The organism is Phyllobacterium sp. YR620, from assembly GCF_900104165.1.
GTDB classification, from domain to species: domain Bacteria; phylum Pseudomonadota; class Alphaproteobacteria; order Rhizobiales; family Rhizobiaceae; genus Phyllobacterium; species Phyllobacterium pellucidum.
Genome location: NZ_FNJP01000005.1, coordinates 1 through 56446, shown reverse-complemented (window position 1 = coordinate 56446; position 56446 = coordinate 1). Strand labels below are relative to the sequence as shown.

At 59.5% G+C, this 56446-nt stretch carries 52 protein-coding genes and 1 tRNA gene (1 of these 53 cut by a window edge); 28 read left to right on the top strand and 25 right to left on the bottom strand.

What is annotated here, in order from left to right; all coding sequences use genetic code 11:
• From BLR72_RS16505 to BLR72_RS16485, 5 genes are all read left to right on the top strand, one after another.
• Window positions 1-847 carry the 3' portion of a hypothetical protein gene (locus tag BLR72_RS16505; RefSeq protein ID WP_091950397.1) on the top strand. It extends 50 nt beyond the left edge of the window, so only the last 847 of its 897 coding nucleotides appear in the window; its start codon lies off the left edge, out of view; the stop codon is at window positions 845-847.
• A 98-nt stretch (window positions 848-945) separates the two neighbouring features.
• Window positions 946-2970, top strand: a complete 2025-nt coding sequence (locus BLR72_RS16500) for a hypothetical protein (protein ID WP_091950395.1) — start codon at window positions 946-948, stop codon at window positions 2968-2970.
• Between the two features lie 36 nt (window positions 2971-3006).
• Entirely contained in the window at window positions 3007-5124 is a 2118-nt protein-coding gene (locus BLR72_RS16495; protein WP_091950393.1) for a type I secretion system permease/ATPase, read from the top strand.
• Between the two features lie 12 nt (window positions 5125-5136).
• Window positions 5137-6465: an HlyD family type I secretion periplasmic adaptor subunit gene (locus BLR72_RS16490; RefSeq protein WP_027230295.1), complete on the top strand. Its 1329-nt coding sequence runs from the start codon at window positions 5137-5139 to the stop codon at window positions 6463-6465.
• Window positions 6466-6559: 94 nt separating this feature from the next.
• Window positions 6560-6916 carry a VanZ family protein gene (locus BLR72_RS16485; RefSeq protein ID WP_091950391.1) on the top strand — a complete coding sequence of 119 codons (357 nt, stop codon included), beginning with the start codon at window positions 6560-6562 and terminating at the stop codon, window positions 6914-6916.
• Between the two features lie 64 nt (window positions 6917-6980).
• On the opposite strand, the gene BLR72_RS16480 is transcribed toward BLR72_RS16485, so the two are convergent.
• Entirely contained in the window at window positions 6981-7124 is a 144-nt protein-coding gene (locus BLR72_RS16480; RefSeq protein WP_081815759.1) for a DUF1127 domain-containing protein, read from the bottom strand.
• A 195-nt stretch (window positions 7125-7319) separates the two neighbouring features.
• Between BLR72_RS16480 and BLR72_RS16475 the strand changes: the two genes are divergently transcribed.
• The 6 genes from BLR72_RS16475 to BLR72_RS22305 all read left to right on the top strand — a co-directional run bounded on the left by BLR72_RS16475 (window position 7320) and on the right by BLR72_RS22305 (window position 11972).
• Window positions 7320-8627, top strand: a complete 1308-nt coding sequence (locus BLR72_RS16475) for an amidase (protein ID WP_091950389.1) — start codon at window positions 7320-7322, stop codon at window positions 8625-8627.
• Window positions 8628-8757: 130 nt separating this feature from the next.
• On the top strand, window positions 8758-9069 hold the full coding sequence (locus BLR72_RS16470; RefSeq protein WP_091950387.1) for a Dabb family protein: 312 nt from the start codon (window positions 8758-8760) through the stop codon (window positions 9067-9069).
• A 2-nt stretch (window positions 9070-9071) separates the two neighbouring features.
• Window positions 9072-10331, top strand: a complete 1260-nt coding sequence (locus BLR72_RS16465; protein WP_091950385.1) for a glycerate kinase type-2 family protein — start codon at window positions 9072-9074, stop codon at window positions 10329-10331.
• Window positions 10332-10421: 90 nt separating this feature from the next.
• Window positions 10422-10640 carry a hypothetical protein gene (locus BLR72_RS16460; protein WP_091950383.1) on the top strand — a complete coding sequence of 73 codons (219 nt, stop codon included), beginning with the start codon at window positions 10422-10424 and terminating at the stop codon, window positions 10638-10640.
• A gap of 443 nt (window positions 10641-11083) precedes the next feature.
• Window positions 11084-11458 (top strand): hypothetical protein, encoded by a 375-nt coding sequence (locus BLR72_RS16455; protein ID WP_091950382.1) that lies wholly within the window; start codon window positions 11084-11086, stop codon window positions 11456-11458.
• A gap of 319 nt (window positions 11459-11777) precedes the next feature.
• Window positions 11778-11972: a hypothetical protein gene (locus BLR72_RS22305; protein ID WP_027230288.1), complete on the top strand. Its 195-nt coding sequence runs from the start codon at window positions 11778-11780 to the stop codon at window positions 11970-11972.
• Between the two features lie 118 nt (window positions 11973-12090).
• Here the strand turns inward: BLR72_RS22305 and BLR72_RS16445 are convergent, their stop codons facing one another.
• Complete coding sequence (locus BLR72_RS16445) at window positions 12091-13281, bottom strand: MFS transporter (RefSeq protein ID WP_091950378.1); 1191 nt, start codon at window positions 13279-13281, stop codon at window positions 12091-12093.
• On the bottom strand, window positions 13274-14059 hold the full coding sequence (locus BLR72_RS16440) for a DeoR/GlpR family DNA-binding transcription regulator (protein WP_175492382.1): 786 nt from the start codon (window positions 14057-14059) through the stop codon (window positions 13274-13276). Before BLR72_RS16440 ends, BLR72_RS16445 begins: the two co-directional genes overlap by 8 nt.
• A gap of 425 nt (window positions 14060-14484) precedes the next feature.
• Between BLR72_RS16440 and BLR72_RS16435 the strand changes: the two genes are divergently transcribed.
• Window positions 14485-15498 (top strand): LLM class flavin-dependent oxidoreductase, encoded by a 1014-nt coding sequence (locus tag BLR72_RS16435; RefSeq protein WP_036813875.1) that lies wholly within the window; start codon window positions 14485-14487, stop codon window positions 15496-15498.
• Here the strand turns inward: BLR72_RS16435 and ureG are convergent.
• Genes ureG through ureC form a run of 5 tightly spaced genes read right to left on the bottom strand, consistent with a single transcriptional unit; the run spans window position 15481 to window position 19494 of the window.
• Window positions 15481-16104, bottom strand: coding sequence for an urease accessory protein UreG (ureG, locus tag BLR72_RS16430; protein WP_091950374.1), 624 nt, complete (start codon window positions 16102-16104; stop codon window positions 15481-15483). The two genes, BLR72_RS16435 and ureG, sit on opposite strands and share 18 nt — an antisense overlap.
• Complete coding sequence (locus BLR72_RS16425; protein WP_091950372.1) at window positions 16101-16715, bottom strand: urease accessory protein UreF; 615 nt, start codon at window positions 16713-16715, stop codon at window positions 16101-16103. Before BLR72_RS16425 ends, ureG begins: the two co-directional genes overlap by 4 nt.
• Window positions 16716-16769: 54 nt before the next feature.
• Window positions 16770-17255 (bottom strand): urease accessory protein UreE, encoded by a 486-nt coding sequence (gene ureE / locus BLR72_RS16420; protein WP_091950370.1) that lies wholly within the window; start codon window positions 17253-17255, stop codon window positions 16770-16772.
• Complete coding sequence (locus BLR72_RS16415) at window positions 17252-17767, bottom strand: DinB family protein (protein WP_091950368.1); 516 nt, start codon at window positions 17765-17767, stop codon at window positions 17252-17254. Before BLR72_RS16415 ends, ureE begins: the two co-directional genes overlap by 4 nt.
• Before the next feature lie 14 nt (window positions 17768-17781).
• Complete coding sequence (ureC, locus tag BLR72_RS16410; RefSeq protein ID WP_091950811.1) at window positions 17782-19494, bottom strand: urease subunit alpha; 1713 nt, start codon at window positions 19492-19494, stop codon at window positions 17782-17784.
• Between the two features lie 175 nt (window positions 19495-19669).
• On the opposite strand from ureC, the gene BLR72_RS16405 reads away from it, so the two are divergent.
• A complete protein-coding gene (locus BLR72_RS16405; protein WP_027230283.1) occupies window positions 19670-20053 on the top strand; it encodes a hypothetical protein in 384 nt (127 codons plus the stop codon).
• 89 nt (window positions 20054-20142) lie between these two features.
• On the opposite strand, the gene BLR72_RS16400 is transcribed toward BLR72_RS16405, so the two are convergent.
• Genes BLR72_RS16400 through proC form a run of 4 tightly spaced genes read right to left on the bottom strand, consistent with a single transcriptional unit; the run spans window position 20143 to window position 22477 of the window.
• Window positions 20143-20448 (bottom strand): urease subunit beta, encoded by a 306-nt coding sequence (locus tag BLR72_RS16400; protein WP_091950366.1) that lies wholly within the window; start codon window positions 20446-20448, stop codon window positions 20143-20145.
• Between the two features lie 9 nt (window positions 20449-20457).
• Window positions 20458-20760, bottom strand: coding sequence for an urease subunit gamma (locus BLR72_RS16395; protein ID WP_091950364.1), 303 nt, complete (start codon window positions 20758-20760; stop codon window positions 20458-20460).
• A 33-nt stretch (window positions 20761-20793) separates the two neighbouring features.
• On the bottom strand, window positions 20794-21624 hold the full coding sequence (locus BLR72_RS16390) for an urease accessory protein UreD (RefSeq protein ID WP_091950362.1): 831 nt from the start codon (window positions 21622-21624) through the stop codon (window positions 20794-20796).
• 37 nt (window positions 21625-21661) lie between these two features.
• Complete coding sequence (gene proC / locus BLR72_RS16385; RefSeq protein WP_091950360.1) at window positions 21662-22477, bottom strand: pyrroline-5-carboxylate reductase; 816 nt, start codon at window positions 22475-22477, stop codon at window positions 21662-21664.
• A gap of 179 nt (window positions 22478-22656) precedes the next feature.
• Here proC and BLR72_RS16380 point away from each other — a divergent pair, with 179 nt between their 5' ends.
• A complete protein-coding gene (locus tag BLR72_RS16380; protein WP_091950359.1) occupies window positions 22657-23424 on the top strand; it encodes a hypothetical protein in 768 nt (255 codons plus the stop codon).
• Here the strand turns inward: BLR72_RS16380 and BLR72_RS16375 are convergent.
• Window positions 23421-24674, bottom strand: coding sequence for a sarcosine oxidase subunit beta family protein (locus BLR72_RS16375; protein ID WP_027230276.1), 1254 nt, complete (start codon window positions 24672-24674; stop codon window positions 23421-23423). The two genes, BLR72_RS16380 and BLR72_RS16375, sit on opposite strands and share 4 nt — an antisense overlap.
• 222 nt (window positions 24675-24896) lie before the next feature.
• Here BLR72_RS16375 and folD point away from each other — a divergent pair, with 222 nt between their 5' ends.
• Window positions 24897-25796 carry a bifunctional methylenetetrahydrofolate dehydrogenase/methenyltetrahydrofolate cyclohydrolase FolD gene (gene folD / locus BLR72_RS16370; RefSeq protein ID WP_091950357.1) on the top strand — a complete coding sequence of 300 codons (900 nt, stop codon included), beginning with the start codon at window positions 24897-24899 and terminating at the stop codon, window positions 25794-25796.
• A 38-nt stretch (window positions 25797-25834) separates the two neighbouring features.
• Entirely contained in the window at window positions 25835-26797 is a 963-nt protein-coding gene (locus tag BLR72_RS16365; RefSeq protein WP_027230274.1) for a GlxA family transcriptional regulator, read from the top strand.
• Between the two features lie 11 nt (window positions 26798-26808).
• Here the strand turns inward: BLR72_RS16365 and edd are convergent, their stop codons facing one another.
• From edd to zwf, 3 genes are all read right to left on the bottom strand, one after another.
• The gene (gene edd / locus BLR72_RS16360) at window positions 26809-28632 is read right to left on the bottom strand and encodes a phosphogluconate dehydratase (protein WP_091950355.1); all 1824 of its coding nucleotides are present in this window, start codon (window positions 28630-28632) and stop codon (window positions 26809-26811) included.
• Window positions 28633-28700: 68 nt separating this feature from the next.
• Window positions 28701-29405, bottom strand: coding sequence for a 6-phosphogluconolactonase (gene pgl / locus BLR72_RS16355; RefSeq protein WP_091950353.1), 705 nt, complete (start codon window positions 29403-29405; stop codon window positions 28701-28703).
• Window positions 29406-29421: 16 nt separating this feature from the next.
• Window positions 29422-30897 (bottom strand): glucose-6-phosphate dehydrogenase, encoded by a 1476-nt coding sequence (gene zwf / locus BLR72_RS16350; RefSeq protein ID WP_027230271.1) that lies wholly within the window; start codon window positions 30895-30897, stop codon window positions 29422-29424.
• Window positions 30898-31050: 153 nt separating this feature from the next.
• Here zwf and BLR72_RS16345 point away from each other — a divergent pair, with 153 nt between their 5' ends.
• The 3 genes from BLR72_RS16345 to BLR72_RS16335 all read left to right on the top strand — a co-directional run bounded on the left by BLR72_RS16345 (window position 31051) and on the right by BLR72_RS16335 (window position 34300).
• Window positions 31051-32526, top strand: coding sequence for an aldehyde dehydrogenase family protein (locus BLR72_RS16345; RefSeq protein ID WP_091950351.1), 1476 nt, complete (start codon window positions 31051-31053; stop codon window positions 32524-32526).
• A 47-nt stretch (window positions 32527-32573) separates the two neighbouring features.
• The gene (locus BLR72_RS16340; protein ID WP_091919698.1) at window positions 32574-33323 is read left to right on the top strand and encodes an SDR family oxidoreductase; all 750 of its coding nucleotides are present in this window, start codon (window positions 32574-32576) and stop codon (window positions 33321-33323) included.
• A 134-nt stretch (window positions 33324-33457) separates the two neighbouring features.
• Window positions 33458-34300, top strand: coding sequence for an oxidoreductase (locus BLR72_RS16335; protein WP_091950349.1), 843 nt, complete (start codon window positions 33458-33460; stop codon window positions 34298-34300).
• Between the two features lie 58 nt (window positions 34301-34358).
• Here BLR72_RS16335 and BLR72_RS16330 read toward each other — a convergent pair whose 3' ends face one another.
• Entirely contained in the window at window positions 34359-35957 is a 1599-nt protein-coding gene (locus BLR72_RS16330; protein WP_091950347.1) for an inorganic phosphate transporter, read from the bottom strand.
• Window positions 35958-36098: 141 nt separating this feature from the next.
• On the opposite strand from BLR72_RS16330, the gene BLR72_RS16325 reads away from it, so the two are divergent.
• Entirely contained in the window at window positions 36099-37223 is a 1125-nt protein-coding gene (locus BLR72_RS16325) for a beta-ketoacyl-ACP synthase III (RefSeq protein WP_091950345.1), read from the top strand.
• 3 nt (window positions 37224-37226) lie between these two features.
• Here the strand turns inward: BLR72_RS16325 and BLR72_RS16320 are convergent, their stop codons facing one another.
• The 5 genes from BLR72_RS16320 to aceA form a co-directional block, all read right to left on the bottom strand.
• The gene (locus tag BLR72_RS16320; RefSeq protein ID WP_091950344.1) at window positions 37227-38513 is read right to left on the bottom strand and encodes an NAD(P)/FAD-dependent oxidoreductase; all 1287 of its coding nucleotides are present in this window, start codon (window positions 38511-38513) and stop codon (window positions 37227-37229) included.
• Window positions 38514-38533: 20 nt separating this feature from the next.
• Window positions 38534-39967, bottom strand: coding sequence for a glutamine synthetase family protein (locus tag BLR72_RS16315; RefSeq protein WP_027230262.1), 1434 nt, complete (start codon window positions 39965-39967; stop codon window positions 38534-38536).
• Window positions 39968-40519: 552 nt separating this feature from the next.
• Window positions 40520-40804 (bottom strand): GIY-YIG nuclease family protein, encoded by a 285-nt coding sequence (locus BLR72_RS16310; protein WP_091950342.1) that lies wholly within the window; start codon window positions 40802-40804, stop codon window positions 40520-40522.
• Window positions 40805-41052: 248 nt separating this feature from the next.
• Entirely contained in the window at window positions 41053-41286 is a 234-nt protein-coding gene (locus BLR72_RS16305; protein WP_027230260.1) for an SMc00767 family acetate metabolism repressor, read from the bottom strand.
• A 90-nt stretch (window positions 41287-41376) separates the two neighbouring features.
• A complete protein-coding gene (gene aceA / locus BLR72_RS16300) occupies window positions 41377-42666 on the bottom strand; it encodes an isocitrate lyase (protein WP_091950341.1) in 1290 nt (429 codons plus the stop codon).
• A 260-nt stretch (window positions 42667-42926) separates the two neighbouring features.
• Between aceA and BLR72_RS16295 the strand changes: the two genes are divergently transcribed.
• The 6 genes from BLR72_RS16295 to BLR72_RS16270 all read left to right on the top strand — a co-directional run bounded on the left by BLR72_RS16295 (window position 42927) and on the right by BLR72_RS16270 (window position 49609).
• Window positions 42927-44369 (top strand): helix-turn-helix domain-containing protein, encoded by a 1443-nt coding sequence (locus tag BLR72_RS16295; RefSeq protein WP_091950339.1) that lies wholly within the window; start codon window positions 42927-42929, stop codon window positions 44367-44369.
• Between the two features lie 101 nt (window positions 44370-44470).
• Window positions 44471-45385 (top strand): DMT family transporter, encoded by a 915-nt coding sequence (locus BLR72_RS16290; RefSeq protein WP_091950337.1) that lies wholly within the window; start codon window positions 44471-44473, stop codon window positions 45383-45385.
• A gap of 167 nt (window positions 45386-45552) precedes the next feature.
• Window positions 45553-46644 (top strand): polyamine ABC transporter substrate-binding protein, encoded by a 1092-nt coding sequence (locus tag BLR72_RS16285; RefSeq protein WP_175492381.1) that lies wholly within the window; start codon window positions 45553-45555, stop codon window positions 46642-46644.
• Between the two features lie 64 nt (window positions 46645-46708).
• Window positions 46709-47854 (top strand): ABC transporter ATP-binding protein, encoded by a 1146-nt coding sequence (locus BLR72_RS16280; RefSeq protein WP_091950335.1) that lies wholly within the window; start codon window positions 46709-46711, stop codon window positions 47852-47854.
• A 14-nt stretch (window positions 47855-47868) separates the two neighbouring features.
• A complete protein-coding gene (locus BLR72_RS16275; RefSeq protein WP_091950333.1) occupies window positions 47869-48780 on the top strand; it encodes an ABC transporter permease subunit in 912 nt (303 codons plus the stop codon).
• 10 nt (window positions 48781-48790) lie between these two features.
• The gene (locus BLR72_RS16270; protein WP_091950331.1) at window positions 48791-49609 is read left to right on the top strand and encodes an ABC transporter permease; all 819 of its coding nucleotides are present in this window, start codon (window positions 48791-48793) and stop codon (window positions 49607-49609) included.
• Window positions 49610-49627: 18 nt separating this feature from the next.
• On the opposite strand, the gene BLR72_RS16265 is transcribed toward BLR72_RS16270, so the two are convergent.
• From BLR72_RS16265 to BLR72_RS16255, 3 genes are all read right to left on the bottom strand, one after another.
• A complete protein-coding gene (locus tag BLR72_RS16265) occupies window positions 49628-49990 on the bottom strand; it encodes a VOC family protein (protein WP_091950329.1) in 363 nt (120 codons plus the stop codon).
• A 14-nt stretch (window positions 49991-50004) separates the two neighbouring features.
• Complete coding sequence (locus tag BLR72_RS16260) at window positions 50005-51891, bottom strand: AsmA family protein (protein ID WP_027230251.1); 1887 nt, start codon at window positions 51889-51891, stop codon at window positions 50005-50007.
• Between the two features lie 301 nt (window positions 51892-52192).
• Window positions 52193-55309, bottom strand: coding sequence for a PAS domain-containing sensor histidine kinase (locus tag BLR72_RS16255; RefSeq protein WP_091950325.1), 3117 nt, complete (start codon window positions 55307-55309; stop codon window positions 52193-52195).
• 303 nt (window positions 55310-55612) lie between these two features.
• Here BLR72_RS16255 and BLR72_RS16250 point away from each other — a divergent pair, with 303 nt between their 5' ends.
• Window positions 55613-56068, top strand: a complete 456-nt coding sequence (locus BLR72_RS16250; protein ID WP_027230249.1) for a phasin — start codon at window positions 55613-55615, stop codon at window positions 56066-56068.
• A gap of 222 nt (window positions 56069-56290) precedes the next feature.
• Window positions 56291-56367, top strand: a tRNA-His gene (locus BLR72_RS16245).
• Window positions 56368-56446: the final 79 nt, after the last annotated feature.

Here is a 56446-nt window from a genome sequence, read left to right as displayed (position 1 = left end):
GTCAGCGACTGCAGATGCCGATGCGTCCGCTGTGGCCGCCGCGCTGGCCTTACAGTTGCAGGGGCAAGCCCAGGGGCAACTGGAGGCTCAAGGGCAAGGACAGGGACAGGGGCAAAGCCAAAGCCAGGATCAACATTCAAGTTCGGACAATTCGAACTGGAATGGCAACGGTAACCTGAACGGCAATGGTAACCTCAATGGCAATGGCAATCTGAATGCCAATGGCAATCTTAATGCCAACCTCAATGAAAGTGACAACCACAACGCAAATACCAACACCAACACGTCGGATACGGCCGTGCATGTCGATGTCGGTGTGAACCTGGATGGATATCTGCCAACCGACAACGACTTTGCAGATCTCGATCTGAGCCACACCAACTTCGACAACATGTTCATAACCGACTCGGGCAGTATCAACTTCGATCCAGGCAACGACGTTCACTTTTCGGACATCTTCAATGGCGCGTTTAACGGTGCGGGAACAAACACCGGATTCGCCATTAATCAGGTGGCCGATCTCGTAGACAACGATCAGCTCTCTCATGTCAGCCAAGACAACTCGGGCAGCGTAACGCTGGATGCAACCGGGGGCGCTGCTACAGCGGGCGATGGTATCGGAAGTGGTGCTGACGGTTGGGACAGCTGGTTCGGCAATCACGGCGGCGGCGCACATGCCGGCGACGATGTGGCTGGCTCCAGTGCGGCAAGTGCCGCAGCCAATCTGACATCAACAGCGTTCACGCAGGATATCGTTCTAGGCGCTAACCTGCAGCAAAACGCATTCGACGCTACCGTTATCAATGGAACCTACACGCATACCACCATCAGTGGTGACAGCGAGTAACGGTAACACGCAGGCAAACTGCCTGACATTGGTCTGCGCGAAATTTGCGCAGACCTCTTTGTCCAAAGGCAGATGCCGTGAATGTGGCGGGGACTGCAATGCTGGGTTTCAGTGATCAGATTTCAGAGTCAATTGCCCATTTCGTAGGTTATTTCCACACATCCATCGAAGCCGCGAGAGCGCGGCTGGAATACCGCGAATTCAAGATCACCCCCGACGCCGATCCGCATTTCAAAGACATTCTAGCAATCGATACCCACGCGACTCCGCAATTGCCGCCGGTGTTCTCGGACACGCATATTGATTACACGCCGGTGCCATGGTCGCCGGTCGGCCTGCCATCGATGCCCTGGGTCGACGTCAATCTGGACGAAATCGAAATCGGGATGCACCGACTGCCGCACACGCCGACCCATCCGCACGGATCGGGTTCAGATGTCGCGCATGGGGTCGTGGAAGAGGGACCCTATTTCGGGTCCGGTGCCTCCGAGACGTCGATGGTCTTAAAGCAGACCAACCACATGCAGGACAACGACGTCGTCATCATGGGCAACAAGATGCCGGTGAATCTCGACTTCACTGATGATGCTGGCTTCGCGCACCTGTCGTCGCAGGCATTCGCGGTCTCCGAATCCTTCACATCAGCGGCCGTTCCTGGCAACGGCGCCGAGGTCGCGCAGTTCTTCAACGACCAGCTTGGTTTCATCCATGCGGCAGCGACAGGACCGCTCGCGGCGACACCGGGTGTCACGGTCATTACCGGACCGGCCATCGACGGCCTGTTTGTCAATGGCGAGCAGGTGACGAGCGCGCCGGGCATCAGCCAGTCGCTCCCGGATTTCATCAAGGCGACGGACCATGACGTGGCGCAATCCACTATTGTGTCGAGCCAATCCATATTGACCGACGGTTCGGACCTTGCCGGATCGGTGACCGTTCAGGCCGGCGCGAACCTCATGGTCAACCAGGTTGTCCTCACGAGCCTTGATGCGATAAGCGGGCATTTTGCGGTGTCGGGCAATCATTATCGCATCGATGCGATCGTGCAGACCAATGCCTATAGCGACAGCGATACGTTCGAGAATGGTTTCGCGGGACAGCAGTCGCTGTGCCAGCCCTCCACCAACGCGATGAACATCGCCAACTTCGTGCATCAGGCGGATAGTACCGGCGGAACGCCCGCATCGTCCGGCGATACGACGCACCTTCCGCAGAACTGGCAAATCACCATCATCAATGGCGATCTCCTGCAGATGAACTGGATCTCCCAGTACAGCTTCATCTCCGACAATGACATGCATGTGCTCAACGCGACCGGTTCCTATACGACGATCACCACCGGCGCGAACATGTCGATGAACACTGCAACCTTCGCCGAACTGTGCAACACCTACGATCTCGTCATGATCGGTGGGCACTATTACGACGGGAATTTCATCTTCCAGACGAATATACTGTTCGACAACGACACACTGACCACGGGCGGTGCAGCCGGCGCATATAACGGCAAGCTTTCGACCAGTGACAACCTGTTGTGGAATGCCGCCAGTATCCAGAGTGGCGACGCGACCAACTGGGTTACGGGGATACCGCAGCATTATCAGGACGCACTCACAGGACTTGCCAGCGGCAACTACACAATGCCGGATGGTTTTGGCAGCGACCCGAACTTTCACGGCATCGAGGGCCTCCGCGCGCTCTATATCACCGGGAGCGTGTACGATCTCAATTATGTCGAGCAGGTGAATATTCTCGGCGATTCCGACTATGTCGCGCATTACGAGGATTCACTTCTTGCCGCAACATCGAACACGCAATGGGACATCAGCACGGGTTCCAATGCATTGGTGAATATCGCGGCCATCGTCGACCACGACACCCACGGCACCGGGCTGTCCTATGTCGGCGGCGCGCTCTATTCCGATGCCATTCTGATCCAGGCTGAAATCATCGGATCACAGCCGCCAAGCACAGGGCCGGGTCAGGGACAGCCTTTGGCCAACGAGGTCGTAGCATTCCTCGATCACGACGCAGACGCTTCGACGCCGGCAGACCATTCGACATCCATTCACGTACCCGACACCAGCCACTCAGTCGATGTCATGCAGACGGTCCTCTCGTAAGAACAAGAAGACGTGCGCCAGGGGGGCGCGAAATAGATGAAACATGAAGAGCAGGCAAATTTGCGGGTCGCCATGGAAAATGGGCGGCAGGCAGCGCGCGGAAACGAGCAAAACCGCTTCGACAATCTTCTCGCCGAGATGGAGGAAACGATTCTCAAGCTCTACCGCCGTGAGCCGGAAGAAGCCACAACCGCTACGCCCGCTGCCGAAAAAACGTCGGTCGAGGAAATGCCGATCGCGGCACCGGTTGAAGCTGAACCGCTCGACAAGGCTGCCGCGATTCCCTTGAGCGAAACGCCCGATATGAAAACGGAGACCTCCGCCGCCGGCAATCCCCTGGCACGCGAAGTCGGGAAAGTTATCGAAGGCGATCGTGGGCCAGTCATGAAGCGCGAGGCCGATCGCGGCGCGGCCGGCAGCTTTCACAAGCGCGTTGCCACCGCCAGCTTCAGCGACAGTTTCAACAACGGTGTCACGGCGGTTCGCAAGAATCTCATAATTGTCATGGGCTTCACCCTGTTCTTGAACATCCTCGTTCTCGCCATACCGATCTATCTCTTTCAGATCTCCGACCGCGTCCTGACGAGCCGCTCGACCGATACGCTGATAATGCTGACGCTGGTGATTGTCGGTGCCGTCGTTATCCAGGTGGTGCTCGATGCGATACGCCGCTTCATCCTGATGCGCACCGCGGTCGAGGTCGCAGTCCAGCTTGGCGCCCCGATCCTCAGCGCCGCCGCGCGCGCCTCGCTGAACGGCAATGGCAAGGACTATCAGGTGCTTGGCGACCTGCAGCAGCTGCGTTCCTTCTTGACGTCGGGGACCCTCCTCTCATTCTTCGATGCGCCGATTGCACCGATTTTTCTCGTTGCGGTATTCTTCGTCCACCCGCACCTCGGTTACATCGTTGTCGTATCGTCGCTGATCCTGATCTGCATCGCCTTCATCAACCAGCGCGCAACCGCCGCCTCGTTCGCCGAGGCAACAAACTTCCAAAGCCGCGCCATGCTGCATCTCGATTCCATGTCGCGCAATTCGCAGATCATCAATGCCCTTGCCATGATCCCCGAAGCTGTTCGCATCTGGGGCCGCGATATGGCGGGTTCGCTGCGTGCGCAGGTCAAGGCGCAGGACCGCAACATCGTTTTCGCGACCATCTCCAAATGCTCGCGCCTGTTGACGCAAGTGACCATGCTCGGCTGGGGTGCCCACCTTGCCATCGACGGTCAGATGACCGGCGGCATGGTGATCGCGGCTTCGATCATCGCCGGCCGTGCGCTCGCGCCGATCGAGGGCGCCATTGAAGGCTGGAACAGCTTCATCCAGTTCCGCTCCGCCTTTGGCCGCATCAAGAACCTCCTGCAGACCTCGCCGCTGAATTTCGAGCGGCTTCGCCTGCCGACCCCGGAGGGCAGGCTGGACGTCGATCGTATTCTCTACGTGCCGCCACCGAACAAGAAGGTCATTCTCAACGGCATTTCCTTCACGCTGATGCCGGGCGAATCCCTTGCGATCATCGGCAATTCCGGCGCGGGCAAAACGACGCTCGGCAAGATGCTGGTTGGATCGATCCTGCCAACTTCGGGCAGCGTCCGTCTCGATCTCATGGACCTGCGCAATTGGGACCAACGGCAGTTCGGCGAAAACATCGGCTACCTGCCGCAGGATGTGCAGCTCTTCCCGGGAACGATCAAGGCCAACATCGCCCGCATGCGGGAAGACGTCACTGACGAGGCGATCTACGACGCGGCTATCCTCGCTGATGTGCACGAATTGATCGCAAGCTTCCCGCAAGGCTATGAAACCGTCGTGGCAGGGGACGGTGCTCCGCTCTCGGGCGGGCAGAAACAGCGCATCGCGCTTGCGCGTGCCTTCTTCGGCAGCCCGACATTGGTCGTCCTCGACGAGCCCAATTCCAACCTCGACTCGCAGGGCGATGCGGCACTGACCAAGGCGCTGTCGCATGCCAAGAAGCACAAGATCACCGTTGTCACGATCACGCAGCGCCCGGCGCTGCTCAGCTGCGTCGACAAGATCATGGTGCTCAGCAATGGTACGGTGACGATGTTTGGCTCGCGCGCGACCGTGCTTGAAGCGATAGCGCGCAAGAATAAGGAAGCCGGGATCATGCCGAGCATCGAAGCGGCGGAATAGGTGGGATAAAAGATGGCCACGCACGTCGTTAACGATCTTCAATGGTACGATGGGGTTCCGCGCTCCATCAAGCCCTACACCAGGTTCGGCATCATGCTGATCATCGTCTGTTTCGGTGGTTTCGGCACTTGGGCGGCTACAGCGCCGCTTGCCGCAGCGGTGATTGCACCTGGCACCTTCGTCGCCACTGGCAAGAACAAGATAGTGCAGCATCTCGAGGGCGGCATTATCAAGGACCTGCTGGTCCGCGAAGGCGACCGCGTCAAGGAGGGCGACGACCTGCTGACGCTCGATGAAACCGCACCGCGCGCCAATGCGCAGCAACTATACTTGCGTCAGGCCCGCCTCGAGGCAATTCTTGCCCGGCTGCACGCGATCGTACGCGGGGAAGACCGGTATCAGCCGCCGGCAATCATCCTCGATAATATCGCCAATCCCGAAATAAAGGCGGTCAATGACAGCCAGAGCGACAACTTCAATGCCGCTCACTCCAAATATGCCAATGAATACCAGATGATGCAGCGTAATATCTCGGCGCTCGAATTTCGCCGCATTGGCCGTAACGCGCAGATCATCTCCACCAAAAAACAGCTGGCCCTCTTGAAGGACGAGTACGTAGCAAAGGATTCTCTCTTCCGTCAGGGGCTTATGGCTCGCTCTGAAGTCAATGTGCTGGAGCGCGCCATTGCCGATGGCGAGGGCACCATCGCCCGGCTCGACGCCGAGATCGAGGAAGTCAACGCGCAGATCGAGAAGCTGCAGAAGGAAATGATCCAGACAAAGGATACTGAAAAGCAGGCAGCCCTTGACGAGATACAAAGCGCCGAAGCCGAACTCGACACTGTACGCGAGCAATCGCGCCAGGCAGAAAACATCCTCGAGCGCACCGTTGTAAAGGCGCCGGTCGCCGGCACGATCATACGGCTTTACTATCACACGCCGGGCGGCGTTATCGAGACCGGCAAGCCGATCATCGAGATCCTGCCAGCCGGCGTGCCGCTCATCATCGAGGCGCAAATTCCGCGCATGCAGATCGATGAGGTCAAGGAAGGGCAGGTCGCGCATGTACGCCTTAGCGCGCTCAATCAGCGTACCACGCCGATCATCAACGGGCGGGTCGACTATGTATCGGCCGACTCGATGACCGACACCAACCAGCACCAGGAAGTCTATCTCGCCCGCGTCAGCATTCCAGCGGACGAACTTGCGCGGGTGCACGGTTTCACGCCAACGCCCGGCATGCCGGCGGATATCCTGATCCAGACGCATGAGCGCACATTCTTTGAATATCTGGCCAAGCCCGTGATCGACAGCATGTCCCGCGCCTTCAGGGAGTATTGAGAAGCGGCCACCAACAGATTGCCTCTGCGCAGGATTTGGCTCAAATATCAAGCGTGCTGCCGTTTGAGTCCATTGCAACGCGGGGAGAGGCAAGATGAACTGGCGCAGGCTTCACAAAGCGCTCGCTGGTATCCCCGCGCGCTATCACCTGTTTGCCTGGATTGTGCTGGCGTTGGTGGTCATCGTAACAGTTGGCCCCATCGGCCTGCGCCCGATCACGCCGTTCGGGCCGGATGTTGAGCGGTTCACCGCCTTTGTCGTGGTTGGAGGGCTGTTCAGCCTGACCTATCCCACGCGACGGGTCGCAAACACAGTCTTAATCGTACTCGCATGCGGATTGCTCGAATACGCACAGCACTTCATCCCGGGTCGGCATCCGGACTTCGGGAATTTCCTGGTCAAGAGCGCCGGTGCAGTGGCAGGCATGCTGGCCGGAACGCTCATTCGCTAGCCAAAAATGCACATGGCGCTCGCGACTACACGGTCACGAACGCCATAAATCAATTGTGCGGCAATTAAAGTGCGGCCTGCCAGGCAACGCGGCGGATGTCAGCGCGGGCAATACCAAGATCGGCAAGATTGCGATCGGTGCAGCGGCTGAGTTCATGAAGATTCTGGCGGTACTGGCGATACTGAAGAATACGGTTGCGAAGGCTCATTTTTTATACCCCTTTTTAATTTCGTTGGCCTCCCTGGAACGGAATATGCGTTGCTTCGGCGGGCAAGAAAATTGCCAATGTTGCAGAGCAGCATTGATGATGCTGCATAGCAGCAGCCGAATGTTTACGAGGTCCTCTTCCAAAGTTGGATCGCCAGCCGCTATATCTCGGTGCAAACAACTGCAGCGGGTAGAGATGCAAACCGTACCATCAGCACGCGAACGGCTCGGACTGGCGCTCGCCAAACTCGATGCCCGCCGAGACGACGAACGTGTCTTCGTCAAGGTCTATGCTGATGCGGCGCGCAACGCCGCCGAGGCCGCGGACAGACGTACCGCAGAAGGCGGCTCCCTCGGTCCGCTTGACGGGCGCATCGTCTCGATCAAGGACCTTCTCGATGTCGCCGGCGAACCGACACTGTCGGGATCCGTCATCCGACGAACCGCTGCAGCCGCCGTAGCCGACGCCGTAGTGGTGGAAAGATTACGCAAAGCCGGCGCCGTGATCATCGGCAAAACGCTCATGACCGAGTTTGCCTTTACAGCGGTCGGTCTTAATCCGCACTATCCTGTCGCAGGAAATGCAGGTGATCCTGACCGGGTCGCGGGCGGTTCTTCGATAGGCGCCGGCATTTCAGTTGCCGAAGGCACGAGCGAAATAGCCATCGGTTCCGACACTGGCGGTTCTATCCGCATTCCCGCGGCGTTGAACGGCGTCGTCGGCTTCAAGCCTACGGCAAGGCGCATCCCGCTTCAGGGCGCCTTTCCGCTCTCTCCCAGCCTTGATTCTCTCGGGCCACTGGCGCGCTCCGTCGCGGACTGCGCGCTGGCGGATGCCATCATGGCCGAGGAATTGCCGGCTGTGCCCATGCCCATCGCGCTGAAGGGCCTGCGAATCGGTGTGCCGCGCAGCCAACTCTTCGACCTGACCGAACCATCGATCGCTACGGCATTCGAGACTAGCCTAAGCACCTTCGAGGCCGCCGGTGCTATCCTTGCAGATTGCTCGATTGACGATCTTATCGATGCAATGGCTGTCGCAACCTCCGTCGGCTCGATCGCCGGCATTGAGGGAAGCAGGGTCCACGCCGACTGGCTGCATGATAAGGGCCTGGATGTCGATCAACGTGTTCGTCGTCCTCTGCTTCGCCGCCTTGCTGTCCCCGAGAGCGAATACATCGGGTTGATGCAGCGCCGGCGTGCGCTTGTAGAGGCCATGGATCGGCGGATCAGCGCCTTCGATCTTATTGCGGTGCCGACCTGTCCAATCGTTGCACCACTGATCGAGGAAGTCGCCGCCAACGAGCAGCGGTACCGGGAGATCGAAGGATTGCTTCTGCGCAACACGCAGGTAGCCAACCAGTTCGACCTGACGGCGATCAGCCTGCCTATGCCCGGCATGGCCTTGCCGGGCGGATTGATGCTGATTGGGCGTCACGGCGCGGACCGTCGACTGCTTGCTATGGCTCTCTCTGTTGAACAGCTTCTTGCGAAAGCGATGTAGTCCTTGCTTCGGCTGATGTTATTTTGGCTTACGGCGGAAATAGCGCTCGCAATTTCCGGCAATCTGTTCAGGATGCGCAGCCGGACATTACGACGTCCAGCCCGTGCATTATTCTAGAGGGGTTCCGGTCTTGATCCGCCATTGTGTCTTTCTCCGCTTTCGTGATGAGGTCACCGCGCAGGAGCGCCAATCGATCTATCGCGATCTGCAAAAACTTTGCGACAATCTTCCCGGTGCGCTGGCAATCTCCTATGGCGGCAATGTCAGCCCGGAGGCAGGCATGGACAAGGGCTATTCCGAGGGGTTTATTCTCGATTTTGCCGACGCTACGGCGCGCGACGCCTATCTCGTCCATCCCGAACACCAGGCCATAGCAGGGCGCATCGTTGCCGCCACGGCAGACGGTGTTGCGGGCGTTTTGGTTTTTGATTTGGAAGTGTGAAAATGGGTGAGGACAAGGAATTCTTCGTAAAGCTGTTTCAGGCCGCAGTTGATGCCGCTGATCCTGAGCGGACGATTGCTGCACACTTGCCGCCGAAGCCGAGGGGCAGGACCATTGTCATCGGCGCTGGCAAGGGCTCGGCGCAAATGGCCAGCGCCTTCGAGAAGGTCTGGGACGGTCCGCTCGAAGGTGTCGTGGTCACCCGCTACGGCTTTGGCGCGCCCTGCAAACATATCGAAATCATCGAAGCATCGCATCCGGTTCCCGATGCTGCTGGGCTGGTCGCGTCCAAGCGCCTGCTTGAAACAGTGTCTGGCCTGTCGGCTGATGATCTGGTGGTGGCTCTTATTTCAGGCGGCGGGTCCGCACTTCTCCCTTCGCCTCCGGAAGGCATGACGCTTGACGACGAGATTGCCGTCAACAAGATGCTGCTTGCCTCGGGCGCGCCCATTTCGGCGATGAATGCGGTGCGCAAGCATCTTTCGACGATCAAGGGCGGGCGGCTCGCGGCAGCGGCACATCCGGCCCGCGTCTACTCACTGATCGTGTCGGACATTCCCGGCGACAACCCGGCATTTGTTGCCTCCGGCCCGACCGTTACCGACGAGACCACGCGCGAAGACGCGCTGCGCATTGTCGAACGCTACAATCTCGATTTGCCCAAGGCCGCGCTCGCTCATCTCAACTCGGCCAAAGCCGATGCGCCCAAGCCCTCGGACAGCGTCTTTACGGGGCATGAACACCATGTGATTGCATCTGCTGCGGTCTCGCTCGAAGCGGCTGCCAAGGTGGCGCGCGACATGGATATACAGGCTGCGATCCTTTCGGATGCGATCGAAGGCGAAGCGCGCGAGGTTGCCCACGTCCACGCAGCGATGGCCAAGCAGGTTCTTATGAAGGACCAGCCGTTCAAGAAGCCGGTCGTCATTCTTTCCGGTGGCGAGACGACCGTAACCGTTCGCGGCAAAGGCAAGGGCGGGCGCAACAGCGAATTCCTGCTGTCGCTCGCCATTGATATCGACGGTGTGGACGGTATCAGCGCCTTTGCGGCCGATACGGACGGTATCGACGGTTCCGAGGACAATGCCGGGGCCTTTGCCGACAGCACGACAGTGGCGCGGCTCCTTGCCAAGGGGAATGACGCGTCGGCACACCTCAACAGCAATGATGCCTGGACTGCATTTGCAGCGATCGACGATCTTTTTGTGCCGGGCCCGACCGGGACGAATGTCAACGACTTGCGCGCCATTCTCATTCGCTGATGCCTTGACGCGGTATCGCCATGATTGAATGGTCAACGGGGTAGCGATTCTCAAGCGCCCCTTTGGCGCCATCACGCAAAGGAATATCGAATGCGAGCAGCACTGTCCGTCATCGCCCTTGGCCTCCTCGTCGTTGCGGGCTGCACCACTGGAATGAAGGGCGGCAGCACGGCCGCATCAGGGCCGTCGCCGGCCAAGGATACCTACTACGTGCCGCCGCCGAAATCATTGACCACACGCGCATCGCCGTCGAAGGAACCGAGCGTGGCCGATGCGGCAAAGTCGGCGAAGCCGGCCGCGCCTCAATAGTTTTATCGAATTCGACCGTGCTTAGTGCAGCCGCCTGGCGATCTTCGCGAGGCGGCTTTATTCATGCCGGATACCGGACGGTCGTGGCCCTGAAACGACAAAACCCACCGCGGGAGGAGGTGCGGTGGGTTTCGTTGGGTATGGAAGGCCTTCTGGGAGGAGAGAGGCCATCCGTTTCGACAGAGCCGGGAGGAGGTGACGCTGCCGAAAATTCCTGATTTGAGAATAACTCAACTGATCTGATTTAATATGCACAATATTGCATAGCAGCATTGCATTTGGTGCATTGCAGCAATTTGCGCCGCCAGTCCGTCACGCCTCTATCACGGAGCGTTGACTATACAATTGGAACGGAACCAGTCCCCAATCCGTTAACAACGTATGAATGAGGCGAGTAGCAATTCTGCGAGCGCCGTTTGAACTTGGTTGGAAGGGGCAGGGCAATGCAATTCTCTAAATCATGTATCCCCGTACTCGCAGCAGGGCTGATAATATCAGTTGCCGCGGGCTATGCACCTGTCCAGGCTTTCAGCATCAAGAGCGAAGTGCAGTCTTCAGTACCAAAAGGCGGCGAGGGCGACGAAGTCAACAACCCGCAGCTTGAACGTGCAGCCTATCTTGAGGCGCGCGCCTATATTTGCGGCACCAGCGAGGCCAGCGAAACTGCGATGCGCAAGGGCATGAAAGAGACCGGCCTTCCGGAGGATATCGCGGTCGAGATCGTCTCGGACCTTGCATCTGGAATTATCGATCAGGCCGTAAAGACGAAATCACAGAAAATCTGCGGCAAGGCCGAAGTTCAGCTCTCACATTTTTGATAAGTCTTTAATTGCGGGTTGACGCAATAGAACAGGCTTTTCAGTGGCTTGTGCAACGTCATGTAAAATTTTAATGAAAGTTTATATTACTATTACAAGTTGTCACAATGATTTGAGGATATATGGGGTCTTTTCAATATGAGCAAGTTGCGATTATTGTTTGTGCGAAGTCTTGTCGGAATCAACAAGCACATTAACTATGACGGGGAAATTCCGCGGAAGTATCGTGAACGTCTTGCACCCGGCGTTGCTCGCATGGCTAGTGCCGGCGGACCGATGTGATGGGGCGAGCCGGGATTCATTGGATGGATGGAACGGGATGACGAAGAGAGCCAATAAACTTGAAGAATTAAAAGACGAACTCTCGAGACTCTGCGCCATGGCAGATGATGAAGGTTTTGAGATGATTGCTTATTTCATCGAGACCGCTATTCGTGAGGCCGATGAGCAGTTGTCGCAGGAGACGCGTGCCCTCAAGGGGCCGGAACTGCGTCTTCACTCCCGTTCGCTTTGAGACCGGCCATTGGGCGGCCGCGTTCGCCTCGCGGCAGGCTCGTCGATTGTTTTAACAACAATGCCGTGGATTTAGCGACTACAACCACGAAATAGTTTCATCGCATCCATGAACCTCGCTATGCGTTAAGCTTGAACGGCTTGATCGCAGCTTGGACGGCAAGCAGCCTCGGTCCAAAGGTGCCGATAAGGACGGCCGAGAGAAATAGTGAAACAAGCGCAAGCCGGAGGCCGATATGATCAGACGCGAAGCCTATCAGCGGAGGGCCGATCAGAAACCCGGCGTAGCCGATCGAAGCCGTCATCGCAATGGCTGTTGCTGGAGGTAGGCCCACAGTTCGAGAAGCGGCGCTAAAGAGCAGAGGCACAAGATTTGATGCCCCCAGTCCTACCAATGCGAAGCCGAACACAGAAAGTTCAAATGTAGGGCTGCCCAACGAGATGGCAAAGCCGCTAGCGGCTGAGATCGCACCCATCAGCAATGAGGCCCGTTCGCCGAAGACGCCGACAAACCAATCACCGAGGACGCGGCCCGCAACCATCATCAGAGAAAAGGCAGCGTATCCCATAGCGGCTTGTGCAGTGGACACTTTGACAACGGTCGTCATGTAGACGCCGGACCAATCGGCCATGCCGCCCTCCATCAGTAGGCCCAGAAAACAAAGCAATCCAATTCCAAACAAGGCAGGGGAAGGGATAGCGAACGCACGCGTATCGCTTTCACGTCTTTCTTCGATCGTAACTTTCAGTCCAAGTGTGATGCAGGCTCCTATCGCTGCAACTGAAAAAATGGCCAAGAGCGCAAGGGCCGTCAAGACGCTCAATCCATTCACGAACATCAGGCCGATCGAAATCGAACCGACTAGACCGCCGACGCTAAAGGCGGCATGAAAAGACGACATTATCGATGATCTCCAGGCGGTCTGTAGCGCAGCGGCAAACGTGTTCATTGCCACATCTAGGAAGCCCTTTCCCATGCCAAAGATCAGCGCGGTGAAAATCAAAACAGGAAGCGTGGCAGCAAACCCCGGAAGGACCATTGTGATCGGAAAAATCAAGCCTAGGAGTATCGTTGCGTACTGACTGCCCAAACGCGAGACCAACCAAGCCGCCACAGGCATGCCAACGAGCCCACCACCTGAGAACGCAAGGAGGCATAGAGACAGGGCCGAATCCGTTAGGGAAAGCGATTGGCGCAAAGCTGGCAGGCACGCGGCCCACGCGCCGATGCCAATACCGTTTACCAGAAAAACGATAGTTGTTGAAATCCTGGCTCCAATCAATCGGTGTTTCGCGTCGCTTTCACTCATCTTTCAGTCCATCCACCACCTGAATTGCCAATCCAATCTTCGCATATGCAGTGAGAGTGTCTTCCTCGATACCGGCCTCGACCACCAGATCTGTAATCTTGTCGGCGGCTGAGACAACATATGGAGCGCACGTGGCGATCTTTTCCCTTGTCGCTACAGCTACGACGCGAGCACTCGACGCTATGATATTAGCCTTCATAAACGCGTCCTCAGGATCAAACGCCGTTAGTCCCAGTTCAGAATCCAGCGCACAGATGCCCGGGAAGCAGATGCTCGGCCTCATCGATCGAACTTCGCTAACAGCACGTGCTCCCAGCGAGCCACCTGTGGTGCGATCGAGGTGTCCGCCGATAATATCGACTTCAATACCGGACCTGCCCAAGATGGCGTTGGCCACGGCCGGCGCGTTTGTGATCACGCGAAAATTCAAGTTGTCAGGCAGCAGCCTTGCGATTTCAGTGTTCGTTGAACCTGCGTCAATGAACACGACATCTCCTGTCCTCAACAGTTGTACCGCTCGTAGCGCAAGCCGCCTTTTTCGATCCCTATTCTCGTCCTCTCGCACGTGCAAAGGGGTGGAGATCTTATGGATCGTCAACGCGCCCCCATAGACCCTTTGACAAAGCCCCTCCTTGGCCAAATGCCGCAAATCTCGTCTAACCGTGTCCTCTGTCGCACCGACTTCCGCCGCAATCTCTGCCGCTATGACTCTTCCCGTATTTTGCAGGCGATCGAGGATTAATTTCTGCCGTTCTTTTGGTAGCGCCGCGACGTCCATTAGAAAGCTCTCCATTAAATGTATATAAACATATATAATCACGTTAAAATACGCAATACAGATCAATGGATACTGCGCAGAACAACGGCGGCAATTTGATGTGACCAGTCAGACGTTTAGAGGTAAACTCATGTGCGTGCGCCTGCACGCCAATTGGACCAGATTGGACGCCAGTATGCGCGTTCTTCCACAATTTATCGAAAACATCAACGGCCAGGCTCGAAATGGCTTTCGAGCCAGATTGCCCCCCCGCTCGCGTTAGCGGCACCGAAGTGCAATTTTTTTGGAGTCCTGAGATGCGGGAGCCGACGATCTACAGATAAATGAAACCGTCCGATCCTTTCGGGGAAGATGCTTCAATATTTGTGAATCATGAAACGGCGGGGGCGCATTGCGCCGCGCAGGGGCGCGCCTATATGAAGCCGATGACCCCAATATCCGTCCTCGACCTCTCACCGATCGCCGAAGGCAGCAATGCCGGGCAATCGCTTCGCAATTCACTCGATCTCGCCCAGAATGCCGAACGGCTCGGCTATAACCGCTTGTGGCTCGCCGAGCATCACAGCATGCGCGGTATTGCCAGCGCGGCGACTGCGGTCGTCATCGCTCATATTGCCGCTGGAACTTCGACCATCCGCGTGGGCGCTGGCGGCATCATGTTGCCCAATCATGCGCCGCTGATGGTAGCAGAGGCCTTCGGCACGCTCGCTTCGCTGCATCCGGGTCGCATTGATCTCGGCGTCGGACGCGCCCCCGGGACCGATCAGATCACGGCGCAGGCGCTGCGCCGCAATCTCAATCAGGACGTCAACGGTTTTCCGCAGGATGTGGTCGAGTTGATGGGCTATCTGCGCGACCCGGAACCCGGCCAGCGGGTCATCGCGGTACCGGGTGCGGGCACGAACGTGCCGGTCTGGATATTGGGCTCCAGCCTCTTCGGCGCGCAGCTTGCTGCGGCGCTCGGACTTCCATACGCCTTCGCGTCGCATTTTGCGCCAGCGGAAATGGAGCGGGCCATCGAAATCTACCGTGCCCGCTTCGAGCCTTCGGGACATATCGATCAGCCCTACGTGATGCTCGGCCTCAATGTCTTTGCCGCCGAAACAGATGCGGAGGCAAAACTCCTGCAGAGCTCGCAGCAACAGGCCTTCGTAAACTTGCGCACCGGCAGGCCCGGCCCGCTGCCGCCGCCGGTCGAAAACTACGAGGAAACACTCGACCTGCACTCCAAGGCCATTCTTCGCCAGGCATTGTCATGCAGCGTTGTTGGCTCGCGCGCGACGGTCAAGGCCGGTGTAGGGGAGTTCATTCAACGCACCGGCGCCGATGAAGTCATGGTCACGGGACAGATTTTCGATCACAAGGCGCGGATCAGGTCCTATGAGATTCTGGCCGAAGCGATGATCAAGCCCAGCGATGCGCTAAGCCGCCTGGCGTAGGCCGCCGGCTGCTTCGATGAAGGCAATGACGGCATCGAGCCCGTCGCGGCGCAGCATATCCGTAAAGACATAGGGCTTGCCGCCGCGCTGGGTCTTCGTGTCTGCATCCATTACCTCGAGATCAGCTCCAACATAGGGCGCAAGGTCCTTCTTGTTGATGATCAGGAGATCGGATCGCGTGATGCCGGGGCCACCCTTGCGCGGGATCTTCTCGCCCTGGCACACCGAGATCACGTAGAGGGTGAGGTCAGCAAGATCGGGCGAGAACGTCGCCGCCAGATTGTCGCCGCCCGATTCGATGAAGATGATCTCGAGATCGGGATGCCGCTTGTTCATCTCGGCAATGGCCTGCAGATTGATTGTCGCATCCTCGCGGATAGCCGTATGGGGACAACCGCCGGTCTCCACACCCATGATCCGGTCCTCCGGCAGGGCCTGCAAGCGGTTGAGAATGAGCGCATCTTCCTTCGTATAGATATCGTTGGTGACGACCGCGACGGAATATCTGCCGCGCATCGCCTTGCACAGCATTTCCGTGACGGTGGTTTTGCCCGAGCCGACGGGGCCGCCAATGCCGACCCGCAATGGTCCATTCTGGGAAATCATGAGCGAAAGACCCTCGAATATTGTGTTTCATGTTGCATGGCGGCGATTTCCGACATGATCGCGGCCGAGCCGAGATCATCGAGGCTGGACCGTGCTGCGGCACTTGCCACGCCAAGGATCGCCGGCTCAAGCGAAGCCATAAGGGCAACGCCCTGGCTTTGCCCGAGCGGCACCAGCCTGACCGCGCCCTGGATGAGGTTGGACAGGACAGCATGGAGATAGGCGGCAAGCGCCGGTTCGAGTTCTACACCGTTTGCAGCTGCGACTTTCGCGACAGCTACTGGGTAGGGTATTTCGTCTGCGGATCGCACGTTCATCCAATGGCTTGCCGCCTGGATGAAAGCGCTGCCTTGCAGCATCGTTTCCATATATCGCTCGGCCGAGCCCGATATCGCCGCGCCAAGCGCGGCGATATCCTCACCGGCATCAGGTTCACGCCACCCCGCAGCAAAAAGGACGGCATCGTTCCATACAGAGCCATGGTGGAGGAGGTCGCGCAGCCAGTCTTCGAGCGTCGCCCTGTCGCGAATAATGCCGTCGTGGATCACCCGCTCGATGCCATGGCTGTACGAAAACGCCCCGACGGGGAAGGCCGGCGACAGCCAGGTCATAAGGCGGATGAGGTGAGGGGTTTTCACGACATAGGCCTCACGTAAGCGACGGCCTCAATCATGCTCGTGCTCATGCTCATGGCCGTGCCCGTGATGATGGTCCCCATGCCCGCCATGATACGCCCCGCGCAACGGGTGAAAGGGGGCGACAATCTCATTGACCCTTGCCCCCAGCCCCTCGAGCATCGCCTTGATGACATGGTCGCGCAGGATCACGATCCGCTGTTCTTCCAACTGCGCCGGCAGGTGACGGTTGCCGAGGTGCCAGGCAAGCGCTGAAAGATGTTGGCGATCGCGCGGCACGACCTCGTAAAGCTGCTCGTCGGCTGCGACGATTTCGGCAATTCGCCCGTCTTCGAGCACAAGGACGTCGCCATGAGTGAACGCGATCGCCTCGGGCAGGTCAACGAGAATTTGTTCGCCTTTCTGCAAGGTCAGAACCTTACGCCGCAAATGCCGCTCATCATGGGCAAGGACGACGCTGTCGAACGGTGCGCCATGATAGTGCCCGGCGTGGTCGTGATCGGTTACCCGTTTCATTGCAAATGGTCTTCCTCATTGAAATCGTCGTTCATGCACAAGAAGAAGTCGAGCGGCGGCGCATTGCCGGTTAACTGGCTGAGCAGGGTATGTACTTGCCCGCGATGGTGTGTCTGGTGGTTGAAATTCTGCGTCAGGCAGCGATCGAGCGTCGATGCATAGGGCGCGCCCTCCATCGTTGTCCAGCGGAACACGCCGGTGACGCGATCCTCGCCAAGGTCGCCGATGACATCGATGATGTGATTGTCAAATGCGTCGCGGGTGGCCCGCAAATCCGCAAGGTTCTCGTGAAGGATGACGTCGAGGCTCGGGGGAATGTAGGGATTGCCCGTAATCCGCCCGAACCACAATTTGTCGATGGCGAGAATATGATTCAGCGTGCCGTGCACGGACCGGAAGAACGCCCGCCGGTCAGCATAATAGTCTTCGCTGTCGAGCGTCGCGGCAGCGTCATATATGCGGTTATTGGCCCATTTATTGTAGTAGGCCAGCCGCTTGAAGTGCTCTTTCATCAATTTACCATCCGTCAGAACAAGAAATAGCGCTGCGCCATCGGCAGTATAGTGGCCGGCTCGCAGGTCAGCAATTCGCCGTCGGCCCGCACCTCGTAGGTCTCCGGATCCACCTCGACATGCGGCGTCGCGTCATTATGGATCATCGAAGCTTTTGAAATGCCGCCGCGGGTGTTCTCGACGCCGATGAACTGCTTGTCAACGCCAAGCGACTGCCGCAGGCCGGCCTCCTCAGCTGCCTTGCTCACGAATGTCACCGACGAATTGCTGACATTGCGGCCATAGGCCCCGAACATGTAGCGGTAGTGCACAGGCTGCGGTGTTGGTATCGAGGCGTTGGGATCGCCCATGGGCGCGGCGGCAATCGAGCCGCCAAGCAGCACAAGATCGGGTTTGATGCCGAAGAAGGCCGGGTTCCACAGCACAAGATCGGCGCGCTTGCCGGTTTCGATCGAACCGACATGCCGCGAGATGCCTTGCGCGATGGCAGGATTGATCGTGTATTTCGCTATATACCGCTTTACCCTGAAATTGTCGTTGTCGCCGGTCTCCTGCGGAAGGCTTCCGCGCTGCCGCTTCATCTTGTCGGCCGTCTGCCAGGTCCTGATCAGCACCTCGCCGACACGGCCCATCGCCTGGCTGTCGGACGAGATGATCGAGAAAGCTCCGATATCGTGCAGTATGTCTTCAGCCGCGATGGTCTCCTTGCGGATACGGCTCTCGGCAAAAGCAACGTCCTCCGGGATCGATGAGGAGAGATGATGGCAGACCATCAGCATGTCGAGGTGCTCGGCGATCGTGTTTTTCGTATAGGGCCGGGTCGGATTGGTCGATGAAGGAATGACGTTCGGCAGCCCGCAGATCTTGATGATGTCGGGGGCGTGGCCGCCACCGGCGCCTTCCGTGTGAAATGCATGGATGGTGCGCCCCTTGAAGGCATTGACCGTATCCTCGACGAAGCCGCTTTCGTTGAGCGTGTCGGTGTGGATCATCACCTGGACGTCGTATTCATCGGCAACGGTCAGGCAATTATCGATCGCCGCGGGGGTCGTTCCCCAATCCTCGTGCAGTTTCAGGGAGCAGGCGCCGCCGAGGATCATTTCCACAAGCGCCTTTGGCTGCGAGGCGTTGCCCTTTCCGGAAAGGCCGATATTCATCGGAATATTGTCGAAGGACTGGATCATTCGTGCCAAATGCCATGGCCCGGGGGTACAGGTGGTGGCCAAGGTTCCATGGGCCGGGCCGGTGCCGCCTCCGAACATCGTGGTCACGCCCGACATCAGCGCTTCCTCTATCTGCTGCGGACAGATGAAATGTATATGTGCGTCCATGCCGCCAGCAGTCAGGATCTTGCCTTCGCCGGCGATGATTTCCGTGCCCGGCCCGATGATGATCGAAACGCCGGCCTGTGTGTCGGGATTGCCGGCCTTGCCGATGGAGGCAATCAAACCGTCTTTAAGGCCGACATCGGCCTTGTAGATGCCGGTATGATCGACGATCAAGGCATTGGTAATGACGGTATCGACAGCGCCGTCCGCCCGTGCGATCTGGCTCTGCCCCATGCCGTCGCGAATAACCTTGCCGCCGCCGAATTTCACCTCTTCGCCATAGACCGTGAAATCCTTCTCGACTTCGATGAAGAGTTCGGTATCGGCAAGGCGCACACGGTCGCCGGTCGTTGGGCCGAACATGCGGGCATAGGCGGAACGGCTGATTTTAGCGGGCATGAACATTCCCTCTTCGATGGATAGGCTGCGGTATTGCCGGTGCAGTGCGACACATTCTCGCCGTGTTATTGCCCCGACAAGACCCGATTGCTGACCGCTTCAGATCGAATTCCGCATGTGAACTGCGCCCGTCATCAGTAGATGATCGTTCGCCAATCGCATGAAAGGAAAAACGATGCGAAAGATGATAGTCCTGACGCTGTGTGCGGCATTCCCGCTGGCGACATCCGTTGCCTACGCGCAGTCCGCCGCTCCGCAGGCCCCGTCGGCTGAACAGCCGGCCGGCAAGACCGAGGCGCCAGCGAAGGCCGGCGCGACGCCGATTACGACCATCAACATTGTTGATATCAACGAACTGCCCGAAGGGACGAAGAGCCAGGTCAACGAGGCTATCGCCAAGCGCAGCGATACGGACGTACAGAAGCTCCGGACCTCGATTGACAAGTCGCCCCAGGTTTCGGCCGCCCTCAAGGAAAAGGGCCTGACGTCCGCTGCAGTCGTCATCGCAAGCCTTGATTCCAAGGGTCTGCTGACGCTGGTCACCAAGAAGCCGAGCTGACCGCCCGCTTCTGCCCGGCAATTCGGTAAGCGCGTTGCGATCGGAGATCTTCCGGTCGCTTTTCGGCATGAAAGATTCAAGCGGTATTCTCAAAGCGTGCCCATGATCTTTTGCTGGAATCCGTAGACGGTCCGGTTCCCGCCGAGCGGCACCAGCGTGACGTCGCGCTCCTGTCCGGGCTCGAAGCGGACTGCGGTGCCGGCGGCAATATCGAGGCGCATGCCGCGGGCTTTTCCGCGCTCGAAGTCGAGGGCGGAATTGGTCTCGAAGAAATGGTAATGCGAACCGACCTGAACCGGCCGGTCGCCCCTGTTGGCGACCTTCAAGGTCACCGTGCTCGCGCCGGCGTTGAGTTCGATGTCGCCCTTGGCCGGGATGATTTCTCCTGGGATCATCGTCTGCTCCTAGCGGATCGGTTCATGTACGGTGACAAGCTTCGTACCGTCCGGGAACGTTGCCTCAACCTGGATGTCGTGGATCATCTCGGCAATGCCCTCCATGACCTGCTCACGCGTAATGACATGGGCGCCCGCTTCCATGAGATCGGCGACGGAGCGTCCGTCACGGGCGCCCTCGACAACGAAATCGCTGATCAGGGCAATGGCTTCGGGGTGATTGAGCTTGACGCCGCGCTCGAGCCGCCGGCGCGCGACCATTGCCGCCATGGAAATGAGAAGCTTGTCTTTTTCCCGTGGAGTGAGGTTCATCGTTTCCCCTAGAAATTGTACTTACATTCGCGTCTAGATTGCCCAGACTTTAGGCACGCCTGCCTCTTCGTTCAGCAGTTCTATCAAAGGAACCAGCCGCTTTCGCAGGTTATAGGCATCGCCGTCGATCAGTCTCGCAAGAAGCTTGCCAGACCAGAAGGAGGCACCGCCTTTCGCCCCAATTATTTTCCGGGCTGCATCGAGATGACGCTCCGCATCGGCGCCGAGCAGCAATACCGTTGCCATGGCTCGAGCACCGCCGAGCAGGGCTGGTTGGCGGAGCATTGAACCGGCATCCGGACCAAGACGAAAATCCTCGGCATGGACGAGCCTGTTGTCGCGCCAGATGCGCCAGCGATCGTGGAACGTTGCGGTCTCAATGTTTTCGCCCATTGCCTTGCGCCCGAAAACGATCGGCTCGATGATCAGTGCGCGGCTTGCCCCGGCAAGACTGATATTCAGGCTGCGGCGCAACGCCGATTTCTCGAAGACAATGGTTTCCTGTGGCAGCCACGCCAGTGAAGCCTCTTCGCCGACGTGAAGCTTCGTTTCGACTTCGGCGGTATCGGCGGACGCGCGATAAATGCGCTCGCAAGCCTGCGTCGTGATCTGCGCCCTGCAGTTCTCCGCTACATCGAACTCCCAGCGCATCCTGTCGCCGCCGGTCAGGCCGCCGGACGTGTTGATCATCACCGCCTCAAGACCGTGGTCGTCGCGCTCGGGCAGGCGAATCTTGGCGCAACCCTCCTGATAGAGCGAGGCGATGCGGGTTCGGCCGTTCACATGTTTGACGGAAAGCCGCGCGGCGCCGTAAGCGCGTTGTGCCGTCGCCGCGACAATATCAGGGGACGAATGAACGTTCATGCACGCAGGCTAGAGCAAGCCTTGCAGGGGTGAAAGCTCAAACTTTGCCAAGTTCAATGGCGCGCTGGTGCGCCGCATCGACAGCTTCGGTGACAAGCTTTTGCATTCGGTTCTCCCCCATCAACACGTTGAGCGCTGCCGCGGTTGTTCCGTTGGGGCTTGTGACCTGTTCGCGTAGCGTCGTTGGCGTGTCCTTGCTCGAAGCAGCAAGCGCACCCGCGCCATAGACGGTCTGCATCGCCAATAGTTCCGCGGTGCTGCGTTCGATCCCTGCGGTGACTGCTGCCTCGGTCAGGCACTCGATGAAATGAAACACGTAAGCCGGGCCCGAACCTGAAACTGCCGTCACCGCGTCGATCAGGCTCTCGTCGGCGACCGAAGCGACAGCGCCGCTCGTCTTGAGCAGTGTATTGACGAAACGCGCATCCTCGTCTTCCACATTGCTGTTGCGGTAGGTGACGATCATGCCTTTTCCGATCGCCGCCGGGGTGTTGGGAATCGTGCGAATAATGGCGGCGTCCCTGCCGAGGCTTTTTTCAAAGAATGCGACGGTGATGCCGGCAGCGACGCTGACAAATGTCGCCGTCCTGGCGAAACGCTCATAGGCTGGAAGCACGTCGCCCATGACCTGCGGTTTGACCGCGACGAGAATGACGCGCGGTGCAAGGTCGGCGGGCAGGCGGCTTGCATTGGCAACGGCTTCCACCCCCAATCCTGCCGCCCGTTCCCGTAACGCGTCGGTCGGTTCCACGACATGCACCTGGCCCGGCTTCAGCACGCCGGCATCGAGCCAGCCCTTGAGCATGGCAAAACCCATATTGCCGCACCCGACCAAAACCACATTCTCAGCCATTTTATTCTCCCTGATTTTTGCGCACTTTGATCCGCTCCGGTGCTTCGGGTCAACGCCGATCGCCACTGACCTGAGCAGGTTCTGATTAACCATTTATTTTTGACGTGACTTTAGATTGAATTAACCTTCGTCTATGAACGAAAGACACAGGTTGCGGCAGTGCTGGAGTTAGGTTGCGGATGAGTAATCGCGATAACGAGACGAAGAAGCGGCCACGGTCGCTGCTCTCGTTTGCGGGCCAGCCGGAAGAGCCCGCTGAAGGTTCAGGGCCATCGTTTCGTCACGAAAGCGAACTCGAACGCTATCATCGCATGCGCGCTTTGCGCCTGGCCGCAGCGAGCGACGATCTGCAGCGATCATGGCCCGAAACGGCCCGCAGTCTCACCCCCGAGGAAGCCGAACAGGAGGCAGTTGATCGCTTGCGCGCCGAGATGGCCGCGATCAAGGCCGAGCTCAACCGGCGTGGCGACGAAGAAGCGCGCAGCGTCTTCCCAGCCGATAGCGACACACAGCCCTTGCCGGTAGAGGATCTGGCACAAGCCACTCAACCTTCGCAACCGATCGGCGGCGCAGCCGAAGATCGGTCTTTGCCGGAAGATGTCGCGCCAGTTTCGGAATTGCCTGTCGATACAGACACCGCCCCCGAAGAGAAAGCACATGGCATCCGGCCGCTGCGGTGGCTTATCGTTGCCGTGGTCATCATCGGAACGCTATTTAGTGTCGATAAGGGCATTATCCTTCCGGTAGGCGTCGCCTTGGGCATTGCCTTGATGATCGGAATGATCGAGGCATCCCAGGTACGGAGGCGCAAGGCATCAGCATTATCAAAAATGCCTTTGGGATCGACCTCGCTCGTGGCGGAAACGGACGCCGTTCGGCCCTCGGATATTGCAGCCTCGCGGCTCGATACTGCGATCAAGCAGGTGAAGGAACGGACGACGCGCTAGTGCAGTCTCGGGGTGGGACCCTGTCCCTTGTCGTCAATGACATAGCCGCGATAGAACCGGTCGAGCGTGAACGGCGCGGAAAGCGGGTGCGGCTCGTCCTTGGCGATGGTCCAGGCGAAGCATTTTCCCGAAATCGGCGTCGCCTTGAACCCGCCATAGCACCAGCCGGTGTTCAGATACATGCCAGGCAGCGGCCCCGTGGTGATGATGGGGGAGCCGTCCATGGTCATGTCCATGATGCCGCCCCAGGAGCGAAGCAGCTTGACGCGTGCCAGTGCCGGGATGACAGCGACGAATTCGCTCATTACATCTTCGACGACCGGAAGGTTGCCGCGCTGCGCATAGGAATTATAGCCGTCGATATCGCCGCCGAACACAAGGCCGCCCTTGTCCGACTGGCTGAAATAGAGATGTCCGCCGCCGAAGGTCGCGACCGTGTCGACAACGGGCTTCAGGGCCTCCGAGACAAAGGCCTGCAGCACGTGCGATTCAAGCGGGAGGCGGTCGACGCCGGCGCGGCGCATGAGTTCGCTGGTATGGCCGGCCACCGCGCAGCCGACCTTCTTGGCCTTGATCGGACCGCGCGTCGTCATGACGCCGGTAATGGTATCGCCGTCCTTGAGGAAGCTTGTGACCTCGCAGTTCTCGATGATATCGACGCCAAGCTGGTCGGCGGCGCGGGCATAGCCCCAGACGACTGCGTCATGGCGCGCCGTTCCGGCACTGCGCTGCATGAGCCCGCCGAGAATCGGAAAACGCGCATTGTTGCTGATGTCGAGGCCGGGGATCAGTTTCTTGATTTGCTGCGGGTTCATCAACTCGCAATCGATGCCATTAAGACGCATCTGGTTGCCGCGGCGGGCGTAAACGTCGAGCTGCGGCAGCGTATGGGCGAGGTTGATGACGCCGCGCTGGGAAAACATCACATTGTAGTTGAGGTCCTGCGACAGCGTTTCCCAGAGCTTCATCGATGCTTCGTAGAAGTGCTGGTTTTCGGTGAGGAGATAGTTCGAGCGGATCGCGGTGGTGTTGCGGCCGATATTGCCGGAGCCGAGCCAGCCCTTTTCGACGACCGCAATATTGCGAATGCCATGCTCCTTGGCGAGATAATAGGCTGTCGCAAGACCATGGCCGCCGCCGATGATGACGACGTCGTAGGCCGGTTTCGGGTCGGGTTTGCGCCAGGCGGGCTTCCAGTCCTTATTGCCGTTGAGGGCGTTCTTGAGCAGGCTGAAAGCTGAATAGCGCATCGAAAATTCCGGATTCGGGAGAGATTCTGGGATCATGCATGGATTTGGCGCGCTCGCCAAGCAACGATTGAAAGCCTGACGCGCCTCTGGGGCACATCATCGCATTGCTGTTCCCGACCGCTTTCGCTATTGCGTCAGCGAACGCCGCTTTGACGGTATTATTCGGCCGCAAAATCAACACTATGGTGGCCGATCCACCAGTTCGACGCCCGGGAGCAGCACATGGCAGTGACGATCAATGGCAAGGAAATTGCCGAGGACGTGGTTTCGAAGGTCAAGGCGTCGGCCGCCGAACTGATAGAGTCAACCGGGATCACGCCCGGTATCGCCGTCGTTATCGTCGGTGAAGATCCCGCAAGCCAGGTCTACGTCGCCTCAAAGGGCAAGAAGGCCCGTGAATGCGGCTTCAAATCCGTACAACACACCCTCGCCGAGGATACCAGCGAGGAAGAACTTGTTGCTCTTGTCGAGAGCCTCAATGCCGACCCGTGTATCCACGGCATCCTCGTGCAGCTTCCGCTGCCCAAGCACATCGATTCCGGCCGCATTATCCAGACGATTTCGCCGGACAAGGACGTCGACGGCTTCCATTTCATCAATGTCGGCAAGCTCGGCACCGGCGAACTCGATACGGCTTTCGTTCCGTGCACGCCGGCAGGCTCCATGCTGCTGATCGAGCGCGTTCTGGGCCGGGACCTCTCCGGGCTCAACGCGGTGGTGATCGGCCGCTCGAACATTGTCGGCAAGCCGATGTTCAATCTGCTCCTTGCTCACAATGCGACGGTGACGATTGCCCATAGCAGGACCAAGGATCTGGCGGGCATCTGCCGCAACGCAGATATTCTCGTTGCCGCCGTCGGCAGGCCGCAAATGGTCAAGGCCGATTGGGTCAAGCCCGGCGCAACCGTGATCGATGTCGGCATCAATCGCATCCCGGCTCCGGAAAAGGGCGAAGGCAAGTCGCGCCTTGTCGGCGATGTCGATTTCGCGGATGCGGCGACGGTCGCGGCTGCCATCACACCGGTCCCCGGCGGCGTCGGTCCGATGACGATCGCCATGTTGATGGCCAATACGCTCGTTGCGGCCTACCGCTCGGTTGGGAAGGTGCCGCCGCGCTTCTGATCGATTTGCTCTAACAGGGAATCTCGCTAAAAGAGCACATGGCCCAAGCCCTCAAGGTCAGCAGAACCTTTGCCTTTCTGCTCGTCGACAAATTCCCGATGTTCAGCCTTGCCGCTGCCATCGATACGATGCGTACGGCCAACCGCATGGCCGAGCAGCCCTATTATTCGTGGATCATCGTGTCGGCCAATGGCGAGGCAGTGACCGCTTCTAACGGCCTGCAGATCAATGTGGATTATGCACTTGCCGACCTTCCGTCGTCCGATATCTTCTTTGTCTGCGCCGGCCTCAAGACCGACTTCGACGACAAGCAGAAGGTCATTGCCGCCTTGCGCAATCTTGGACGGCGCGGCGCAGCGCTGGGCGGGCTCAATATCGGCAGTTATATCCTTGCCGAAGCCGGCCAGCTCGAAGGTCATCGCTGCACTATCCATTGGGAGAACCGCGCCGGCTTCCAGGAGAAGTTCCCGCAGATCGAATGCACGGGCAATGTCTTCGAGATCGACCGCAAGCGCTATACCTGCGCCGGCGGCACCACCTCGATCGACCTGATGCTTGAAATCATCCGGCAGGATTTCAGCCCGGCGCTCGCCAACGAGGTCGCCAACCAGTTTCACCACGAGCGCATTCGCTCGCAGACCGATCGCCAGCGCATCGGGCCGGAGCGGGACCTGACCGGCAAGTCGGAAAAGCTGCGCAAGATCGTGGAATTGATGGCCGACAATCTCGAACAGCCGAAATCGGCGGTCCGGCTTGCCAAGGCGGTGGGCCTGTCGGTGCGGCAGGTCGAACGGCTGTTTCTGCGTCACCTCAATATGACTCCGGGCCGTTACTATATGAGCCTGCGGCTGGAGCGGGCACGCGAATTGCTGCGGCAAACCCATTCGCCGATTCTCGACGTCGCGCTCGCAACGGGATTCACGTCGCATTCCTATTTCGCACAGAGCTACCGCGCGCAATTCGGGCGCTCGCCTTCGGACGAGCGCCGCACGACGTATTAGCGCTTCATGTTCTAGCCGAACACAGAAGCTCCGTGGTCGGCCCGGCCCACTGCCTGGCGGAATGTCGCGAAGAGTTCGCGGCCCATGCCATAGCTGTTGTGGCTGATATCGACTTCGGGGGCGGGACGGCCCGCCAGAACGTCCGGATCCTCGAGCACATCCAGCGCGCCAATTTCCGCGTCGAGGCGGACGACATCGCCATCCCGGATTTTGCCGATGAGGCCGCCGTCGAGTGCCTCGGGCGTCACATGGATCGCGGCCGGAACCTTGCCCGAAGCGCCGGACATGCGCCCGTCGGTAACGAGTGCCACCTTATAACCCCGATCCTGCAGGACCCCCAACGCCGGGGTCAGCTTGTGCAATTCGGGCATGCCGTTGGCGCGCGGGCCCTGGAAACGCACCACAGCCACGAAATCGCGATCGAGCTTGCCCGCCTTGAACGCATCCTGCAGTTCGGCCTGGCTGTCGAAAACGATGGCCGGCGCCTCGATAATATGGCGGTCGGCCTTCACGGCAGAAGTTTTGATAACGGCGGTGCCGAGATTGCCCTTGAGCATCTTCAGTCCGCCGGTCACCTGGAACGGCTCCTTATAGGTGGACAGGACCTTCTTGTCGCCGCTCTCCGCAGCGATCGGCTCGCGCACGACAGCGCCGTTTTCGCCGAGCTTCGGCTCGATCGTATAGGCGCGCAGTCCCTCGCTGCCGCCCCAGACGGTCTTGACGTCCTCGTGCAGGAGCCCGGCATCGAGAAGTTCGCGGATGATATAGCCCATGCCGCCGGCGGCATGGAAATGGTTCACGTCGGCAAGACCGTTCGGATAGACACGGGCGAGCAGCGGCACGATGTCTGACAGGTCGGAAATATCCTGCCAGGTCAATTTGATACCGGCTGCAGCCGCCATGGCGACGAGGTGCATCGTATGGTTGGTGGAACCGCCTGTCGCATGCAGTCCGACGACGCCGTTGACGATCGTCTTCTCGTCGATCATCTCGCCGACCGGCGTATATTCGTTGCCGAGAGCGGTAATGGCGAGCGCGCGTTTCGCGGCTTCGCGGGTCAGCGCTTCGCGCAAGGGGGTGCCCGGATTGATGAAGGAAGCGCCCGGCATGTGCAGGCCCATGATCTCCATCAGCATCTGGTTCGAATTGGCGGTGCCGTAGAAGGTGCAGGTGCCCGGGCCGTGATAGGACTTTGATTCCGATTCGAGCAGTGCATCACGCCCGACCTTGCCCTCGGCATAGAGCTGGCGCGTCTTTGCCTTTTCGTCGTTGGGCAGGCCCGTCGTCATCGGTCCGGCTGGAACAAATACCGCTGGAAGATGACCGAAGGTGAGCGCGCCGATGACGAGCCCGGGCACGATCTTGTCGCAAACGCCAAGATATACCGCGGCGTCGAACATATCGTGCGATAGGCCGATCGCCGTTGCAATGGCGATGACATCGCGCGAAAACAGGGAAAGCTCCATGCCCGGCTGGCCCTGGGTGACACCGTCGCACATGGCAGGGACACCGCCGGCGACTTGCGCCACGCCGCCAGCTTCCTTGGCCGCTGCCTTGATGAGCTGCGGGTAGGTTTCAAACGGTTGATGCGCCGAGAGCATGTCGTTGTAGGAGGTTATGATGCCGAGATTGGGCACCACGTCGCCGGCAAGCGCCGCCTTGTCGGATGGACTGCACGCGGCAAAGCCGTGGGCAAGATTGGCGCAGGCGAGCGCGGAACGTTTCGGCTTGCGTGAGGCCGCCTCCCGCAGGTGATCGAGATAGACATCGCGCGTTGGTCTTGATTGTTCGCAAATGCGATTGGTAATGCTTTTTACCCGTTGCAGGACGGTCATCTTCTATCTCCTCTTGGCGGCTGCCCGGAAGTTGGGAGCTTCCCGATGCAGCGACGCAGTCGGGCCGCTCACGGCGCCCAGAAAATCTCAAGCTCTATCGGCTTATAGCGCAGAACCGCACGGATCGGCATGTCGAGCGCGCTGCCTTCGCCAAGCGCAGCATCGAGCACGTCCTTCTTCGCCGCGCCTTCAATATGCAGTGCCACGAATCGCGATCCGGCAATCATCGGAAGCGTCAGCGTCAGCCTCGGTTCGCCCGCGCCTTCCGCCTGCATGGGCAAAACCGGCGCCATCTGGTCCGGCGCAATCGCCGCAGCAAGATGGTCGCCGCCCGGAAAGAACGATGCCGTGTGCCCGTCGTTCCCCATGCCAAGCACGGAAACGTCAAACGAGCGTCCAAGCCGGCCGATTGCCTCGGACGCCAGTTTAGCACCTTGTTCGACATTGGGCGCAGGATTGTAGAGGCCGACGAAATTGGCATCCGCCGCTTCGTTTTGCAGGAGCAGCTCGCGTACGAGCTTCTCGTTGGACCGGTCGCTCGTCGGCGGTACATACCGCTCGTCGATGAGGGTAATCGTAATGTTCGTCCAGGGTAGCCGCTTATGAGAAAGAGCTTTGAAGAAGCGGGTAGGGGTCGTGCCGCCGGAGACCGCAAGCACGGCACTTCCGCGTTCCTTGCATGCGGTGCCAAGCCGTTCGGCGACGGCGGATGCGAGTGCCGCGGCGAGCGCATCACCGTCAGCGAAAATGTTCAGCTTATGATCGATCACCATGACACGTGCGACCTTCCTATGCTTCCGCTTCGTGCCAGGTCCGACCGTCGCGCTCGATCAGGGCGATCGCAGCCGATGGTCCCCAGGTGCCGGCCGTATAGCCGTAGGGCGGCTGTCCGTCCTCGGCCCAGGCCTTGAGAATGGGGTCGACCCACTGCCAGGCCGCAACCACCTCGTCGCGGCGCATGAACAGCGTCTGGTTGCCGCGCACGACATCCATGATCAAGCGTTCATAGGCATCGGGATTGCGTGCCTGGAAGGACTCGGCAAAGCTCATGTCGAGCGGAACATGGCGAAGCCGCATACCGCCCGGACCCGGATCCTTGATCATCATCCACTGTTTGACCCCCTCGTCGGGCTGCAGGCGGATCACGAGCTGGTTGGCGACCACGCGGCCGGCGCTGTCGCCGAAGATCGAGTGCGGGATCGGCTTGAACGAAACGACGATCTCGGATGCGCGCGTGGCGAGGCGCTTCCCGGTCCGCAGATAGAACGGCACGCCGGCCCAGCGCCAGTTGGCGATCTCGGCCTTGATGGCAACGAACGTCTCGGTGCTGCTCGGCTTGCCGAGTTCGTCCAGATATCCCTTGACCGCGCCACCGGCTGATGCCCCGGCGCGGTATTGGCCGCGCACAGTCAATTCCTCGTAATTCTTGTTGTTGATCGGGCTGAGCGAGCGCAGCACCTTCAGCTTCTCGTCGCGCACCGCATCGGCGTCCATCGACGACGGCGGTTCCATGGCGACGAGGCAGAGCAGCTGCAGCATATGGTTTTGCACCATGTCGCGCAGCGCACCGGCCGTATCGTAATAGCCGGCACGGTTCTCGAGCCCGACGGCTTCAGCAACGGTGATTTGGACATGGTCGATATGAGCGGAGTTCCACAAGGGCTCGTAGAGGGCATTGGCAAAGCGCAGGGCCATCAGGTTCTGCACGGTTTCCTTGCCGAGATAGTGGTCGATGCGGAATATCTGCTGCTCGTGGAAGACGTGACCGATCGTGTCGTTGAGGGCGATCGCCGAGGCGAGGTCGCGGCCGATCGGCTTCTCGACTATGATGCGGGTATGATCGTGCACGAGCTTGTGGCTCTTGAGCCGGCTCGTGATATCGCCAAACAATGACGGGCTGACCGCAAGATAAAAAGCTCGGATTCGCTTGGTGTCGTTGCCGATCGCCGCCTTGAGTTCCTCCCAGCCATTATCGGACGTGGCGTCCACGGCGACATAGAAGATCCGTGAAAGAAATTGGTCGAGCTGCTTTGGATCGATCTCGTCGGCCTTGACGAATTCCTTGATCGCCGCCGCCGCAAAATCGCGGTAGCCCTGGTCGGTCATGGCCGAACGCGAGGCACCGATGATGCGGGTCGGCTCGGAGAACTGCCCGTCACGCTGACGCTGGTAGAGAGCCGGTATCAGTTTGCGCTCTGCAAGATCGCCTGTGCCACCGAAAACGATACAATCAAAGGGTTCAACCGGGATTATCTGGCTTGTCATACGGATGCTCTCATTACGCCTGAATGCGTCGAAGGGCGCAGCGTTGTATAATCTAATCGATTTAAAATGACCAGTCCCAGCGCACGAACTGCGTCAAAATGCATTCCCAATTCGTGTCGGTTCACTTACGATTGCAACGAACAGGAAGTAGTCATGGTACAGAATCTCTCCAAAGTTGTCGCGCAGGATCAGAAGTTCCTGAACATCATCAACGGTCGGCAGGTCGCGGCACTTTCGCAAGAAACGATCACTGTTTTGTGTCCATCGGATGGCCTTGCCTTTGCACGCATCCCGGCAAGCAAGGCGGAGGATGTCGACCGCGCCGTTAGCGCAGCGCGTGACGCCTTTGATCATGGACCCTGGTCTCGGATGTCCGCTGCGGAACGCGGCAGGCTTTTGACCAAGCTCGGGCAATTGATCGAGCGCCACGGCGACGAACTCGCTGCGCTCGAATCGCGCGACACGGGCAAGCCGCTCCGCCAGGGAAAGGCCGATGTTGCCGCTGCGATGCGCTATTATGAGTTCTATGGTGGCGCCGCCGACAAGATCCACGGCGATACCATTCCGTTCAATGATGGCTACACGGCGCTCACTTTGCGTGAGCCGCATGGGGTCGTTGCCGGGATAATTCCCTGGAACTATCCGCTGCAGATCCTCGCAAGGGTCGTGGGGGCAGCGCTTGCCATGGGCAATACCTTGGTGGTCAAGCCTGCCGAAGATGCATCGCTTTCGACCATCCGTATCGGTGAACTTGCCATCGAAGCCGGTTTTCCGGAGGGTGTGCTCAATATCATCACTGGTTATGGACGCGAGGCGGGGGCGGCGCTATCCGCGCATCCGGGCATCGACTACGTCACATTCACCGGGTCGCCAGCCACCGGCACCGCCATCCAGCAGGCAGCCGCGTTCAACAATCGCGGCGTCACCATGGAACTTGGCGGCAAGTCGCCGCAAATCGTCTTTGCCGACGCCGATATCGACAAGGCCTTGCCGGTCATTGTCAATGCGATCATCCAGAATGGCGGCCAGAGCTGTTCCGCCGGCAGCCGAGTGCTTATCGAGCGCAGCATCTATCGTGAGGTTGAGGGCGCGCTCGCCGAACGCTTTAGCAAACTTGTCGCCGGCCCGCACGATGCCGATCTTGACCTTGGGGCCGTGATCAATCCGGCGCAGAAGCGCCGCATCGATTCCTATGTTGCCGGGGCCGTGGAGGCCGGCATCGAAATCGTTGCGCGCGGGTCAATTGCTGCTGCCGCGCCGGCGGCCGGTTATTACGTGGCGCCCGTGCTCTTCGGTTCGGTCGATCCCTTGGCGGTGATCGCACAGGAGGAAGTGTTCGGTCCTGTCCTATCGCTCCTTGCCTTTGACGATGAGAGCGACGCGATTAGCATTGCCAATAATACTGAATACGGCCTTGTCGCCGGGGTTTGGACGCGGGACGGCGCGCGTCAGCATCGCGTCGCCAAGCGGGTCCGCGCCGGGCAGGTCTTCGTTAACGCCTATGGCGCTGGGGGCGGCATCGAACTGCCCTTCGGCGGTTTCAAACGATCCGGCCATGGCCGCGAGAAGGGTTTCGAGGCGCTTTACGATATGTCGGCGACCAAGACGATCGTTTTCCGCCACGATTGACCGCAAATATCAAGCAATTCCAGCAATGAGCATATCCAGGAGATGAAATGACCCGTTTGGCAGGCAAGACAGCAATCATCACCGGCGCAGCGTCAGGGTTCGGCGAAGGGATGGCAAAGCGCTTTGCCGAGGAGGGCGCCAATGTCGTCGTGGCCGACCTCAATCTCAAGGGTGCGCAAAAGGTTGCCGCAGCTATCGGCGCGAAGGCTATTGCCGTTCATGCCGACGTGACGCGCAAGGACGAAGTAGAGAGCATGGTCCAGGCGGCAGCCGACCAGTTCGGCCGCATCGACATCATGGTCAATAATGCCGGCTTCACCTACCGCAACGGGTCGATGCTCGACGTCGACGAGAGCACATTCGATCTTATCACCGGCGTCAACATGAAATCGATCTACTATGCAGCGCTCGCCGTCGTTCCGATCATGGAGGCGCAGGGCGGCGGCACGATTATCACCACGGCGTCGACGGCGGGATTGCGGCCGCGGCCGGGCTTGACCTGGTACAACGCTTCCAAGGGATGGGCAATCAGCGCTACCAAGTCCATGGCCATCGAGCTTGCACCCAAAAAGATCAGGGTGAATTGCCTCTGCCCTGTGGCAGGCGAAACGCCGATGCTCGGGTTGTTCATGGGCGAGGACACGCCGGAGAAGCGCGCGCAGTTCAAGGCGACCGTGCCTCTCGGACGCCTGTCGACGCCGCTCGATGTTGCCAATGCTGCGCTGTGGCTTGCCTCGGACGAAGCGGAGTTCATAACCGGGGTTGCGCTTGAGGTGGATGGGGGACGTTGCATCTGAACGATGAACTCAGGTTGCATCAAAACTTGAATCAGTTGCCGGGTGGTCTACATTGCACGCGTAGTCCAGCTTTTCCCACGGCGCTCCTCTGATCCGTTTGGACCCTGCGGCGCCTCATCATCAAGGACATCATCATGACATCCAAACCTGTCTGGTTCATCACTGGCTGTTCAACCGGTTTTGGCCGCGAACTCGCGCGGCACACGCTTGAACTCGGCTATCCGACCGTCGTCACCGCGCGCAACCCGGCGCATGTCGAAGAACTTGCCAAAGACCACAAGAACAATGCCCTCGTCCTGAAGCTCGATGTGACTAAGGCCGAAGAGATTGCCAGCGCAGTCAAGGCGGCGCACGAGCATTTCGGTCGGATCGATGTGCTCGTGAACAATGCCGGCATCGGCTATTTCGGCTCGCTCGAAGAGAGCGACATGGATGAAGTGCGCAAGATGTTCGACATCAACGTCTGGGGTCTCGCCAACATGACGCGCGCGGTCCTGCCTGTCATGCGCAAGCAGCGCTCCGGGACGATCGTCAATATTTCCTCGCAGGGCGGTCTCATCGCCAATGTCGCCGTCAGCTTCTATGCAGCAACCAAGTTCAGCGTCGAGGCTCTTTCGGAATCGCTGTCGAAGGAGGTGGCGCCGCTCGGCATCAAGGTCCTGATCGTCGAGCCCAGCGGCTTCCGCACCGACTGGGCGGGGCGCTCGGCCAATGAAGTACCGGAAACGATGGAGGACTACCGGACCACCGCAGGCGCGCGGCTCGATATGCTGCGCAAGGTCAGCGGCAACCAGCCAGGCGATCCGGTGCGGGCGGCAAAGGCGATCGTCCAGGCTGTGGAGGCGGAAAATCCACCGCTGCGTCTTCTCCTCGGCAAGGAAGCGCTAGAAAATGCCCGCAAGAAGATCGGCGAACTGGCGCGCGATTTCGACGCCTGGGCCGAGGTGACCGTCGGCGCGGACGCGCCGAAAGCCTGATTGACCACGACGATGGCCGGCATGGCCGGCCATAATTTCTCGTTTGAGGCCAGTTTTATCAGATCAGATGACGCAGGATCACGAACAGCGTGAACGACAGGGCGATCGAAACGGGCAACGTCAGCACCCAGGCCATCAGCAGATTACGCACGGTCGACATCTGCAGTCCCGATCCGTTCGCAACCATCGTTCCAGCCACGCCCGACGATAATATGTGCGTCGTGCTCACCGGAAGGCCGAGCGTATCGGCAGTGAAAATGGTCCCCATGGCCACCAGTTCGGCAGAAGCGCCCTGGCCGTAGGTCAGGTGGGTCTTGCCGATCTTTTCGCCGACGGTCACGACGATGCGCCTCCAGCCGACCATGGTTCCAAGCCCGAGCGCCAGCGCCACGGCCACCTTGACCCAGGTTGGGATGAACTTCGTCGCATTGTCGATCGCCTGGTGATAGGTCTTGATGACGGCAAGGTCCGCCGCTTCCATCGGCAGCAGCTTCTTCTTGTCGATCAGCTTGAGCGCTTCACCCGCAAGATACATGTCGTTGCGCGTGTTGCTGACCATGCCGGTCGGCACATTGGCGGCCGAACCGTAGGGCGAAATGCTCGCATTGGTATCGACGATGAACTGCTGTAGCGCGACAGTCGTGGCATCGCTCCAGGTTTTGGTTCGCACGGCCTCGCTGACGACGGCGTGCGCATCCGCCACGACGACCCCGGGCTTTTCGTATTTCTGGAGAACGGCGCCGGCCTGCGTCGCAGCGGCCTTGTAGGCGTCGAGATAGTTGATGTCGGGGGTCCTGTTGAGTGCAAAGGCGGTCGGAACAACGCCGATCAGGATGAGCATGATCAAGCCCATGCCCTTCTGGCCGTCGTTCGAACCGTGGGCGAAACTGACGCCGGTGCAGGTGAAAATCAGCATTGCACGAATCCACAGCGGCGGCGGCGTATTGCCCTTGGGCGCCTCGTAAAGCGCCTTGTTCCTGATGAATAGCTTCATGGTGAGAAGCAGGAGCGCCGCCGCGCCGAAGCCGACAAGCGGAGAAATCAGCAGCGACATGCCGACTTCGGTCGCTTTCGACCAGTCGACGCCGCTGGTTGCCGTGCCTGTCGGCGCGACGAACTGGTTGGCAAGGCCGACGCCGACGATCGAGCCGATGAGCGTATGCGAGCTTGAGGCGGGCAGACCGAAATACCAGGTGCCGAGGTTCCAGATGATCGCGGCCGCCAGCAGCGAGAAAACCATGGCGAGGCCGGCGCTCGAACCCACCTGCATGATCAGTTCGACCGGAAGCAATGAAATGATGCCGAAGGCAACCGCACCGCTTGCGGTCATCACACCGAGGAAATTGAAAAAGCCCGACCAGATCACGGCGAATTCCGCCGGCATCGAATTGGTGTAGATGACCGTCGCGACCGCATTGGCGGTATCGTGGAAACCGTTCACGAACTCAAAGCCCAGCGCCGTCACGAGGGCAAGACCGAGCAGGATCCACGGCACCGCGACGGCACTGGTCAAATCCTGCGTTAGCGACCAGCCGACATAGATAAGGCCGGCGATCAGGATCGCGACGACCGCATAGTTGGGCAGATTGCCGAGGCTTCTGGGTTTTTCGAGAGGGTGTTCGCTGAGGCTCGTTGCCGCCAAATTCTCCGCCGTCATAGCCAGTTCCCCTACCAATCCATCATCGAAATATGGGGAAAGCCTATGGCCCGTCGATGAACCTCTTATGACAATACGGGATTACTTGCGCCGGGCGCCGGGAGTCTCTATCGGTTTTTGGAAAGAAACACTGGAAGCGCCATGCATAAGGTCGTCATCAGCGGTACGGGCGTTTTCACGCCTGAACAGTCCATCAGCAACGCCGAATTGGTCGAGGCGTTCAACACCTTTGCGACGCGGCAGAATGAACTTCATGCCGACGAGATCGCGGCGGGAACGCGCGAGCCAATCGCCATGTCGGCCGAAGATTTCATCGTGCGTGCATCGGGCATCGAGCGTCGCCACGTCCTCAACAAATCGGGGGTGCTCGATCCCGAAATCATGCATCCGGTCTTGCCGGAACGCCGCGACGACGAACTCTCGGTCATGGCGGAAATGGCGGTGCAAGCCGCAACGGACGCGCTCGCCAAGGCCGGACGCACCGCCTCGGAAATCGATGTGGTCATTTGCGCCGCCTCCAACCACGAGCGGCCTTACCCTGCCATCGCCATCGAGGTGCAGCAGGCGCTCGGCATCGAGGGTTTCGGCTTCGACATGAACGTCGCCTGTTCGTCGGCGACCTTCGGCATTCAGGCGGCGGCAGACATGATCCGTTCAGGCTCGGCCCGCGCTATCCTCATGGTCAATCCCGAAATCTGTTCGGCCCATCTCGAATGGCGCGACCGGGATTGCCACTTCATCTTCGGGGACGTCTGTACGGCGGTCTTGCTCGAGCGTGCCGATCTTGCGACGGCGCCCGATCGTTTCGAAATCGTGTCGACCCGCTGCCTCACCCAGTTTTCCAACAATATCCGCAACAATAACGGGTTCCTGCGGCGGACCCGCGAAGGCCATATGAGCGACCGGCGCGACATGCTGTTCCGCCAGGAGGGCCGCAAGGTGTTCAAGCAGGTCGTGCCGATCGTCGCCGACCTTATCCTCACCCACCTTGCCGACGAGAACATTGCACCCGCGCACCTGTCCCGCCTCTGGCTGCATCAGGCCAATAAGGGCATGAATGATCTGATCGGCGTCAAGGTGCTGGGGCGCGAGCCGCAGCCAGGCGAACAGCCGAACATCCTGCAGGACTATGCCAACACGTCGTCGGCCGGATCGATCATCGCCTTCTCGAAATTCTCCGACGATCTCGCACCCGGCAGCCTAGGCGTCATCTGTTCCTTCGGCGCCGGTTATTCTGTCGGCAGCGTGATCGTCAGGAAGGTATAGCTGCTAGACCCGGTCCATCAGCGCGTACCAGCTGAGCGCCAGAAACAGCAGCGGCGCCCGTAATGTGCGCCCGCCGGGAAATGCCGGGACCTTTAGCTCTTCCAGAAGCTTTAGCCGGTCGCGATTGCCGGCTACGGTCTCCGCATAGAGCTTGCCCACATAGTTGGCCAGCATCACCCCATGGCCGGAATAGCCGCCGGCCGAGATCACATTCGGCATCACCTCGCGCACGAAGGGTTGGCGCGGAAGCGTGATACCGACCGAACCGCCCCAAGCCTGTGTTATCTCGACATCCGCCAGTGCCGGATAGATTTCGGCGATCTGCCGCCGGATATGGGTGCTGATGTCCTCCGGATTATCGGCCGTATAGGCCTCGCGCCCGCCAAAGAGCAGGCGGCCGTCGCGTGAGCGGCGGAAATAGCGCACGACAAAGCGGGAATCGTCGACACTTTCCCCGCCTGGGAGGACGGGGCTGTCCTTGCCGAGCGGAACCGTGGCGCCGATGAAGGAACGGATCGGCATCACATGCGCCGCGCTGACGGGCTCGAGATTGCCGCCATAGGCGTTGACCGCGATCAGGGCCTTGGCCGCCGTCACGGTCCCCGAACCGGTCGTGACAGCAACGCGTCCATTTTCGGAACTGATCCCCGTGACCTTGGTGTTTTCGAAGAGATGCGCGCCGGCTTTTGCTGCTGCCCGGGCGGTTCCGACGACGAGCTTCATCGGCTGGATGTGGCCCGTCCCCTTGTCGTAGTTTCCCCCAAGGAAACGGGTAGAGCCGAGCCGCTCGGCAGTCTCCGCCGCATCCATGAAATGAATATGCGGATAGCCGAAACGTGAAGCCATAAGCTCCGCATGCTTTTGGTAATGTTTCAGATAGCGCTTCTTGTGCACCACCGACATTTGCCCCGGCACATATTCGATGTCGATGCCATGGGTTTCGGCAAATTGCAGGAGGTAGGCTTTTGCCTCTTCGGCAAGATCGAACAGTGCCTTGGCGCGCGTGAAACCATATTGCGCTTCGAGGTCCTCGGCCCAGGTGCGCTGGCCGGTGCCAAGCTGGCCGCCGTTGCGTCCCGATGCGCCGTCGCCGAAGCGATAGGCTTCGAGCAGCACCACGTCGGCCCCTGCCGACGCCAGGTGGACGGCGGCTGAAAGGCCGGTGAAACCGCCGCCGATGATGACGACGTCCGCCTGGCGTGATCCGTCGAGTGCCGGATATTCGGTCCGGTCAGGAATGGTGGTTTCGTACCAGGAGATGCCAGGTGAAATGGGCGATTGATAGGGCATGTCGTAAGGCAATTTTCGTGTCAAACGTTGAGCAGCAAATATTCGCGCTCCCACGGGCTGATCACCTCCATGAAGGTCTCGAACTCGGCGCGCTTGATGGCGGCGTAGGTTATGACGAAGGCTTCGCCAAGCATGCCGATCAGGTCCTTGTCCTGCTCGAACAGGATTGTCGCTTCGATGAGACCGCGCGGCAGTTCGATCAGGCTGTCATTGACCGTGGTCGAGGCGGGTGCGTCGGGCTCGAGCCTGTTGTTCATGCCGATCAGACCGCAGGCGAGCGACGCCGCAAGCGCGAGATAGGGGTTGGCGTCGGATGATGGGATGCGGTTTTCGACGCGGCGCGCCGAGGGGTCCGAACGCGGCACGCGAAACGCGGTCGTGCGGTTGTCATAACCCCATTTGACGTTGACAGGAGCCGACGCCGCCGGCGTAAGACGCCGGTAGGAATTCACATAAGGCGCGAACATGACCAGCGACGCCGGCACGTGCTTTTGCATGCCGCCAATGAAATGCCGGAACGCTTCGCTTTCGGTGCCATCCGGATTGGTGAAGACATTGCGGCCCGTCTTCTTGTCGATAATCGACTGGTGGATGTGCATAGCCGAGCCCGGCTGGCCCTGGATCGGCTTGGCCATGAAGGTCGCGTACATGTCGTGCTTAAGCGCGGCCTCGCGGATGGTGCGCTTGAACATGAACACCTGGTCGGCAAGCTCCACGGGATCGCCGTGGCGCAGGTTGATTTCGAGCTGCGCCGCGCCTTCTTCGTGGATCAGCGTGTCAATCTCGAGGCCCTGGCCTTCGGAGAAATGGTAGATATCGTCGATGAGCTCGTCGAACTCGTTGACGCCGGCGATAGAATAGCCCTGGCCGCCGCCGATGGCGCGGCCGGACCGGCCGACCGGTGGGGTCAGCGGGTAGTCGGGATCGGGGTTCTTGCGGACGAGATAGAACTCGATTTCCGGGGCGACGACCGGCTTCAGGCCTTTCTTGCTATAGGCGGCCATGACGCGCTTCAGGACGTTGCGCGGCGTGAACTCGACCGCCTCGCCCTCCTTGTTGACGAGATCGCAGATGACCTGCGCCGTCGGGTCGCTTTCCCAGGGAACCTCGGAAAGGGTCGAAAGGTCCGGCATCAGCTTGAGATCGCCGTCGTCCTCCGGATAGGAAAAACCGTGGCCGTCTTCGGGATAGGAGCCGGAGATCGTCGCCATGAACACGGCGGAGGGCAGGGCGAGCGAGGTATTGGAGGTGAATTTCTTCGACGGCATCATCTTGCCGCGGGCGACGCCTGCCTGGTCCGGCGTAATGCATTCGATGTCTTCGATATCCCGCCAGGCCAGCCATTCTGAAGCTTCGCGCCAGTTTTTCACTCCGCGCTTGGATTTGACATAGGCTGGCGTTCGCCGCCGTGTTGTTGTCCGTGCGGGCTTCTTCTCAGGGGTTTCGGAAGGCATCAATCACCAGATTTCGTTTCGATGCCAAAATGATAGAGCAAAATACTTGCCGATGGGAGGCAGGCCCCGGATATATTTGTGGAGGGTCGGGTCTGGCTGTAGTAGCAGGAACGCCACACGACCGGTGGCGGCGTTGGGCCGTGGCGCCGGGCGACGACGTTTGCCAAATGGGGTAGAAGGAAGGGCACACGATACGACTGGCGACGGTTCCTCGCATTTCCCTTGCGGCTTCCTCTAGACCGCACGCCCTCCTTCTCGCACGACCTCCCTTTGCGCCGTTATCGCGCCATTCTCATCGCCGTCATCCTCGGGCTCTTGTCCCGAGGACCCATTCTTCCGTTTGCGGGTCGAGAGTCCAAAGGTGGATCCTCGGGACAAGAGCCCGAGGATGACGGCGGTTGGGGCGTGGGGTGTTAAACGGGTGAGAGCTGCGGGGTGTCAACGCAGCGAACAGCGGTTGAACAGCGCGGCAGTTGGGAGTCGAACGCAGCAATGGGAAGCTGAACGGGAAAAACCGACGTGATGGCAGAGGAATGGTCTGCGAAGTGCCGGTTATCGCAGCGTGTGGTAGAGATCATCCCACTGCGGGTTCAAGCCTTCGATCAAGTGTATCTTCCATTCCCGGTACCACCTCTTCATCGATTTCTCCCTCTGGATGGCATCGACGATGAGTTCATGCTGTTCGTACCAGACAAGCCGCTTGCAGCCATACTTCCACGCAAATCCCGGCGTCAGGCCTTCTCTGTGTTGATAGACGCGGCCGGGTAAATCCGCCGTCACGCCAATATAGAGCGTGCCCCTTCTGGAATTGGTGACGATGTAAACGTAGCCGCTCATTCTGGACCCCGAGGTTGCGCCCCTGAGTCTGGCCACTCGCCGTGGACGTGTAAATTGAACGATGGTCGAAGAAGGAGCGTCCCGTCGTCCTCGCACCACCCTCGCCGTCATCCTGGCTCTTGACCCGGCGATCCACCCTTCGCTCGCACACTGCAAGGCGGAAAAGCTAAAACCGCCCGCAATTGCTTGCGGGCGGTCTTTGCGCCGTGCGGGCTCCAGACCGAAGCCCGAGAAGGCCACGGCTGCAGTTATTGACGCGTGACTACGACCGGGATCAGGAGATCGCCCCAGTTACCGTCGCCGCCGTGATGGCGGGCCGAGCGGACGAGTTCCACCGATACGCCGGCATCGACCGCCTTCATCACTGACTGGTTGAGGCGGTGCAGGTCGTTTGCGACCATGCGAATGACAGCCTGCTGGTCTGCATTCATGGCCGATGATTGCTCCTCGGCCCGTTCCTTTACGCGTGTCTGCGGTGCCATGATTTTCTCCTTGTTTGGCGTTGCAGCGGCGGTCTTGTGATCGCCGGATGGGCGAGGCGGCATATATGGGCCAGGCCGCCTCGTCGGTTGTTACTCCGCGGCCGGACGGAACTGCGCCGTCTCGGTCGATTCCTTCATGGCCGTCGTCGAGGACTGGCCGCCGGTAATTGCCATCGAGACCGCATCGAAATAGCCGGTGCCGACCTCGCGCTGGTGCTTTGTGGCGGTGTAGCCATTGGCCTCGGCGGCAAATTCCGCTTCCTGCAATTCCGAATAGGCCGACATCTGCCGGTCCTTGTAGCCACGGGCGAGTTCGAACATGCCGAAATTGAGCTGGTGGAACCCGGCGAGCGTGATGAACTGGAACTTGTAGCCCATGGCGCCGAGTTCCCTCTGGAACTTTGCGATCGTTGCCTCGTCGAGATGCTTCTTCCAGTTGAACGAAGGCGAGCAATTATAGGCAAGAAGCTTGTCTGGATGCTCCTTGCGCACGCCTTCGGCAAAGCGCCTTGCCTGTTCAAGGTCTGGCTTCGACGTCTCGCACCAGATGAGATCGGCATGCGGTGCATAGGCGATCGCCCGGGCGATACAGGGTTCAATGCCATTCTTGACCTGATAGAAGCCTTCCGCTGTCCGCCCCGCATCATAATCCACGAACGGACGATCACGCTCGTCGATATCGGATGTCAGAAGCTTCGCGGCTTCCGCATCGGTGCGGGCAATGACCAGCGTCGGCGTGCCCATGACGTCGGCGGCAAGTCGCGCGGCATTGAGATTGCGGATATGCGCCGCCGTCGGGATCAGCACCTTGCCGCCGAGATGGCCGCACTTCTTCTCCGAAGCGAGCTGATCCTCGTAGTGGACGCCGGCAGCACCCGCCTCGATGAACGCCTTCATGATTTCGAAGGCATTGAGCGGACCACCGAAGCCGGCCTCTGCGTCAGCGACGATCGGTGCAAACCAGGTTTCCACCGAAAGACCCTTGCCCTCCGCCGTCTCGATCTGGTCGGCGCGCTGGAGCGTCTTGTTTATGCGCTTGGCCAGTTCCGGCGCTGCATTGGCCGGATAGAGCGACTGGTCTGGGTACATGGCTGAAGCTGTATTTGCATCGGCTGCAACCTGCCATCCGGAAAGATAAATTGCCTTGAGGCCTGCGCGAACCATCTGCATTGCCTGATTGCCCGAGAGAGCACCCAGCGCATTGACGAAACCTTCTTCGTGGATGAGCTTCCAGAGCCGGTTGGCGCCGTTTTCAGCAAGAGTATGTTTGATCTGAACCGAGCCTCGCAGGCGCAAGACATCGTCAGGCGTATAGGGGCGTTCGATACCATCATAGCGGCCCTCCGGAGCGTTTGGTACGAGGTTGTAAAAATCGGTCATTCTAGTCTCCACAAAGAGTTTACGTCCCACAGCCGAATGCATTTGCGCTGCGTTGATGTGACTAAATTTACATTGCAGCGCGGTACGATCCAGAAATATCGCGATATTTGGGCTGCATTTCGAGTTAGGCTGTGGTGGATTTGACAGTAGGAGATTGTAAAGTTGTAAATCTTGTAATAGGCTTGCCGATGTAAATTGTTGTCAACGAGGCGGTATGCACAACGATCACTCTGCAAATACACCAAGCCGGGGGTGCCTCAATGGCTGAGGGAAAAATCTTTGCGGGGCCCCGTATCCGTCGCATCCGCAACGAGCGCGGCCTGACGCAGACGTCCATGGCCGAGGCGCTCGGCATATCGCCATCCTATCTTAACCTGATCGAGCGCAATCAGCGACCGCTGACTGTGCAGCTGCTGCTGAAGCTTTCCGCGACGTACAAGATTGAACTCGACACGCTGCAGATGGAGACCGGTTCCTCCATGGCGGCGCTAAAGGAGGTCTTTTCCGATTCACTGCTCAACGGGGAATTGCCCGGCGACCAGGAGCTTATCGAGATCAGCGATGCGGCGCCCAATGCGGCTGCCGGGATCATCAAACTCTACCGCGCCTATAAGGAGCAGGTGGAGCGGCTTTCCGATCTTTCCGATCTATTGGCTCAGGACGGCCGCGCGCCGTCGCTTTCGGCGACGCGCCTTCCGCTAAACGAGGTGCGCGAAGTTCTGGAGCGGCGCGCCAACCATTTCCCGCGCATTGAAGGCGAGGTCGACAGTTTTGTCAGCCTCATCAAACCCGGTGACGAACTGCTTGCCGCATTGAAAGGCTGGCTGAAGAGCGAGCATGGCATTTCCGTGCGCGTGCTTCCGGTCGCAACCATGCCCAACTGGCGCCGCCGCTATGACCGCCACTCGCAGCGCCTGTTCATTTCCGAACGGCTATCTCCCTTCGACCAGCTGCGCGAAGTGGCGATGGAAGCGGTGCTTATGCGCATGCAAGTGGTGATCGCAGCGGAGATCCAGGAACTGAAACTCTCCTCGGCCGAGGCCAAGCGCATCGCGCGCTTCGAACTCGGGCGCTATGCGGCCCATGCGCTGATGATGCCCTACCAGCTCTTCCAGACGGCCGCGACCCGGGCGCGTTATGATATCGACGTCCTGCGCTCGCGTTTCAACGTGTCGTTCGAACATGCGGCCAACCGCTTGACGACGCTGCAGAACCAAAACGGCATCGGCTTCTTCATGCTCGAAGTCGACCATGCGGGCAATCGTTTCCGCCGGGCCGGATCACAGGGCTTTCCGCAATCGCGCTTCGGCGGGGATTGCCCGAAACTTCCGGTGCATTCCGCCTTCGCCCAGCCCGGCCAAATCCTTGTCGAGGCGGTCGAGATGCCGGGCGGCGCGGAGTTCCTGACGATTGCCCGCACGCTGGAGGGTCCGCAAGGCGCTTTCAACGAGCGTCCACGCCGCACAGCGATTCTCGTTGGCTGCGATATCGCGTTTGCCGATGATACGGTCTATGGCAGCGCACTCGGCAATCGCAGCATCAGTGCTGCTCCGCTTGGCAAGTTCATCGGCATGACACAGGTTGGCCCCGCATGCCGGCTGTGCGAGCGGGTGGCGTGCCTCTCGCGCGCCGAACCGCCGGTGACGCGGCCGCTCGGCCTCGACGAGATGGTGACGGGTCTGAGCGCATTTGATTTTCAATGAATGTGGCGATGGCGCAAAACCGATAATAGCTGGTCGCTCTGGTAGCTTTACCGCGCGCAAAGCTTAGGCATTCTCCGCGCATGAGCGCCACTGCAATTCCTATGCCTCCCGTCATTGGGCCCGATCCCGTCAAGAGTTCGGCGGAGACCGCGATCGGCTGTTTGCTCGTTGCAGGCTCGGCGATCGCCTGGAGCACCGGCGGCGCGTTTGCGCGGTTCCTCGATGTGTCCGACAATTGGACAGTCGTTTTCTGGCGATCTGTTTTTGCGGCGCTGTTTCTCCTGTGCTTCATGCTGGTGCGCGACGGTCCACGCGGCACGTTGCGGCTTTTCCGGCACATGGGTTTGGCCGGGGTGGGCGTCGCCATATGCTTTGCCATTGCCTCGTCGTGCTTCATCATCGCGCTCTCCTATACGACGGTTGCCAATGTGCTCCTGCTGCAAGCTGGCGTTCCTCTGTTCGCCGCGCTGATCTCCTGGGTGCTGTTTCGCGAACGCGTGAGCGTTGCAACCTGGATCGCCATCGGCACCGTCATTGCCGGGGTGGCGATCATGGTATCGGATTCGCTCGACGGTGAAGTTTCGCCCAACGGCGACATGCTGGCATTGCTGATCGCCATATCCTTCGCCACTGCGACAGTGATCACCCGGCGCAAGGCGCACCTGCGCATGACCCCCGCCGTTTTCCTCGGCGTCGTCATCGCTGCAGGTGTGGCTTCGACCATGGCAGGCGAGTTTCGTGTCAGCGCCCACGATTTCGGACTGCTTTTCGCGCTTGGCGCCATCAATCTTGGCCTTGGGCTCGCACTCTTCGTCAGCGGTGCGCGCCTCATCCCGTCGGCGCTGGCCGCGCTGATCGGAACGCTCGAGCCGGTCCTTGGTCCGGTGTGGGTCTGGCTCCTCCATAATGAAGTGCCTTCGCCGCGCACAATCATCGGCGGCACTATTATTCTCGTGGCGCTGCTGCTGCATCTCGGCTGGGAATACCGCCGCCAGCGCCATCTTCGGACAGCCTGACGCGTCGTACTGCCGCCCTGCGCGTGCACAAAAATCACGCTCGCGCAAAATTAAGCAGCGAAGTCTTCGCAACACGGTTGACGAAGCAGTTGCAATCTAAAAAGGTAGGTCCAGCAAGGGAACACGGCGCGCCGCGGGAATGGCGTGCCGGCAGCATGGAGACCTAAATGGGAATGAAAACTGTACTGTTGACGGCGACACTCGCGCTCGGCCTTGCGAGTTCGGCATTGGCCGCGGACCGCGTCGTCAACGTCTATAACTGGTCGGACTATATCGATCCCACGATCCTTGAAGAATTCACCAAGGAGACTGGGATTAAGGTCGTCTATGACACGTTCGACTCCAACGAGATTCTTGAAACGAAGCTGCTCGCCGGTGGAACCGGCTACGACGTCGTGGTACCAACCGCCAACTTCCTGCAACGCCAGATCGCTGCTGGCGTGTTCCAGAAGCTCGACAAGTCGAAACTGCCCAACCTTTCCAACGCCTGGGACGAGATCACCCAGCGCATCTCCACCTATGATCCCGGCAACGAATACTCCGTCGACTATATGTGGGGCACGACCGGCATCGGCTACAATGCCGACAAGATGAAGGAAATCCTCGGCTCCGATGAGAAACCGAGCTGGGACGTCCTGTTCAAACCTGAACTTGCGGCCAAGTTCAAGGATTGCGGCATTCACATCCTCGACTCTGCTTCCGATGTCATGCCATCTGCTCTCAACTATCTCGGGCTCAATCCTGACAGCAAGGACCCGGATGAACTTGCAAAGGCCGGCGCCTTGCTTGAAACCATCCGCCCCTACGTGCGCAAGTTCCACTCTTCGGAATATATCAATGCGCTCGCCAACGGCGATATCTGCCTTGCGCTGGGTTATTCCGGCGACATTCTGCAGGCGAAGACCCGCGCTGACGAGGCAAAGGCCGGCGTAAACGTTGCCTATACGATCCCGTCACAGGGTGCGCAGATGTGGTTCGACCTGATGGCGGTCCCGGCCGATGCGCCGCACGTCGCTGAGGCTCACGAATTCATCAATTACATGCTCAAGCCCGAAGTCGCCGCCAAGGCCTCCAACTACGTTTCCTATGCCAACGGCAACAAGGCTTCTCAGGCGTTGATGGACAAGGCCGTGTTCGAAAATCCGGAGGTCTATCCGGATGAAGCGACCTTGAAGAAACTCTTCACTGTCACACCCTACGACACCAAGACCCAGCGGATCGTCACGCGCCTGTGGACGAAAGTGGTCACAGGCCAGTAACTCCAAAAAACCCCGGCATCCCTGCCGGGGTTTTTCACGTTATGAATAGAGACCGGGGCAGGACATGAAATCACTGGGAAGCTTTCGCCGTAAATTCGCACCTTGGAACGATCCGGAGGCCAAGCCTTTCATCGCCATCGAGAACGTCACGAAGAAGTTTGCCGATTTCACCGCGGTCGATGACCTGTCCCTCAATATCTACAACCGGGAATTCTTCGCCCTTCTCGGGGCTTCCGGTTGCGGCAAATCTACCTTGCTGCGCATGCTCGCCGGATTCGAGGAGCCGACCGCCGGCCGCATTCTTCTTGACGGCCAGGATATGCGCGGCATCCCGCCCTACAAGCGGCCCGTCAACATGATGTTCCAGTCCTACGCGCTTTTCCCGCATATGACGGTGGAAGCGAACATCGCCTTCGGCCTGAAGCAGGACGGCATGAACAAGGCCGATATCGACACGCGCGTCGCGGAGATGATCAAGCTCGTCAAACTCGAACGGTTCGTCAAGCGCAAGCCGCACCAACTATCGGGTGGCCAGCGCCAGCGCGTCGCCCTCGCGCGTGCCGTCGCCAAGCGCCCGAAAGTCCTGTTGCTCGACGAGCCGCTCGGCGCGCTTGACAAGAAGCTGCGCGAAGAAACCCAGTTCGAACTGATGGACCTGCAGATGAAGCTCGGCCTGACATTCGTGGTCGTCACGCACGATCAGGAAGAGGCGATGACCATGGCCGACCGCATTGCGGTCATGGACAAGGGCAAGGTCATGCAGGTGGCGACGCCCGCCGAGGTATACGAGGCGCCGAATTCGAAATTCGTCGCGGATTTTATCGGCAATGTGAACATGTTCGAAGGCATGACCGAGAACGTGGCGAAAGGAAAGATCGAAATTGCCGTCGCGCCCGACAACATGCTCATTCGCACCGATGCGACCAAGACTTGCTCGGTTGGGCAGCCGGTTGGATTTGCGATCCGGCCGGAGAAAATCCGTATCAGCCGCAAGCAGCCTGCCGACGCCACGTTCAACTCCGCCTATGGCGAAATGTGGGATATCGCCTATTTCGGCGACATGACGGTTTTCCACGTGAAGCTCGACAGCGGGCGCATCATCAAGGCGGCAAGCCTCAATGCGATGCGGACGGTCGAAGACCCGTTCGGGTACGATGACAAGGTGTGGATCAATTTCGATACCGATGCGGGTATCGTGCTCACTGCGTGAGAAGGGGCGATGTCATGCAAAGACTGATATCGTCGATCGCGAGCCGGCTCGTCATTGTCGTGCCCTATATCTGGCTGCTGATTTTCTTCCTTGTTCCGTTCTTCATCGTCTTCAAGATTTCCCTGTCGGAAGTTGCGATGGCGATTCCGCCTTATTCGCCGGTATTCGACCTTTCCGCCGGCTGGACAGCTTTCAAGGACAGCGTTTCGAAGTTCTCTTGGGATAACTATATCTGGCTGACGCAGGACCCACTCTACTATAGGGCGTATCTCTCCAGCCTCTTCATCGCCGGCGTTTCGACCGTCCTCACACTGCTCGTCGGCTACCCCATCGCCTACGGCATGGCGCGCGCGCCTGCCACGGTAAGGCCGACGCTGCTGATGCTGGTCATCCTGCCGTTCTGGACGAGCTTCCTCATCCGCGTCTATGCCTGGATCGGCATTCTCAAGCCCGAGGGCCTGCTCAACCAGTTCCTGATGTGGGCGCATGTCATCGACACGCCGCTGAACATTCTCAACACCAACACCGCCGTCTTCATCGGCATCGTCTATTCCTACCTGCCGTTCCTCGTCCTGCCGATCTACTCGGCGCTGGAGAAGATGGACTATTCGCTGGTTGAAGCGGCCGAAGATCTTGGCTGCCCGCCGATTGCCGCCTTCTGGAAGATCACCTTCCCGCTATCGCTTCCCGGCGTCATTGCCGGATGCTTCCTGGTCTTCATTCCAGCCGTGGGCGAGTTCGTCATTCCCGACCTTCTCGGCGGTTCGCAGACGCTCATGATCGGCAAGACGCTGTGGAACGAGTTCTTCTCCAACCGCGACTGGCCTGTCTCTTCAGCCGTTGCGGTCATATTGCTGCTGCTGCTCGTCGTTCCGATCGTGCTCTTCCAGCGCGCAGAGGCGCGAGCCCAGGAAAGCGAGAAATGAGGCACATGAAATGAACACGACCTGGTCCCGCTTCAACATCGCTTCGCTGGTCGTCGGCTTCGCCTTCCTCTATCTGCCTATCGTCCTCCTGGTCATTTACTCCTTCAACGAATCGCGCCTCGTCACGGTCTGGGCCGGCTTTTCGGTCAAATGGTACGTCTCGCTTTTTCACAACCAGAGCTTCATTGACGCAGCATGGGTGACGATCCGCGTCGGTCTGCTTTCGGCGACCGTCGCCACCATTCTCGGGACGCTCGGCGCTCTCGCAATGACCCGGTACACGCGGTTTCGCGGACGCCTGCTGTTTTCAGCAATGATCTATGCGCCGCTGGTCATGCCTGAAGTCATCACCGGCCTTTCGATGCTTTTGCTCTTCGTTGCCGTTGGCATGGATCGCGGCATCTGGACGATCACGCTTGCGCATATCACCTTTTCCATGTGCTTCGTCGCGGTCGTCGTTCAATCGCGCCTTGTGACTTTCGACCGCTCCCTCGAGGAAGCCGCGATGGACCTTGGGGCGACACCGGTAACGACCTTCTTCAAGGTGACGCTGCCGGTCATCCTGCCTGCCGTCGTGTCCGGCTGGATGCTGGCATTCACCCTGTCGCTCGATGATCTCGTCATATCGAGCTTCACATCGGGGCCGGGCGCAACGACGCTGCCGATGCGCATCTATTCGCAGGTTCGCCTCGGTGTGACGCCCGAGATCAACGCGGCCTGCACCATCCTCATCGCCATTGTGACCGTCGGCGTCATCATCGCGTCGATTGCCAACAAGCAGCGCGAGGTGCAGCGGGCGCGCGATGAGCAGGCGGCAGCCAGAAACTAGAACGTTCAAGCCATAGCTTTATCGATACTGCATTAGCTCGATGCGATTCCCGAATGGATCGTGGACGAAGCGACGTTCGATCCCATCCAGCGGCGCTTCATCGCTAAGGGTAATGCCGGCGGCTTCCAGTTTCTGCTGCAGCAATGCCAGATCATCGACCACGAAGGCCGGATGGGCCTTGCCTGCCGGGATGAAGTTCGGGTCTACACCGAGATGGACCTTGACCATTTCGGCTTGGAACCAGCACCCGCCACGCGAGATGAGCTGTGCGGGCTTTGCGACCTCACGCAGGCCAAGGTGCCCATCATAGAAGGCGCGTGCGGCCGCTTCGCCGTTGACCGGCATTGCCAATTGAACATGGTCCATACCGATGATGCGCATTATTCAATATCCAGTCAGTTCTGCGGCGAGATGATCGGCGAGATGAAGGGATTGTCCCACGATCCACCGATGAAGAACCGTGTATGGTTGACGGCGGGCTCCGCCGCCGGCGTTGGCTGCTCGGTTCCTTCCGCTGCCTTCGGCGCGGGTATTGGCGCGGCGTAGTCGCCGGTCAGCGCAAGGCTCTTGCCGGCCAGAGTCACGATCCCGGCAAAGTTCAAGGTGCCGGATTTGTTCTGTATCTGGGCTGTGTCGATGGCGGCGACCCCATCCATGATGTTGGCCTTGATCTCGAGCCGGTCAAATGCCAGCCAAGCATTGGTTTGTTCGTTGAGGCTGAAAAAGCGGTCGGTCTTGGCCTTGCCGAGCAGGCTGTTGAAGTCAAGGCTGCGGATTTGGCCGGCGCCAAAGCGCATGCTCAATGTTCCCTTGGCATTGGCGAGCGCCGATGACCAACGCGAAATCGGACCCTTGAGCACCAGCGAAATCGTCCCTTTGCCGAGTTCGAAGCGATCGCCAAGGCTGAGCAGCGAGGCGATGGAAGCGCTGTTGACGTCGGTCCCATTGAGGCGCAGTTCGCCGAGCGTAGCGCCATCGCCTTCATCGGCAAGCTGGAAGCTTGCCGCCACCGAACCGTCAAAGGCAGATGCCTCGCCAATGTCGAATATTGCCCGGCCGTTGCGAATTTGCGCAGTTGCGGCCACTTTGGCGAGGTTGACCGATCCAAGCGTCGCCTTCTGCGTGGAGAGGCGCAGATCGAGATTGAGTTTTTTAAGAAAGGCCGTGTCGATCACGGCGTTGGAATTTTCCGGGCTGTCCGGTAGAGGCATGAAACCGGAAAAGACGGAGCGCAGGTCGAGAGTCTCGAACGCAAGCGTCCCTGTGACACTCGGCGTACCATCGTCAAGCACAACCTCGATGACACCCTTGGCCGGATTGTCGTTCAGCGTCGCCGTCAGGCCGTCGAGCTTCATGCGCGACGCGGAACCCGAGACGGATGCGTCGAGTGCGAAACTGCCGACCGGCGCGCCCGGGATCGAGACCATTCTCGACCATTCGAGCGTTCGGCGCAGCGAAGGCGAGGTCAGTGACAGGGTGCCCTCGAAGAACTGGTCCTTCGATATGTTGGCCGATCCGTTGAAGGAGAGGGTCAACGGTGTCGAACTGAGGTTCATCTGCAGCGGGCTGGTCCCCCCGGCCAAAAGCAACAGGGCCTTGGTAGCGGAACTGTCGATCTCGGTTTCCTCGTCGTGCCAGATGGCCGTGCCCCGGAAGCTTGCAACGCCGGATGTCTGAGGCCAGTCGAATACCCCGCTGATGCTCGATATCTCTTCCTCGACGCCATTGATCGGCCGCTTGAAGGTAACCCTTGCATCTTCGAGACGCACGCGGCCGAATGGTTGCGACGAGACCGTGCTCATGTCCGGCTTGGACGGGTTCGCCTCAACGGCGGAACGCGCCTCGCGCACGACATCGCCGATGCGCCCGTCGCTTTTCGCCAGCGCTTCGCCAATTTCGGAAAGGCTCTTTATCGGCTCATCGATGACAAAGCGCGGCCGCACGATTTTGGTTTCGGTGAATTCGATATTCCCCATCAATGCCGAAAGCAGCGACAGGTCGACTTCGATACGCTCGGCCTCCATGAAGGCGGCGCCGCCACGCTGCCATGGATTGCGTATGGTGATATCGCCGAGTGAGGCGCTGAAGACCGGGAAGAACGCGATTTGCGGCGACTGGCGGGACTCGACACTGTAGCCGGTCCAGTTGCTGATTTCCTGGATGAGGCGCGCCCGGATCAGCTCCGTGCTCACCAGATAGGGCAGGGCAACGAGAACGCCGCCGGCAACGAGAGCCATCACCACAACCGTTGCGAGAAGGTTCCTTGGCCTGTACCAGGACATGAGCGTTTCCGAATTTGCCTTTGCGTGTGTTGGCCGCGCAAACTTTCTGCTTAACGACGGTTTAGCGATCATGCATGGCAATTCAAGCCGGTACAGGCATTTCCGCGTCAAATTGTTGCATATTGTAATAATTGCGTGCGTTACGCGACGTTAAGTGCCGCGTGCCCGCTCATCGCCGCCGCCACCCCCCCCCAACTGCCGTTACCCTCGGGGAATTACCGGCGTGACGGTGGAGAGGTTAAGAATCAAAGAGTCACCTGCCGCACTCTTCGTTGCCAAGGCCGACAAAGCCGGCCCGGCGTTATTCGGCCAGCACGCGTGTCGAGGGGAAGGTGATCTCGACCATCGTGCCGCGCCCGGGCGTCGATTCGATGCTGAAATTGGCGCGGTTTGCCTCGGCCATGGCCTTGGTCAATGGCAGGCCGAGCCCGGTACCGTCGGTGCGTGCATGGCGCGGCGTGGTAATCTGCTTGTAGGGCCGCAGCGCCTGCTCGACCTCCTGCCGCGTCATGCCTATGCCAGTGTCGCGAACCCGCAGCAATACGTCTCCGCTGGCCTCATAGCTCGTTGAAACGATGACTTGCCCCCCCGGTCCGGTAAAACGGACGGCGTTCGACAAGAGGTTGAGTGCGATCTGCGTGATGGACCGATGGTCGGCCACGATATCAGGAAGGCGCGACGTCAGGCTCGAGCGGATGATGACGCGCTCGCGGTTTGCCTGGGGCTGCATGATGGCGACGGCTTCGGTCAGCGCATCGTTGAGCGAGACGGCCTCGAAGTCCATCTCGACAGCCCCGGCCTCTATCTTCGAAATATCGAGGAGATCGTTGACAAGCGAGAGCACATGGTTGCCCGAACGGCTGATATCCTTCAGGTAATCGCGGTAACGCTCGCTGCCGATGGGCCCGAATTTTTCGTCGGCCATCAGCTCTGAAAAGCCGATGATAGCATTGAGCGGCGTGCGGATTTCATGGCTGATGCGGGCAAGAAACTCGCTCTTCTGGCTCGACGTGCGCTCGGCTTCGCGTCTGGCGCTGACAAGCTCTTCTTCTGCCCGCTTCCAATGGGTGATGTCACGCAGGACCGCGCAATAGCCCTTTGAGACATCGAGCTTGCCGATGGTCATGAACAGCGGAATGAACCGGCCCTGGCTTTCGCGGCCGATAACCTCGCGGCCGTCATTGAGGAGGCTCGCGACGCCGTTCTCCGAGAGGCTGTTCAGATAATCCATGGCGGCGCGCTGGCTCTCGATCGCAAAGAGCAGCGAGAAGGGTTTTCCCGACACATCCTCCGGCTCATAGCCGAAAAGCGCTGCCGCGGAATGGTTGATCGATCGAATCGAACCCGCCGCGTCGAGCAGGACCACGCCATCGGTGGCAGTGTCGAGAATGGCATCGAGTTCATCGATGCGGGTCTGAAGTTCGAGCCGCTCTTCCTCGCCGATGATGCCCGGCGCAGCGGCCGGCTGCGGCGAGAGCGCAAGGAGCAGTGCGCGCTCGCCGTCGTCGTCCCAGCGCACGGCCTGAAGGTGCGCCGCAACGCGCAAGATCGTACCATCGCTGCGGTGCAGGGATGTACCCGCCTCGTCGCCGTCCGCATCGGCAAAGAGTGCGCCGAGGCCGCCGGCGTCGTTGATCGCCTCCAGCGTCCCGTAGGCCAGCGCATCGAGAAGCGCCTGATTGGCATAGAGGATTTGCCCGTTGCGGTGGATGAGAACCGGCAGGGGCAGGGCTGCCAGGATGGAGGTATCGACACCCTTGCGGGCCTGTTCGCTGATCCGCCCGGCAAATGTACCGCCATGCCCCGCAACCTCGACTGCATCATCCCCGCGCGACGAGATGGCAAATCCCGGCCCGACGAGTTCGGCGTCGGGCACCATATCGGCAGCAGCGAAGGATTCGGTCTGCCGAGGCGCCACATCGACTGGAGCGGCTGGTTCGTGGGTTTCGTCCTTCGGCCGGGGCGATTCAGCCAGTACCTCGCGGCGCAGCCGCTCGGCGATCTCACGGAATGCATTGCGTTCCGCATCGTTGAGGCGGCCCTCATTGCGGGGCGGGCGCTGCGTATTCAAGGATATGACATTATCGCCTGCGGTCGGCGCAATATCGAGCACGGGAGTCTCGGGGCCAAAATCCTCAGAGGGAGAGACCTCGACGGCTTGCGTTTCCGCCGGACCGGCGCGATTGCCGAGCGCAAGGCCCGTTGCTCTCGGGTCCGTTTCGGTTTCGCTCATCCGGGCGACGCCAAACCCGCGAAAACCCATGAAGGTTCGATCGCGCGAATAGATCGGAAGTGCTGCGAGCTCGATCGGCGCGCGCAGGTCTGTTCCCTCGATCGGCCAGAATACGGTACGGCCGGACCAGGTGTCGCGGCGTTCGAGCAATGAAGCGATCTCTTCGCTCTCGGCAAAGGCGTAGTCGGAGGCAACCTCGCGGAACGACCGGCCGACGATGGCGGCAGAGGCAGGGCCGACGGCCCTTGCGAGTTCGGGCGAGATTTCATTGAAGCGCGCATCGGCGTCGACCTTCCACACGAAACGCACCGGCGCATCGGAAGGCGCATGGCGGAAGCGTTCCGCATTGTCGGAATCAACTGGATCCTCATCGCGTGACGCACTGGAAGCGTCTGTCTGCGGCTGATCGGGCGCAGGCCCGGCCGGCTTTGTTGCTGCAACTGGGCCAGCCTCGATCAGGGGCAGCGACTTTTGCTCCACGGGTTGGCGTTGCCCGCCAGGTTTTTCCTCATCGATCGAAGCAGCCTCCGCCTCGACGGCAAAAAGCAGGTGCAGGGCAGGGCTGTCCGTCAGCCGCGCAATTCCGGTCGGAACGACACCGCTCGCGGTCTTGACGGGACGCTTCACGAGACGATTGCGTTCGTGGCGCACATCACGCACCAGATCCCCGAGTACGCGTTCACCGAGGCCAAGCCTCACGAAATACTCCGAGGCGGCCATGACCTTGCCGGCGGCGTCGAGTATGGCGGCGTGGGTCGCCTGGTCGCCGAAGCCCTGGATCGCCCGGGCAGCAGCCTGTTGATCCGAACCCTTGCGATCGCCATCGTTGATGGTCAACAAAATGGCGCGTTCCCCGCGCGGCAGGGCGATGTCGCTTGCCTGAAAGGTGAGGATGCGGCTGGCGAGACCATGCGCGACGCGCAGGGAAACGATACGGCCATGGCCGATCGCCGGAAAACCTTCGAGCGCCATCAACTGGCGCCGTGCGCGCACATCAAAAACCTGATCGCTGCCGAGGATGTCGTCGATGGAGCCATATCCCAGCATCGCAGCCCCGGGACCGTTCGCCCAGATGATCGAGCCGAGGTCAGGCGCGACGACCACCAGCGCATCGCCATTGGCAAAGTGCTCGCGAATATCGTCGAGAACTGCAATGTCGATGAAAGGATAGGTACCAAACGCCATGTGCCGACCAGCTACTCCCAGAGCGAACGATCGCATTCATGCGGCCGTCTTAATACTTTGTTAATAATGGTGCGGCCGCCGCCCGTCCACTCGCAGCCCCTTATCTTACATGCCTTTCTCTTGGTTTAGTTAACTTCGGGCCGGGCCGGGCAGCCATCCACATAATAATTTCGATTGAGAAAACAGGCATTTAATTGTGCGCTGCAAAAGAAATGTTGCAATGCACAAAAAAATGGATTATACCGGGGTCATCAAATCAGATGCAGACGGAAGAACCATCTGCACAAGGAAGGATCCACTGTAATGAGCAAGACCACCAAACAGACTGCTGATGCGTTCTCGATCCCTGCTTTCGATGCCACCGCTGTAACCGACCAGGTTCGCGAATTCACCGAGAAGGGCGTTGCCCAGTCCAAGGAAGCTTATGCCAAGATCAAGGATCAGGCCGAAGCTGCTCAGAAGACGCTCGAATCCACTTTCGAAACCGCACAGTCGAACACTGCTGCTCTTTCGCTGAAGGCACTGGCTGCCCTGCGTGCCAACACCGAAGCCAGCTTCGCTCATATCGAAGCGCTGATCGGCGTGAAGTCCTTTGGTGAAGTGATCGAACTGCAGAGCGCATTCGTTCGCAAGCAGGCAGAAGCCTTTACCGGCCAGGCCAAGGAATTCCAGGCTGTCGCCACCAAGGCCGCTGAAGAAATCGCAGCGCCGGTCAAGTCGGCTGTCGAGAAGGCCTTCAAGGACGTCAAGGTCGCCTAACAGGCTACTGACAATCAAAAAGCTCCGTTGGCACTCCTCCTCCCAGCCATCGGAGACGCGAGACCCGGTCCCTCCCTCCCTCGGGGTCTCGCATTGATGGAAAAGGCCGGATTAAACTCCGGCCTTTTCTTTTTTCTGTGAGTTTTTGCCTTTGTTGCATCGAGCGCTTGCAAAAAGCGTCAATCCTCCGTATGTGACGCCTGTCAAAAATCATGACGGTACGCGGTCGTAGCTCAGTTGGTTAGAGCGCAGGATTGTGGCTCCTGAGGTCGGTGGTTCGAGCCCACCCGACCGTACCATTCAAAAACCACTTAAGTTATTGATAAATAAGCACAAAATCAGATTGATAAAACAGGCTTATTGCCATATGGCTTATTT

What these genes read in the sequence shown, in the direction of transcription:
- BLR72_RS16380 (WP_091950359.1), top strand. Translation starts at nt 22,657, where the DNA reads ATGAGTAATCGCGATAACGAGACGAAGAAGCGGCCACGGTCGCTGCTC.
- BLR72_RS16390 (WP_091950362.1), bottom strand. Translation starts at nt 21,624, where the DNA reads ATGAACGTTCATTCGTCCCCTGATATTGTCGCGGCGACGGCACAACGC.
- BLR72_RS16460 (WP_091950383.1), top strand. Translation starts at nt 10,422, where the DNA reads ATGCGAGCAGCACTGTCCGTCATCGCCCTTGGCCTCCTCGTCGTTGCG.
- BLR72_RS16315 (WP_027230262.1), bottom strand. Translation starts at nt 39,967, where the DNA reads ATGCCTTCCGAAACCCCTGAGAAGAAGCCCGCACGGACAACAACACGG.
- BLR72_RS16495 (WP_091950393.1), top strand. Translation starts at nt 3,007, where the DNA reads ATGAAACATGAAGAGCAGGCAAATTTGCGGGTCGCCATGGAAAATGGG.
- BLR72_RS16365 (WP_027230274.1), top strand. Translation starts at nt 25,835, where the DNA reads ATGGCCCAAGCCCTCAAGGTCAGCAGAACCTTTGCCTTTCTGCTCGTC.
- BLR72_RS16320 (WP_091950344.1), bottom strand. Translation starts at nt 38,513, where the DNA reads ATGCCCTATCAATCGCCCATTTCACCTGGCATCTCCTGGTACGAAACC.
- BLR72_RS16395 (WP_091950364.1), bottom strand. Translation starts at nt 20,760, where the DNA reads ATGAACCTCACTCCACGGGAAAAAGACAAGCTTCTCATTTCCATGGCG.
- edd (WP_091950355.1), bottom strand. Translation starts at nt 28,632, where the DNA reads ATGACCGTCCTGCAACGGGTAAAAAGCATTACCAATCGCATTTGCGAA.
- BLR72_RS16270 (WP_091950331.1), top strand. Translation starts at nt 48,791, where the DNA reads ATGAACACGACCTGGTCCCGCTTCAACATCGCTTCGCTGGTCGTCGGC.
- BLR72_RS16290 (WP_091950337.1), top strand. Translation starts at nt 44,471, where the DNA reads ATGCCTCCCGTCATTGGGCCCGATCCCGTCAAGAGTTCGGCGGAGACC.
- zwf (WP_027230271.1), bottom strand. Translation starts at nt 30,897, where the DNA reads ATGACAAGCCAGATAATCCCGGTTGAACCCTTTGATTGTATCGTTTTC.
- BLR72_RS16500 (WP_091950395.1), top strand. Translation starts at nt 946, where the DNA reads ATGCTGGGTTTCAGTGATCAGATTTCAGAGTCAATTGCCCATTTCGTA.
- BLR72_RS16325 (WP_091950345.1), top strand. Translation starts at nt 36,099, where the DNA reads ATGCATAAGGTCGTCATCAGCGGTACGGGCGTTTTCACGCCTGAACAG.
- BLR72_RS16275 (WP_091950333.1), top strand. Translation starts at nt 47,869, where the DNA reads ATGCAAAGACTGATATCGTCGATCGCGAGCCGGCTCGTCATTGTCGTG.
- BLR72_RS16265 (WP_091950329.1), bottom strand. Translation starts at nt 49,990, where the DNA reads ATGCGCATCATCGGTATGGACCATGTTCAATTGGCAATGCCGGTCAAC.
- BLR72_RS16485 (WP_091950391.1), top strand. Translation starts at nt 6,560, where the DNA reads ATGAACTGGCGCAGGCTTCACAAAGCGCTCGCTGGTATCCCCGCGCGC.
- BLR72_RS16440 (WP_175492382.1), bottom strand. Translation starts at nt 14,059, where the DNA reads ATGGACGTCGCGGCGCTACCAAAAGAACGGCAGAAATTAATCCTCGAT.
- BLR72_RS16435 (WP_036813875.1), top strand. Translation starts at nt 14,485, where the DNA reads ATGACCCCAATATCCGTCCTCGACCTCTCACCGATCGCCGAAGGCAGC.
- BLR72_RS16375 (WP_027230276.1), bottom strand. Translation starts at nt 24,674, where the DNA reads ATGCGCTATTCAGCTTTCAGCCTGCTCAAGAACGCCCTCAACGGCAAT.
- BLR72_RS16285 (WP_175492381.1), top strand. Translation starts at nt 45,553, where the DNA reads ATGGGAATGAAAACTGTACTGTTGACGGCGACACTCGCGCTCGGCCTT.
- BLR72_RS16255 (WP_091950325.1), bottom strand. Translation starts at nt 55,309, where the DNA reads ATGGCGTTTGGTACCTATCCTTTCATCGACATTGCAGTTCTCGACGAT.
- ureC (WP_091950811.1), bottom strand. Translation starts at nt 19,494, where the DNA reads ATGCCCGCTAAAATCAGCCGTTCCGCCTATGCCCGCATGTTCGGCCCA.
- BLR72_RS16490 (WP_027230295.1), top strand. Translation starts at nt 5,137, where the DNA reads ATGGCCACGCACGTCGTTAACGATCTTCAATGGTACGATGGGGTTCCG.
- BLR72_RS16425 (WP_091950372.1), bottom strand. Translation starts at nt 16,715, where the DNA reads ATGACCTGGCTGTCGCCGGCCTTCCCCGTCGGGGCGTTTTCGTACAGC.
- BLR72_RS16305 (WP_027230260.1), bottom strand. Translation starts at nt 41,286, where the DNA reads ATGGCACCGCAGACACGCGTAAAGGAACGGGCCGAGGAGCAATCATCG.
- BLR72_RS16465 (WP_091950385.1), top strand. Translation starts at nt 9,072, where the DNA reads ATGGGTGAGGACAAGGAATTCTTCGTAAAGCTGTTTCAGGCCGCAGTT.
- BLR72_RS16345 (WP_091950351.1), top strand. Translation starts at nt 31,051, where the DNA reads ATGGTACAGAATCTCTCCAAAGTTGTCGCGCAGGATCAGAAGTTCCTG.
- BLR72_RS16445 (WP_091950378.1), bottom strand. Translation starts at nt 13,281, where the DNA reads ATGAGTGAAAGCGACGCGAAACACCGATTGATTGGAGCCAGGATTTCA.
- BLR72_RS16400 (WP_091950366.1), bottom strand. Translation starts at nt 20,448, where the DNA reads ATGATCCCAGGAGAAATCATCCCGGCCAAGGGCGACATCGAACTCAAC.
- BLR72_RS16295 (WP_091950339.1), top strand. Translation starts at nt 42,927, where the DNA reads ATGGCTGAGGGAAAAATCTTTGCGGGGCCCCGTATCCGTCGCATCCGC.
- ureE (WP_091950370.1), bottom strand. Translation starts at nt 17,255, where the DNA reads ATGAAACGGGTAACCGATCACGACCACGCCGGGCACTATCATGGCGCA.
- aceA (WP_091950341.1), bottom strand. Translation starts at nt 42,666, where the DNA reads ATGACCGATTTTTACAACCTCGTACCAAACGCTCCGGAGGGCCGCTAT.
- BLR72_RS16475 (WP_091950389.1), top strand. Translation starts at nt 7,320, where the DNA reads ATGCAAACCGTACCATCAGCACGCGAACGGCTCGGACTGGCGCTCGCC.
- BLR72_RS16405 (WP_027230283.1), top strand. Translation starts at nt 19,670, where the DNA reads ATGCGAAAGATGATAGTCCTGACGCTGTGTGCGGCATTCCCGCTGGCG.
- BLR72_RS16330 (WP_091950347.1), bottom strand. Translation starts at nt 35,957, where the DNA reads ATGACGGCGGAGAATTTGGCGGCAACGAGCCTCAGCGAACACCCTCTC.
- ureG (WP_091950374.1), bottom strand. Translation starts at nt 16,104, where the DNA reads ATGATTTCCCAGAATGGACCATTGCGGGTCGGCATTGGCGGCCCCGTC.
- BLR72_RS16480 (WP_081815759.1), bottom strand. Translation starts at nt 7,124, where the DNA reads ATGAGCCTTCGCAACCGTATTCTTCAGTATCGCCAGTACCGCCAGAAT.
- BLR72_RS22305 (WP_027230288.1), top strand. Translation starts at nt 11,778, where the DNA reads ATGACGAAGAGAGCCAATAAACTTGAAGAATTAAAAGACGAACTCTCG.
- BLR72_RS16335 (WP_091950349.1), top strand. Translation starts at nt 33,458, where the DNA reads ATGACATCCAAACCTGTCTGGTTCATCACTGGCTGTTCAACCGGTTTT.
- BLR72_RS16280 (WP_091950335.1), top strand. Translation starts at nt 46,709, where the DNA reads ATGAAATCACTGGGAAGCTTTCGCCGTAAATTCGCACCTTGGAACGAT.
- folD (WP_091950357.1), top strand. Translation starts at nt 24,897, where the DNA reads ATGGCAGTGACGATCAATGGCAAGGAAATTGCCGAGGACGTGGTTTCG.
- proC (WP_091950360.1), bottom strand. Translation starts at nt 22,477, where the DNA reads ATGGCTGAGAATGTGGTTTTGGTCGGGTGCGGCAATATGGGTTTTGCC.
- BLR72_RS16310 (WP_091950342.1), bottom strand. Translation starts at nt 40,804, where the DNA reads ATGAGCGGCTACGTTTACATCGTCACCAATTCCAGAAGGGGCACGCTC.
- BLR72_RS16455 (WP_091950382.1), top strand. Translation starts at nt 11,084, where the DNA reads ATGCAATTCTCTAAATCATGTATCCCCGTACTCGCAGCAGGGCTGATA.
- BLR72_RS16415 (WP_091950368.1), bottom strand. Translation starts at nt 17,767, where the DNA reads ATGAAAGAGCACTTCAAGCGGCTGGCCTACTACAATAAATGGGCCAAT.
- BLR72_RS16260 (WP_027230251.1), bottom strand. Translation starts at nt 51,891, where the DNA reads ATGTCCTGGTACAGGCCAAGGAACCTTCTCGCAACGGTTGTGGTGATG.
- BLR72_RS16250 (WP_027230249.1), top strand. Translation starts at nt 55,613, where the DNA reads ATGAGCAAGACCACCAAACAGACTGCTGATGCGTTCTCGATCCCTGCT.
- pgl (WP_091950353.1), bottom strand. Translation starts at nt 29,405, where the DNA reads ATGGTGATCGATCATAAGCTGAACATTTTCGCTGACGGTGATGCGCTC.
- BLR72_RS16340 (WP_091919698.1), top strand. Translation starts at nt 32,574, where the DNA reads ATGACCCGTTTGGCAGGCAAGACAGCAATCATCACCGGCGCAGCGTCA.